A 56,836-nucleotide genomic window follows, 5' to 3' on the forward strand; every position below is an offset into this window, starting at 1 on the left:
GCAGATCCAGCACCACCCGCCGACATTCCTCCGACAGCTTCACCGCCACAACACCCTCCAACAATCAGGCGTTGCAACAATCACCTGAACCCGCCTGCCCATCCGGGAAGAAATCCTCCCCAACCCGGGCCACCTTCAGAGCTTGAGGGGCTTTTGGAACCAGTGGTGGGCGTAGGGCTCCTCGTTGAAGGGTGCGACCTCCTGGTAGCCCGAGGTGCGGTAGAGCGCGATCGCCTCGGTGAGGGTGCGGTTGGTTTCCAGCCGTACGGCGGGGGCGCCGTGCGCGGCGGCGGCGTGTTCGAGCTCGGTCAGCAGCCGGCGACCAAGGCCCAGCCCGCGGGCCTCCGGTGAAACCCACATCCGTTTGATCTCGGCCGGCTCCGGGCCGTGCAGCTTGAGCGCACCGCAGCCGGCCGGCTCCGAGCGCAACGTTGCCACCAGCAACAACCCGGCCGGCGGCGTCAGCTCGTCGTTGCCCGCCGAGATGCTCCGGCCGCGGTCGAACCCGTCGTCGAACCGCCGTCCGAGTTCGGCGAAGTACTCGGTCAGGCAGTACTGCGCGACCGGCAGCCGCGGGTCGACCACCTCGACCCGCACCATCGAGGCCGTCAGCAGGCGCGTGACCTCGTCCATCGCGGCCACCAGCCGCTCCTGCTGCGCCCGGCTCAACGGCTCCAGGATCGACGCGGCCAGCTCGTCCGACCGCTCGTCGAGCACCTTCCACTCAGCCGCACCCTCCGCGGTCAGCCGGGCCATCCGCACCCGGGCGTCGGTCGCGCCGGGCTCGACCCGCACCAGCCCGGCGCGCTCGAGCGACCGCAGCAACCGGCTCAGGTATCCGGAGTCGAGGTCGAGACGAGCCCGCAGCGACCGGACATCACAGCCGCCCGCTCCGATCTCCCACAAGACCCGGTCCGCGCCGAGCGGCCGTCCGCGCGCCAGGTAGTCCTCCTGCAACGCGCCGACGCGCTGCGTCACCAGGCGATTGAACCGCCGTACCTAGACGACAGCCATTCTCTGACCTTAGTCAGAGATCTTCGGTCGCGCCAGCGCCTGGATCGCTCGCAGCCGGCCGTCGGCCAGGGCCTCGGTGAGGTGCTTGACGCGTTCGCGGAAGCTGGGGACGAACGCCTGCAGGCCGAGCGGGCTGGGCGGCAGCGACCGCATGATCGTTCCGACCTGCTCGGTCAGGTCCTCCCAGTGCTCGACGGTGAAGCCGGCCGCTTCGATCGTCGCGCGCAGGTCGTTCGGCGTACTGAGATGGCTGTGTACGGCGGAATCGGCCCACGGCAACGGGTACTCGAGGTCCCGCCCGTCGCCAACGACCAGATCCCACAGCGCGATCCGGCCTCCAGGTTTCAGGACCCGCGCCGCCTCCCGGTACAGCGCGTCCTTGTCCGCCACGTTCATCTGGACATGCTGGCTGAACACGACGTCGTACGACGTGTCGTCGAACGGCAGCGCGGTCACGTCGGCCCGGCGGACGGCGATCCGGTCGCCCAGGCCGACGAGGCCGTTGAGCCATTTCGCGGTCTCGCAGTACTCGTCCGACAGGTCGACGGCGGTCACGGCACAGCCGAAACGGTCGGCGACGTAGCGCGACGTACCACCGATGCCGGCGCCCGCGTCGAGCACCGCGCTGTCCGGCTTCAGCTCTGCCAGCTCCACGAGCTGGGCGGTCGCGAGGCGTCCGCCGGTGTGGTAGTCCTCCAGCATCGCCAGCTCGGCCGGCTCGATACGCTCGAGATCCTTGCCCGCAGCAACGAGTGCCTTCTCGATGTCCTGCTGGACGGTTCCAGTCCGGTAAGGGACGTTACCCATACCGTGCCTCGACGCGATCTCGGCGATCGCGGACGCCAGCAGGTCCGGGTGTTCGGCGGTGGTCAGGTGGCCGCCGGGAAACGTGACGATCCGCGCCTCAGGAACCCGTTCGCGGGTCGCGTCGAGCTGCCGGTGCTCGTACGGATCCTCGGCACTGCCGCCGACGTACAACGGGATCGATCCGTCGAGCGAACGGGCGATCGCCGCGAGGTCCCAGCGGTCCGCGTTCCGGCGGTGCTCCGGCACGAAACCCGCGCCGTCATGGAGGAATCGCGCACCGTCCCGCCGCGTCAGCGCGGACCACAGCTCGGTGAGCTCGGCCTCGGTGGGCCGGTAGTCCCGGGCGTACATCCGCGCCTGCTGCCACCCCTTGACGAACGGCACCACCGATCGCTGGATCCCACGCGCACCGAGGACCCCGAGCGGCGACCGCAGCATCGGCGGGCCCTGCCACGGATGCGTGTGCGCGTCGGCGAACAGCCCGCCGTTCACGATGAAGACCGCCTCGATCGTCGGCTCCAGGTCACGCCGCAGGAGTTCCAGCAGCGTCAGCGAGCTGTAGTCGAACGTGACGACGACGGTACGGCGTACCCCGTGGTGCCGCCACAACGCCTCGACGAGATCGGCGCGCCCGACCGTCGAATGCGGGTAGTGCCGAGGCTTGTCCGAATCGCCCTGCCCGATCGGCTCGACGTACAACCGGGGTCCGAGGCTGCACGGCAGCAGGTGATCCACCTGCGCCCAGCCGTACGACCCGTCCGGGAAGCCCGGCAGCATCGTCAGCCAGACCGCGTCGGCGTCGGCCACCGGCGTCGCCCGCTCGAAGACCTTCAGTACGGCGGCAGCGTCCGTCCGCGCGTGCTCCGGGTCGTACCCGATCCGCTGACCGCCGGCGAACCACTCGTCGGCCGTGACCCACACCGTTCCCATCGAACCCTCCCGATTTAGTGGACAGTGTCCACATTACGTCGGAAAAGTGGACACTGTCCACCTTGTTATCCTGAGCCGGTGAGCGAACCGGCGGAGGCACCGCGGCGACGGCGGGCGCGGGGCGACGTACGGGCCGGGCTGGTCGCCGCCGGGATCGAACTGGCGCGGGCGGGCGGGCCGGAAGCAGTCGTACTGCGGGAGGCGACCCGGAGCGTCGGCGTCGTGCCGAACGCGGCGTACCGGCACTTCGCCGACCGCGACGAACTGCTCGCCGAGGTGTGTACGGCGGCGATGAACGAGCTGGCCGAGCGGATGGTCGCGGGCATCGCGCGGGTCCGCGGGAAGCGCGGGAACCCGGACGCGGCGCAGCGGCGGCTGGCCGCGATCGGGGCGGCGTACCTGGAATTCGCGCACCAGGAGCCGGGGCTGTTCGCGACCGCGTTCGCGGTCCCGCGGCAGCACGCCTACGCGGGGGCGGACCGCACTCCGCTGGGGCTGCTCCGGGACGCGCTCGACGAACTGGTGGAGGCCGGAGTCCTCGACCCGCACCGCCGCGCGGGCATCGAGTACCCGATCTGGTCGATCGTGCACGGCACGGCGGTGCTGACGACACAGGGTCCGCTGCGCGGCGACCCCGACATACGGAAGATCGAGGCGCTGACCGCGGACTTCATCGGCAGCGCCTTGAGCTGAGGGTCAGTCGATCGGGCGGAGCTCGTCGGCGTACGAGACCGAGACCCGGCGGAGTACGCCGTCCTTCACCGAGTACTGGCCCATCCGCCACAGCGGCGGGCTGTACGCGTGCACCGTGACGCTGCCCTTGTCGAGGCCGGTCAGCCGGTGGATGTGGTCGGGGCCGAAGCCGTACACGTCACCCGCCTCCACCTCGGTCTCGACGGACTCGGTACCGATCGCCAGGTTGTGCTCGACGAGCTTGCCCCGGGCAACGGCCACCGCACCGGAGGAGACGTCGTGGTCGTGCCAGCCGGTGTCGTTGACGGGCGTCCAGCAGATCAGCCAGACGTCGACGTTCGCGTCCCGGTGCAGCGAGGCGAAGACCCGCTCCTCGTCGCTGTACGCGACCTGGTCCTCCCACAGGTGCGGCTGCGCGGCGATCGACGCGGCCAGCTCGGACAGCTCCGCGGGCGTCAGGTCGCGGCCCGGAAGGTCGTCCAGCGACAGACAGTTGTTGAGCTCCACGAGCCGGCTGGCCTGGCGCGCCGGGACGTTGGGTACGTCGATTGGCTGAGCAGTCACTGCACTCCCCTCTCAGGAGATGCACCGAACAGGAGCCGGTGCGGGTTGTCGTGGCGGATCACCGCGGTCGCGGCGGCGCCCTGGCGGAGGTCGGTGATGCCGGCGTACGGCCGGTCCGTGCCGTGCACGACCTGGTCGATACCGAGCACCCGCGCGACCGCGTCGATTCCCTGCGGGCCGTAGCTCGAGGTGTCGACGTACAGGTTGGGGTCGATCGTGCCGAGCCGCCCACCGCGGGCGGTCAGCCGTTCGTGATGCACCGGCGCGAGGCCGGCGGCAGCGGCGAAGCAGAGCCGGAGCTTCGGGTGCGTACGACGCCCGCCGTACGCGTGCCACGCCCACCACGCCGCCTGCAGCTGGGTCGTGTAGTCGACGACCGGCGCCCACCAGCAGGCGGTCTCAGCCGCGGCCGCCGTACCAGGATGGACGAGGATCGGCTTGTTCAGCTGCTCGAGCGTTTGCAGCACGTCCGCCTGCGCCTCCCACCCGGACGGCGTCGTCAGCACGTGCGCCGGGAGCTGCAACCCCAGGAAGCCCTTGTTCAGAAGATCTTCCAGCCCAGCAGGTTCGCGTAGATCCACGGAGGCCCAAGCGCGGAACGGCTCCGGGAATTCGGCCGCTCCGTCGTGCCACGCGGCGAGCAGCTCGGCGTCACCGAGCTCCTCCACTCCGAGCGGGCTCGACAGCGACACGGCGGCCAGCGTCGTACCGGCGTCCTGCTCGAGCGCGACCCGCTTGCCGATCTCGTGCGCCGCCGGATCCACGTCGTACGGCGCCTCGGTCGCGGTGTGCAGCGTCCAGCCGTCCAGGTACGGCGGCTCGCGGCGCGCCCGCAGCCGGTCCACGAAAGCCTCCGGCCAGAGGTGCTGGTGAACGTCGATCATCACGCTCTCCTCTCGCCGGTTTGATCAGATTGAAGCGCTTCAGGATGAATAGAGTGAAGCGCTTCAATGTGGTGTCTGTCAAGTTTCTGTCCACGCCGCCGGTTAGGGTCATGGACATGTCCGGAACGAGCCGGAGGCCGACCCTCAAGGACATCGCCGCCGAGACCGGTCTCTCGATGGCCGCCGTGTCGTACGCGCTGCGCGGTCTGCACGGCACGCCCGAGACCCGGCAGCGGGTCCAGGACGCCGCCGAGCGGCTCGGCTACCAGGCCGATCCGGTCGCCCGTGCGCTCGCGTCCGGCCGCAGCGGCTCGATCGGCGTGCTCTGCGCGTCGCTCGAGGACCTCTGGCAGCAACGCGTCGCCGCCGCCCTCGGCCGCGAGCTGCTCGCCCCCGACCGGAACGCCTGGATCATCGACTCGGCCGGCGACGCCGACCGGCAGCTCGAGCTCGCCCAGCACCTGGTCGACCACCGCGCTGACGCGATCGTCGTGGTGCCGATCGACCCGGCGGCGAAGGCCTGGGCGGAGATCGCCCAGCAGGTGCCGGTGATCGCGATCGGCGACGCGCTGCCCGGCGCGAAGGCGAAGTCCGAGGTGATCCTCGACAACGAGACCGGCGTCAGTACGGCGCTGCGCCGGCTCGCGGACGCCGGCCACCGCGACATCGCCGTACTGAGCCCGACCCGCCGCCTCGAGGTGGAGCGCCCCGCCGAGGAGATCGCGCAGCGGGTGGCGAAGGACCTCGGGCTGCGGATCCGGCTGCTGCAGTGCCCGCACGACCTGGCCGGCGCGACCGAGGTCGCCCGCACGCTGCTCACCGGCCCCGACCGCCCGACCGGCATCCTCGCGCTCGCGGACTCGATGGCCTTCGGGGTGTATGCCGCGAGCCGCGAGCTCGGGCTGTGCATCCCGGACGACCTGTCGCTGCTCGGGTACGACGACCAGCCGATGTCGCAGTTGCTGACGCCGCCGCTGTCGACGTTCCACTGGCCGCTCGACGACCTGGTCGGCCACGTCGTCTCGCGCGTCACGTCCGCCGTCGACACGAACCGCCGCGTCCGCCGGACCACGCTGACGCCGACCCTGATCGAGCGCGGCTCGGTCGCCGGGCCGCCCCGGTAGCCGTTGCTCGACAGGATCCATGCGGTTGAAACTAGACTAATTCACTACACTTAAAGTCCATTGTCCAGGATCCGGACACCGCTCACGGTGTGATCCCGTTCAGCCCGACCGCACTGCTGAGTACCCGATCTCTCAACCCCGCGGGAAGTTTCGGGAGGATCGCGCCGAGCGTGCGGGCCTCGGCGACGGCGTACCGGCGCTTGGGTCGGCGGGCCTCCACCGCGCGGACGATCACCTCGGCCACCTTGTCCACCGGGCCGGGCTTGAACCTGCTCATGGCCTTCGCGTACGCCTCGAGGTGCGCGCGATAGAGCTCCACCTGCTGCCGATCGGCACGCTGCAACGCGGCGTCCGCGGCAGCGCCCGCGCGGTGGAAGATCTCGGTCTCGGTGGTCCCCGGCTCGATCACCACGACCGGGATCCGCCACGGCGCCAGCTCCAGCCGGAGCGCGTTCGACAGCGCCTCCAGCCCGGCCTTGCTCGCGGACAGCGCGCCCATCAGCGGCATCGCGACCCGCCCGGTCGCCGCACTCACGTTCACGATCCGCCCGCCGCCCGCTCGCAGCAGCGGCAGGAATTCCCGTACGACGGAGGCCGGCCCGATCGTGTTCACCTCCAGCTGCCGCCGCCACTCGTCCGCCGGCACCAGCTCCAGCGGACCCTGCACGATCACGCCCGCGTTGTTGACCACCGCCCACAGCCCGTCGACCTCGCCCGCGACCCGCTTCGCCGCCGCGGCCACGCTCTCCGGATCCGCCACATCCAGCGGCAGCACCCGGACCTCCGGCCCGAAGCCGGCCGGCCCGCGCGCCCCGGCGTACACAGTGAATCCCCGGCTCCGCAGCAGCCCGACCGTCGCCGTACCGATGCCGCCGGTCGAACCTGTGACGAGCACAGCCTTCATGTCGACTCCTTTGAGATGTTCTCTAGGACATGTCCCTAGGGACATATTCGAGCATGCACATGTCCGTGGGGACATGTCAAGATGGCGGTCAGAGAAGGAGGCAGCGATGTCACTGCGGCACGGACTGCTCGGGCTGCTGGCGGAGGGTCCGGCCAGTGGGTACGACCTGGCGCGCCGGTTCACCGAGGTGCTCGGGTCGGTCTGGCCGGCGCAGCACCCGAAGATCTACGCCGAGCTGAACAAGCTGGCCGGCGAGGGGCTGGTCGAGGTCGAGAGCGAGGGCCCGCGGCGCCGGAAGGCGTACCGGATCACCGACGCCGGCGTGGCCGAGGTGAAACGCTGGCTGACCGAGGTCGACGTCGACCACACGATGCGGCTGCAGCCGCTGCTGCGCTCGCTGTTCTTCTGGATGATGGACCGCGACGAGCTCCAGCAGCACCTGGAGGCCGAGGCCCGGTACTACCGCGACCTCGCCGGGCAGTACACCGAGTACGCCGCCCGCAAGGACCGCGGCGAGTTCGGCTACAGCGAGCAGACCCAGTCGATGCGGGTGACGATCGAGGCCGGCATCCGGCTGTACTCCGCCCTCGCCGACTGGGCCGAATGGGCCCAGACCGTGCCGCCGGCGAAACCGCCGAAGCACTCCTGAAACGCCGGAAGGCCGGCCGAGCGGGATGCTCGGCCGGCCTTCGCGGGAGGGGGTGTTACTTGGTACCGAAGACCTGGATCTCGGTCATGTCGGTGAACTTGCAGCCGCCGAACGCACCGTTCGGGCAGTTGTTCTGGAAGTCCGGGACCTGCGGGCTGAGCATCCAGAAGCGGACGTACTGGACGCCGGTCGCGTTGCCGGTCGGGGCGACCAGGTTGTACTTGCCCCGGTTGGTGGCGTCGAAGGTACCCGCCGCCGCCGTCGCCCAGGTGGTGCCGTCGACCGAGGTCTCGATCTTGTACTGGCCGGTCGACGAGCTGCCCGGGTCGCCGCAGGTGTTCGACGGGTCGACGTTGAAGTTGCTGATGTTGACCTTCGCCGGCAGCTTGATGTCGATGTGCTTGGCGATCATCGTGTTCGTCGCCGTGCCGTTGTCGTCACCGGTGGTGCTGCCCCAGCCGGTGCCCTGGGCATTGTCGATCGCTCCGGTCGGGCCACAGCCGGAGGAGCTGAAGTCCGGACCGTTGAAGCCGGCGATCGTGCCGCCGCCGGACGAGGCCGCCCAGTTGCGGCGCGGCGTGAAGGCGGCGTTGGTGCCCTTGGCGACCTTCACCGACTGGACGATCAGCTCGTAGCCTGGGGCCGAGACGACGACCTTCGGGTACGTGCCCGGTGCCACACCGCTGATGCTGTAGTTGCCCTGGGCATCGGTCGCTGCGGCGTAGTCGCCGGCGTAGCCGGACGAGTGACCGCCGATGTAGACCAGCGCGCCGGCCACCGGAGCGCCGGTGTCCTTGTCCTTCACGGTACCGCTGAGCGTCGTGGTGGCACCTGTCGGCGGCTTGTGGAAGTCCTCCGCCGGGTAGGCGTCGCCGCCGTCGACGACACCGGCGTACCAGCCCATGCCGCGGTTGGCGAACACGGTCCAGATGGTGTCGGCGTTCTTGCCGCCGCTCTGCACCAGGTCGGCCTGGACGATCGCGTTGCGCATATCGAGCATCGTCGGGTCGGCCGGCGACAGCTCCATCGCGCGGGTGATGATGCTCATCGCGTACGCGCGGCCGAAGCGCTCACGCAGGTCCCAGAGGGTCTGTGCCCAGACCTCGCCGGACGCGTGCACCTCGGGCGAACCGCCGATGGTCGGGAAGTCGGCGTACGTGTAACCGCCCTTCGAGCCGTCGGGCTGGATGCAGTTCGGGCTGACCGCGTGCACCCGGCAGTCGATGGCCTGGGTCCGGAACAGGTCGCCGTGCGCGACGTACCTGCCCTCGAGGACCTCACCCGGCTTGGTGGTGTCCTTCTCCAGGCCGTGCGAGACCAGGTAGTCCATCGCGTAGAAGTCGCTCCACGCCTCGCCCATCGAGCCGGCCTGGATGCTGTTCAGCGTCGAGTTGCCGGTGGCGTCGACGACCAGGCGGTTGGACAGACCGTGGGTGTACTCGTGGTACAGGATGCTGGCGTCGTTCGCACCGCTGGACGGGACCCACGGGTCCTGGGCGTCGGTGGCGCCCGGCGAGTGCCACAGGTACATCTGCATGGTCGGCGAGGTGCCGTCCGGCGGGGTCGACATGTTCGCGTTGTCGATGTGGTTCGCGTCCGGGCCGCCGTCGGCACCGGTGGCCGCGCCGTCCAGCGCGTTCAGGTGCACCGGGTCGCCGCCCGCGGCGTCGAACGAGCCGGCCGCCGGGGTGAAGCTGATCGGCGGCTTGGCCAGCCAGTCGTGGAAGTTGCTGGCCAGGTAGAACGCGTTGGTGACGTCCTGGTTCATGTTCACCTTCCAGGAGTCCGGCTTCGCCGGGTCCCAGGTGCAGATGAACGAGGCCGAGCAGAACGACGACGCGTTCTGGAAGGTGGTCAGCTTGTACTCGGCGCCGGTCTTGGTGCCGGGCACCTTGACCGTCTCGCCGGCGTTCGGCTGGTTGTCGTCGTTGACGTCCGCCCAGGCCGCGACCGACGTACCGTCGAGGAGGGTCTTCGCGTTCTTCGGCAGCCACTTGTTGTAGATCAGGTTCTCGACCCGCTGGGTGCCACCGACCGGCGCGCCCGGGTAGTAGTCCTGGACCAGGGCGTCGCCGTTGCCCTCGCTGACCAGGTCCTTGCGGTACAGCGTGGCACCGGTCTGCGCGTCGACGACGTGGCTGTAGATGTTCTTGCCACCGGAGTTGGTGTAGGTCATCCAGCCCTTGCGGAGCCCGTCGGCGGTGTGGAACCAGACCGGCTTGGCGGTGTCGCCGTTGCTCCAGGTGGTGCCGCCGCCCGCGGTCTTGGCGGTCGCGCTCTTCGCGGTCCCGCCGACATCCTGGATGGCGGCGCTGCGGGCGCCAGCGGCGGTGACCGTCGGCGCGGCCGCGGCGGACCGGGACTGCGCGGCCGCGGTCAGGCCGGAGACCGGCGAGCCCATCACCGAGATCAGCTGGCCGTTCTTGGTGACGTTGGCCTTCAGGCCGTTGCCGAAGACCTCGACGCCGTCGACGACCTGGGTCCAGAAGATGTGGTGGGTGCCGAGGTCGTCGACGTAGTCCTTGCGCAGCTGCAGCGTGCCGAGGTCGGCGTCGGACAGCTTGAAGACCTCGGGGTGCGCCTTCACGTAGCCGAGCGCGATGTCGGTGGCCTTCTTGCCGCTCTTGCCGGTCAGGAAGCCGTTCAGCTTGGTGACCTGGGCCGGGGTGCCGGTGTTCGGGTCGACCGAGACGACGCCCTGGGCACCGAGCGACTCACTGAACTTCTTCGCCGCCGCGGTCTCCTTGCCCTCGACCTTGGCGGCCCGGGCGTAGGTGGTCTTGGCGTTCGGCGTCCGGGCGTCGAAGTTGCCCTTCCGCTCCTTGCCGGCGGCCTGCTTCTCGGCTTGTGCCGGCTTCTTGCCTTCGGCACCGGAATTCTGCGCGGCGTCCGCGCCACCGGCGGTCATGGCCAGCGCGATGGCGGCCGCGGAGACGGCTGAGACTGCCAGGAGCCCCCGCCCTCTGCGTGATGTGGTCACAGCAAATCTCCATGGAGTTCGAATCAGCGGGTCGCCCTCCACGACCCGTCCCGGGGGCTGACCTTAAGCCTGTGGGGGCGTCCGGGGAAGAGAAATCACCGGATTGCCGCGGAGTTGAGGGTTGTCCTTCGTGCAGGGAACAGTACTGGGAGCGACCGGCCGATTGCACGTAGCAATCGCCCGGTCGCTCCCTGTGTTGACTCAGAAGGCGCCGGCGCCGTTCGGCGTACCGAGGCCGGTCGGGCCGTCCCAGCCGGTGCGCGCGTTGCACCACTGGGTCGTCGGGCAACTGCCGTTGCTGCCGCTGGTCACGTCGAACAGCGAGCTCGCGTGGCCGTACGGCAACGCGTTCGCGTAGCCGGTGGTGTTGCCGGACAGCGCGTAGACCGCGGCGATGATCGGCGCCGCCTCACTCGTCCCGCCGAACTGCGCCCAGGTCGACGCGGTCCTGCTGGTCGGGTAGTAGATCGCCATCCCGCCCTTGCCCGGGTCGGCCGCCGCGGACACGTCCGCCATCGCCCGCTTCGAGCAACCGGTGTCGAACGACGACGCCGCGCTCAGTGCCGTGTTGTACGTCGAGCAGCCCGAGCCGGCACCGCTCCACACGGACTCGCTCCAGCCCCGGGAGTTGCTCGCGGCAACCAACGACGTACCGCCGACGGCCGTGGTGTACGCCGAGGACGCCGGGTAGCTGCCGCCCTGGTAACCGTTGTCACCGGTCGACGCGGTGACCGCGATGCCCGGGTGGTTGTAGTACGCGCCGTACGTCGCGTCGTCCGCGTCGCCGCCGCCGTAACTGTTGGAGATGGCAACGACTCCGGGCTGCTTGGCCGCCGTCTGCACCGCCGCACCGAGGTCCGCGAAGCTCGCGGACTTGGCCTGCACGACCACGATCTTGGCGTCCGGCGCCGCGGCCGACACCGCGTCCACGTCGAGTGCCTGCTCACCGGCCCAGCCGACGTTGAACTTCGGCAGCGACGTACCGCCGGTCTGGTTGATCACCTTCAGGCAGCCGTTGGCCGTCGTACAGGCCGACAGCCCGAACTGGGAGCGGTAGACGCCGAGGTCGCGCTCCAGGTTCGGGTAGCCGTACGCGTCGACGATGGCGACCGTACGGCCGTTCGCCTTCAGGCCCGTGAGCTTGTAGGCGTCCTGCAGGCCGGACGGGGTCAGGCCCGTCGACGGTGGGGTGCTGGAACGGGGTGCGGCGCCCTTGGCGTCCACCAGTTTGACCGCGTCACAGACCGCCGTGTGAGCCGCTGTCGTCGCCGAGCAGACCTTCGCTGCGTGCTTGCCGGCCGTGTAGGGAGTGGGGGCGCCGACCGCACCTGACGCGCTCGTCATGGCTGCGGTCAGACCGACGACGGCGAGCGCGCTCGCACTCAGGGCGGAGACGAGAATCCGTTGCCTCAACTGGACTCCTCGAGGTTTGGGCAGGCCTCCGCGGACGGTCCCGATCGGCCAGAGGGCGGAGGCCGGCGTGATTTGGGGGTCTTCGCATCGTCCGTCCGGGGTCGCACCGGAAGCCAGCGGTTGGACCACTGACATCCGTCATGGGCACAGCCGTGACAGATGTCCCGGCCAGACCGGAATTACCGCGTGATCACGCGGTTACCAGCAGTTCTTGGAGCGGTGAAGGATTCCCCCTGAGTTTCCTGGCGCCCGAGTCTTGACACCGTTTCGGCCGTCGGGACTATGCTGCCGAGAAATCGATTTCCCGCCTAGAGGAGTGCACTGATGGCTTTGCTGAGTCGGCGACGGTTCCTTCAGGCCACCGGCGGTACGGCGGTGACCGCCGCGCTGGCCGGCTGCGGCGGTGGCGGGAGCGGCGGCGGGTCGTCGTCCAAGGAGCTGTCGTTCGTCTACATGGGTACGGCGGAGCAGCAGGCGACCTGGAACAAGCTGTTCGCGAAGTTCTCCGAGCAGCACCCGGAGATCAAGCTCAAGGCCGAGGGCATCCCGCTGTCGAACTGGGGCGACTTCTTCAACAAGCTCTCCACCCGGATCGCCGGCGGCCAGGTCCCGGACGTCATCCAGATCGCCACCGAGGGCCAGCGCCTGTTCGCGTCCAAGGGCCTGCTCGCCCCGCTTGACGACTACATCAAGAAGGACCAGTCGACGATCGACGAGTACTACGCGGACATGGACCCGAACCTGATCGAGTGGGACAAGAAGTACGCCTCGACCGACGGCAAGACGTACTACCTGCCGGGCGAGTTCAACACGATGTGCATGTGGTACTCGAAGGACCTCTTCGCGAAGGCCGGCGTACCGGAGCCGACGGCGAAGTGGACGTGGGACGACTTCCGGCACGCGTGCGAGCAGATCAAGGCGAAGACCGGCGCGTTCGGGTACGCCGCCGACTCGGCGTACTTCGCCGCGATCATGCCGTGGCTGCTCACCAACGGCACCAGCAGCTTCACCGACGACTGGTCGAAGCCGACGTACAACGACCCGAAGGCGATCGAGGCGGCCGAGTTCAACCGGAAACTGGTCGCGGACAAGCTGTCGCCGCCGCCCGGTGGCACGTTCGACGCGTTCACGGCCGCGGCGCAGGGCAAGCTGGCGATGTTCGGCGGCGGGCGCTGGCCGATCATCAGCATCCGGAACCTGAAGGCCACCCAGAAGATGGGCATCGTGCCGTGGCCGACCAAGGTCCAGCAGGGCTCGCCGGTCGGCTGGAACGGGTACCCGATCCTGAAGGCGTCGAAGAAGAAGGACGACGCCTGGACGTTCATCAAGTTCCTGATCTCCAAGGAAGGCTCGTCGACGTTCGCGCAGCTCGGCGGCACGATCGTCCCGGCCCGCAAGTCGATCGCGAACAGCCAGTCGTTCCTCGAGGACGCGCCGTCCGGGACGCAGTACCTGTACGAGGCGCTCAGCTACGCGACGCCGATCCCGTCGCCGGACAAGGGCGCCGCGATCCAGAAGGCGATCGAGGACGGCTGGAAGCAGGTCCTGACCGGCAACGCCGCGCCGGCCGACGCGCTCGGGAAGGCGCAGACCGCGCTGGAGGGCCTGGTGTGAGACGGGACTGGTTGCCGGGCTATCTGTTCATCAGCCCGGCTGTTCTGCTCTTCCTGGTCTTCATCGCGGTCCCCCTGCTCGCGGCGTTCGGGCTGAGCCTGTTCCACTGGGACCTGCTGAGTACGCCGAAGTTCGCCGGGCTGGACAACTTCAAGCAGTTGGTGAGTGACGGTACGACGATCCGCGCGGTGCTCAACACGTTCGTGTTCGCGCTGGCGTCGGTGGTCACGCACATCGGCCTGGGGATGCTGCTCGCACTCGGCGTCCACCGGACGATGACCCGCGGCACGAAGTACTTCGTCCGGACGGCGTACTTCTTCCCGTTCCTGGTGTCGTGGGCGGCGGTCGCGCTGATCTGGAAGTACGTGCTGGATCCGACGTTCGGCATCGCGGCGTACTACCTGCACACGACGACGAACTGGCTGGCGTCGCCGACCTGGGCGTTGCCGACGCTGATCGTGGTCGACTGGTGGCACACGATCGGGTACACGTTCATCATCCTGCTCGCCGGGCTGCAGACCGTTCCGGCGCAGCTGCACGAGGCCGCGCGGGTGGACGGCGCGAACGCGTGGTGGCGGTTCTGGAGCGTGACGCTGCCGGTGATGTCGCCGACGATCTTCTTCGCCACCGTGATCACGTTCATCGGCGCGTTCCAGATCTTCGACCCGATGGTGATCATGACCCAGGGCGGCCCGGACGGCGCGACCCGGAGCATCGTGCAGTACACGTATGAGAAGGGCTTCCAGTCGTTCGAGGTCGGGTACGCCGCGGCGCTGTCGCTCGTGCTGTTCGTGGTGATCATGGTGGTCACCGGCCTGCAGTTCCGGCTCAGCCGACGGTGGGTGCACCAGTGAGGGGCAAGCTGCTCGACCTCGTGCTGGTGCTCGGCGGGCTGGTGATGATCGCGCCGCTGGTGTGGCTGATCGTGAACGCGCTGTCGGAGCCGATCAACGCGTTCCAGCTGCCGCCGCAGTGGATCCCGAATCCGCCGACGGTGCAGAACTTCCAGCAGGTGCCGGGGCTGATCCCGTTCGCCCGGATGGCGTGGAACAGCCTGCAGATCGCGGTGCTGACGACGGCCGGGGCGTTGCTCACGAGCGCGATGGCGGCGTACGCGTTCAACCGGCTGCGGTTCCCGGGGCGGGACCAGATCTTCTCGGTGCTGCTCGCGGCGCTGGTGGTGCCGGTGCAGCTGACCGTCGTACCGATCTTCATCATGATGCGCTGGCTGCACCTGGTGGACACCACAGTGGCGATCTGGCTGCCGGCGCTGGTGAACGTGTTCGGGATCTTCTTCCTGCGGCAGTACATCTCGTCGATCCCGCGGGAGCTGGACGAGGCGGCGATCATGGACGGGGCCGGGCACTTCTGGATCCTGTTCCGGGTGATCCTGCCGCTGGCCCGGCCCGGCTTGACCGCGCTCGGGATCTTCGTGTTCGAGGCGTCGTGGAACAACTTCTTCTGGCCGTACATCTTCCTGTCGTCGCCGGAGAAGATGACGCTGCCGGTCGGGCTGGTGTCGTTGCAGGGCGCGGTCGGCGGCGGTCCGGCCGTCGTACTGTTCGCGGCGATCACGTTGGTGGTGCTGCCGATCCTGGTCCTGTTCCTGATCTTCCAGCGCTCGTTCATCGCGTCGATCGCGACCACGGGACTGCGCGCATGACGTACCTCCCAGCCGCCTTCAAAGCCCTCTGGCACGAACTCCCCCTCCTGGCCGCCTCCGGTGCCCTGACCTGCACCAGTGCGGCTCTCGTCGTTCTTCTCAGTCCTGGGCTCTCACCGCTTACTGTCCTGCTGGGTGTATTCGTCGTCTGTCCCGTCTGGGCTGGTGTTGTCGCGACCACGGATGCAGTCGTACGAGACGATCGCGGTGGTGTCCCAGAACTGTTCAGGAACATCAGGAGGCACGCACTTGCCGGGGTGGGGGTTGGGGTGGTGCCGGGGGTTGTGGTGGCTGTGGGGTTGTTGAATTGGGAGCTGTACAGCGGGCCGGGCTTCCTGCTGCCGTTGGCGCTCAGTGGGTGTGCGAGCGTGCTGTTAGTACTCGCCTCCTGCTACGCCTTCAGCCTGCGGATGACTGCTGGGCTTCGGGGCAAGCGGTTGTGGCTGACCGCGCTCCACCTGGTAGCCCGTGCGCCGCTGGTGCCTCTCGGCGTACTGGCGCTTGCTTTTGTCGCACTGCTGCTCGGTACCTCGGTTACCGCTTCACTGCTACTGCTCGCCCCAGGACCTGTTGCGTTGTTCGCCTCTGCTGGTACATGGACGGAGAAGCATGCACTACACCGGTGACACCCTTCGACACTTCGCACTGCCGCTGGGAGGTCTCGGCACCGGCACTGTCGCGCTGGCCGGCAACGGTGCGCTGCGCCAGTGGCAGCTGCACAACCTCGGCAACCACGAGGGTCACGTACCGAACAGCTTCTTCGCCCTGCGCCTGTCCCGCGTGGAACCGCCGCTGGACGAGGTACGCCTGTTCCAAGGACCGCCTGCCGCGCCGTCCAACACCCCGTTGGTTACGGACGACGTAGTACCTGTCGGCGAGCAGCACCTGTACGACGTCATCAAGCCGATCGGTCCGACCAAGGTGACTGCTACGTACCCCCAGGCACATGTGGAGTACGAGACCGAGCTACCTGTCGAGGTGGCGCTGGACGTGTTCAACCCGTTGGTGCCGGGTGACGCCGACGCAAGTTCGCAGCCGGTAGTGGGGTTCACGTTCACGCTGCACAACCCTGGTCCCATCCCGGTCCACGGCAAGCTCGCCGGCGCCCTTCAGAACGCGGTCGGCTGGGACGGCGTCACCCCCGTCGACGGCACCTCCTGCAGCCTGTACGGCGGCAACACCAACCGCGTCCGCCAGGCCAACGGCTGGACCTCCCTGGTGCTCGAGAACGGCGACCTGCCCCTCGACCATCCCGGTGCTGGGCAAACGGTGCTTGCTGCTCACGGCGAAGCATTCGTCCATCCGCAATGGACCCGACCCGAAGAATTCGTTGCCTTCCTCAACGGTCCGGTCACTCCCGCGAGTGGCGCCAGCGCACCTGGGACCACCTGGAACGGCGGCCTGGCGGTCCCGTTCCACCTGGAGCCTGGTGAGAGCAAGCAGTTCCGGTTCCTGATCGCGTGGCATTTCCCGAACCGATATGTCGACTTCAACCAGTTCGGCCCGCACCCGGAGTACGGCCACAGCCGCTTCTGGCTCGGCAACGCGTACACCCGCCGTACGCCGGACGCTGTCGCCGCGGCTGAGCGCTTCATCGCCCACTGGGACGAGCAGCAGAACCTCACCACCACCTGGACCGAGGCCTTCGACAACAGCACTCTCCCCGGCGAGGCAGGCGCACGACTCGCGGCCCTCGCAGCCGACGTACGCAGCCCAACCGTCTTCCAGACCGCGCAAGGCGACGTCCTCGGCTTCGAAGGTGTCCTGGGCGCCTCCACCGTCATGTGGGGCGGCCGGTACGGCGGATCGTGTCCGCTGAACTGCACCCACGTCTGGAACTACGAGCAGACCCTCTCCCGCCTGTTCCCGGCGCTCGAGCAGAACATGCGCGACACGGAGTACGACGTCATGCAGGCGCCCGAGGGCTACATCCCGCACCGCGTCCGCGCCCCGCTGTACATGAAGCAGCTCTGGGACGTGGTCATCGGCGGACCGGAGGAACCCGCGCTCGACGGCATGCTCGGCAACGTCCTCAAGACGTACCGAGAGGTGCGCCAGGGCGCCGGCCTCGACTGGCTCCGCCACCGCTGGCCGAACGTCGTACGTCTGCTCGACCACATCCACGGCAAGTGGCTGCACGACGGCGTACTGCGGGGAATCCAGCCGAGCACCCACGACATCGACCTGTGTGGCGTCAACTCGTTCATGGGCACGCTCTGGCTGGCCGCGCTGCGTGCCGCCGAGGAGATGGCGCTCCTGCTGGGCGAGGACTCGAAGCAGTACCGCACACTCTTCGAGACCGGCAGCACGGCGTACGACGAGCTCTTGTTCACCGGCGAGTACTACCGGCAGATCCTGGACCCGGACGAGACCCGTGACTTCCAGTGGGGCGACGGCTGCCTGGCCGACCAGCTGATCGGCCAATGGTGGGCACATCAGCTCGACCTCGGCTACCTGCTCCCGGAGGACCACGTGCGTACGGCGCTGCGCAACGTCGTCCGGCACAACCTTCGCACCGGCTTCCACGACTTCGAGCACCCGTACCGCGTCTTCGCCGACGAGGACGACACCGGCCTGCTGATGTGCACCTGGCCGCACGGCGGGCGCCCCGACGTACCCACCCGGTACTGCGACGAGGTGTGGACCGGCTCGGAGTACCAGGTCGCCGCGCACTGCCTGTACGAAGGCCTCACCGACGAGGGCATGGCGATCCTGCAAGGGATGTGGGCGCGGTACGACGGCACCCGCCGCAACCCGTTCAACCCGATCGAGTGCGGCGACCACTATATCCGCAACGCCGCCGGCTGGTCCGTGCTGGAGGCCCTGACCGGCTACCGCTACAACGCGATCACCAAGACCATCACGTTCGCCCCGCTGGACCTGGCCCGCGCCGACGACGGCTGGCGATTCCCCTTCACCACCAACACGGGCTGGGGCACCGCCACGTACTCCTCGGGCAGTCTCACACTCACCTGCCACTCAGGCCACCTCGACCTGCAAGCAGTCGCAGTCGACGGCACCACCTACCCGATCCGCCCGGACAACCCAATGGTGATCTCGACGACCTGAGAGTGCCGGCCGTCCGGCAACGCCACCGGACGGGCGGCACTCGTTCAGAGGAGTCCGAGTTCCGCGGACTCTCGGTCGGTGAAGAGGCGGGAGCGGATCAGGAAGCGGACGCCCTCGGGGGCCTCCACGGAGAATCCGCTGCCGCGGCCTTTCACCACGTCGACGGTGAGCTGGGTGTGCTTCCAGTACTCGTACTGGTTCGCGGACATCCAGAACCCGATCGGCTTGTCCACGCCCTCGACGACCAGGTCACCGAGATGCACGTCCGCGGCCCCCGTTCTGAACTCACCGTCCGGGTAACACATCGGCGAACTGCCGTCGCAGCACCCGCCGGACTGGTGGAACATCAGCGGACCGTGCATCCCGGTGAGGCGGCGCAACCACTGCGCCGCCTCGTCGGTGAGCAACACCTTGTCGACCATGGACTCAGAAGAACCCGAGCTTCGACGGGCTGTAGCTGACCAGCAGGTTCTTGGTCTGCTGGTAGTGGTCGAGCATCATCTTGTGGTTCTCCCGGCCGATGCCGGAGTTCTTGTACCCGCCGAACGCCGCGTGCGCCGGGTACGCGTGGTAGTTGTTCGTCCACACCCGCCCGGCCTGGATCTCGCGGCCGGCCCGGTACGCCGTGTTGATGTCGCGCGACCACACGCCCGCGCCGAGGCCGTACAGCGTGTCGTTGGCGATCTTCATCGCGTCGGCGTAGTCGTCGAACCGGGTGACCGAGACGACCGGGCCGAAGATCTCCTCCTGGAAGATCCGCATCTTGTTGTCGCCCTCGAAGATCGTCGGCTGGATGTAGTATCCGCCGGCCAGGTCGCCGCCGAGCTCGGCGGGCGCGCCGCCGGTGACCACCCGGGCGCCTTCCTCCTTGCCGATCCCGATGTAGGCGAGGATCTTCTCGTACTGGTCGTTGCTCGCCTGGGCGCCCATCATCGTGTCGGTGTCCAGCGGGTTGCCGAGCTTGACCGCCCGCGTCCGCGCGGTCGCGTCGGCCAGGAACGAGTCGTAGATCGACGACTGGATCAGCGCCCGCGACGGGCAGGTGCAGACCTCGCCCTGGTTCAGCGCGAACATCGTGAAGCCCTCGAGCGCCTTGTCGTAGAAGTCGTCCCGCGAGGACGCGACGTCGGCGAAGAACACGTTCGGGCTCTTGCCGCCGAGCTCGAGCGTGACCGGGATGATGTTCTCGGACGCGTACTGCATGATCAGCCGGCCGGTCGTGGTCTCACCAGTGAACGCGACCTTGGCCACTCTGTTGCTGGAGGCAAGCGGTTTGCCGGCCTCGACGCCGAACCCGTTGACGACGTTCACCACGCCCGGCGGCAGCAGGTCCGCGATCAGCTCCATCAGTACGTGGATGGAGGCCGGCGTCTGCTCGGCGGGCTTGAGTACGACGGCGTTCCCGGCCGCGAGCGCGGGCGCCAGCTTCCAGACCGCCATCAGGATCGGGAAGTTCCACGGGATGATCTGGGCGACCACGCCGAGCGGCTCGTGGAAGTGGTACGCGATCGTGTCGTCGTCGATCACCGACACCGAACCCTCCTGGGCCCGGAGCGCGCCGGCGAAGTACCGGAAGTGGTCGACCGCCAGCGGCAGGTCGGCGGCCAGGGTCTCCCGGACGGCCTTGCCGTTGTCCCAGGTCTCGGCGACCGCGAGCAGTTCGAGGTTGGCCTCGATCCGGTCGGCGATCTTGTTCAGGATGTTCGCCCGCTCGGCCGGCGAGGTCCGGCCCCAGCCCGGCGCGGCGCCGTGCGCGGCGTCCAGCGCGGCCTCGACGTCCGCCGCCGTACCGCGGGCGATCTCGGTGAAGTTCTGACCGGTGACAGGGGTCGGGTTCTCGAAGTACCCGCCTTTGACCGGCGGGACCCATTCGCCGCCGATGTAGTGGTCGTAGCGCGATTTGTACGCGACCGGGCTGCCATCCTGCCCGGGAGCTGCGAAGATCGTCATAGGTCCTCCAACGGATGTGGCGTAGGACCGAACCTAGGGAGCGTGACGTTGCACGGACGTTGCAACGTGGAGTGAGGTCGGATGGACGCACCGGAGCAGGCCCGCCGGCTGAGCGGGCTGTACGACGACGTGCTCGGCGGGAGCCGCCCCGCGACCGACCCGCGCCCGCTGGTCGCGGCCTCCTGGGAACGCTCGCTGGCCGCCGCGGTCGACCCGGACCTCGACCTGCCGCCGATGATCCTCGAACAACGGATGGTCGAGGAGCTGCGCGCGAACCACCCACTGCGCGCCGTCCTCCCGGTGCTCCGGCAGACCCTGACCACGATCGCCGACGAGGCGTCGCACATCATGATCGTCACCGACGCGCAGGGCATGATCCTGTGGCGCGAGGGCGCCGCCGACGTGAAGCGCACCGCGGACCGGATCGCGCTGTCCGAGGGCGCGGTGTGGTCCGAGGACAAGATCGGCACCAACGGCATGGGTACGGCGCTCGCGGTCGGCGAGCCGGTCCAGATCCACTCCGCGGAACACCTGGTCCGCCGGATCCACGAGTGGACCTGCGCCGCCGCGCCCGTCCACGACCCCGACACCGGCAAACTGCTCGGCGCCGTCGACGTCTCCGGGCCGTTGCGTACCGTCCATCCCGCCATGGTCGCGCTGGTCACCGCCGCGGCCCAGCTCGCCGAGGGACAGCTGAAGGTCCGGATGGCCGCCGCCGACGAGATGCTGCGCGCCCGGAACATGCGGCACCTGATGGCGCTCGGCGACGCGCCCGGTGCGTTGCTCACCCCGACCGGGCGGGTGCTCGCCGTACAGCCGCTCGAATGGCTGCCGGACCGGCTCGTCGTACCGGACGGCGCCGACCGGATCGACCTCGGCGACGGCCGCGAAGGGCTCGTCGAACGTCTCGCCGAGGGCTACCTGCTCCGGATGCCCGGTACGCCGGTCCGCCGTTCCCGCCCGTCCCTCCGGTTGAAGCTGCTCGGCTCCGGCCAGCCGATCGCGGTCGTCGCCGGTCGCGAGATCGCGCTGACGTTGCGGCGGGCCGAAGTACTCGCACTGTTGTTACTGCAGCCGACCGGCCTCACCGCGGAGCAGTTGATGCTGCAGCTGTACGGCGACGAGGGCAACCCCACGACGGTCCGCGCCGAGATGCACCGGCTGCGGAACCTGCTCGGCGGCGGCGTCCTCGACACCAAGCCGTACCGGATCATCGCGGACGTCACCGGCGATGTGACCGAAGTACAGCAGGCCCTCCGGACCGGCGACCTGCCGAAGGCCCTCGACCTGTACGCCGGCCCGCTGCTCGCCCGCTCCGACGCCCCGGCCCTGCGCGCCGAACGGGACGAGCTCGACGCGACCATCCGCCGCGCCGCCCTCGACGCGCACAACGCCGACACACTGTGGCGGTTCGCCCAGACCACGACCGGCGCCGAGGACCTGGAGATCTTCGAGTCCCTCGAGGCCGCCCTGCCGACGGACGACCCCCGGCACGCCGCGGTCGCCGCCCGCCTGCACCGCCTGCTCGACTGACCTACTCGCGGCCGACAAGGATCCACATGTAGTCGCGGTTCTTGGTCGGGAACGTCGCGGTCTTGTTGCTCAGCTCCTTGGTCTTCTTGCAGTCGCTGGTGGTGTACTTCCAGCGCACCACCTGAACCCGCCACGACTGCTTCAGCTGCTGCAACCGCCGGACCTTCCCACTCGGCACCTCGGCGGTGTACGACCAGCTGTCCGTGACCGACTGCGACTTGCCGACGGTCTTCGCGTACTTGCTCTGGATCTCCGCGATCACCAGCGGAATGCTCACCCCGAGATCCCCCGACCAGGACGAGTTCGACTCCGAGGTTGCGGTCTTCTGGTACGTGATCCGCCCCGGCCCCTCCATCCAGTCACTGTGCAGGTTCGTCCCGACGTACACCTCATGACCGCTCCGGGTGTACCAGTACACGGTGTTCGTGTCGCACTTCTTGGCCACACCCGGTGTCGCCACCGCGACCCCTGGAACCACCAGCCCACTCGCGATCAGCACCCCAGCAGCGATTCCCCGACGAAGAAGCATGACTCTCCCATCGAAACCCGTTGACAGATACTGCGGTCGCAGTGGTTGGAAAACTACGGATTGGTCTACCCCGACGGCAAGGATCCTTCCGTAACGCTGTGTGTCGATCGGTTCTCGACGAGATCTCACCGTGGGGTACGTGAGCCGGAACACGCGGGCGTGATGAGGGCCGCAAGGACATGACTCATGAGTAACCAACCAATAACATCGCTGGTATGCAGATCCTCGCCATCGTCGTCTCGCTCGCGGTGACACTGGTCGCCGTCGCGTTGTTCGGCAAGACGATCGGGCACATCGTGTCCGTGATCAAGCTCGGGCAGCCGGCCGGCCGGACGAACGACCCGGGCAAGCGGACCGTCACCCTGGTCAAGGAGTCCCTCGGCCACACCCGGATGCTGCAGTGGAGCCACATCGGGGTGATGCACTGGTTCGTCGCGTTCGGGTTCATCGGGTTGTTCCTGACCCTGGTGACCGCGTTCGGCCAGCTGTTCGACCCGCACTGGGCGCTGCCGGTCATCGGGCACTGGTTCGTGTTCGAGTGGGTCAGCGAGGCGCTGACCTGGACGGGCCTGATCTCGATCGTCGGGCTGATCGTCTACCGGTTGATGCACCTGCCCCGAGGCGACAAGCCCCGGTCGTCCAGGTTCTACGGTTCGACGTCCTGGCAGGCGTACTACGTCGAGTACACGATCCTCGGCGTACTGATCTGCATCCTGTTGCTCCGCGGGCTCGAGTACCAACTGAGTGGCGCTTCGACTTTCCACTTCCCGATGACGTTCTTCCTGGGCGGGTTGTTCGGCGGGCTGTCCGAGCACGGTCTGGAGAACGCGGTCTACGTGGTCGCGATGCTCAAGATCCTGATCTCGTTCGCGTGGATGATCACGATCTCGCTGAACGCCACCATGGGTGTCGCGTGGCACCGGTTCACCGCCTGGCCGAACATCTGGTTCAAGCGCGAGGCCGACGGCGGTACGGCGCTCGGCGCGCTGCAGCCGATCATGGTGAACGGCGCCCCGATCGACTTCGAGAACATCGAGGAGCTCGACGAGGACGCGGCGCTCGGTGTCGGCAAGGTCGAGGACTTCACCTGGAAGGGCCTGCTCGACTTCACCACCTGCACCGAGTGCGGGCGGTGCCAGTCGCAGTGTCCGGCGTGGAACACGGACAAGCCGCTGTCGCCGAAGCTGATCATGATGGGTCTGCGCGAACACGCGTACGCCAAGGCGCCGTACCTGCTGGCCTCCTCCGACGACGAGCGCAAGTCGCTGTCGCAGCTGGTGCTCGACGAGCAGGAGAAGCCGCTGGTCGGTCCCGCGGACGTCGCGGTCATCGACGAGGAAGCCCTGTGGGCGTGTACGTCGTGCGGCGCGTGCGTACAGCAGTGCCCGGTCGACATCGAGCACGTCGACGCGATCATGGACATGCGCCGGTACCAGGTACTGATCGAGTCGTCGTTCCCGTCCGAGCTCAACGGGCTGTTCAAGGGCCTGGAGAACAAGGGCAACCCGTGGAACATGAACCCGTCCGGCCGGATGGACTGGGCCAAGGACCTGCCGTTCGAGGTGAAGCAGGTCGGTACGGACGTCGAGTCGCTGGACGAGGTCGACTACCTGTTCTGGGTCGGCTGCGCGGGCGCCTTCGAGGACCGCGCGAAGAAGACCACGCAGGCGGTGGCCGAACTGCTGAACATCGCCGGCGTCTCGTTCGCCGTCCTGGGTGACGGCGAGACCTGTACGGGCGACCCGGCACGACGGTCCGGCAACGAGTTCGTGTTCCAGCAGCTCGCGATGCAGAACGCCGAGGTCTTCAAGGAGACAGGAGTCCGCAAGGTCGTCTCGACCTGCGCGCACTGCTTCAACACGCTGAAGAACGAGTACTCCCAGCTCGGCGTCGAGCTCGACGTCATCCACCACACCCAGCTGCTGAACCGGCTCGTCCGCGACGGCAAGCTGACCCCGGTCGCGCCGGCCGACAGCTCGCTCAACGGCCAGAAGATCACGTACCACGACCCGTGCTACCTCGGTCGCCACAACCAGGTGTACGACGCCCCGCGCGAACTGCTCGCCATCATCCCGGGCGCCGAGTACGCCGAGATGCCCCGCAACCAGACGAAGTCGTTCTGCTGCGGCGCGGGCGGCGCGCGGATGTGGATGGAGGAGAAGCTCGGCACCCGGATCAACCTGAACCGGACCACCGAGGCGGTCGAGACCGGTGCGGACAAGATCGCCACCGGCTGCCCGTTCTGCCGGGTGATGCTGTCCGACGGGCTCACCGCGAAGCAGGCCGACGGGTCGGCCCGCGAAGAGGTCGAGGTCCAGGACGTCGCCCAGCTGCTGCTCGCCTCGGTCAAGCGTGGCGAGTAGCTGCAACTAGCTGCAATCTGCCTTCCTTCTCAGGTGGTCCAGACCGTAAACTCCTGCGGCTGCATCACCTGGGGAGGAAGAACCGCCATGAAACTCCGCGCCGCGATCGCCACCGTCGCCGCCGCATCACTCGTTCTCGCGCTGGCCGCCTGCGACCACAAACCCACCGGCTATCGGCCGTCGGCGCCGTCGGCGAGCACGACCGTGAAGTAACGGCCGGTATCGGTCATCTTCCCACTCACTCATGTGAACTTCTCGTAATCTCCCGTTACGGATGTGATCACCTCGGGATGATCGGGTGGGTGGATGCCGATGCGCAGCACACGACGTACCTTCCTTACCGTCAGCGGGGCAGCGGCGGCGCTCGCGCTGAGCGGGAGTCTCCCGGAGATCCGGTCCGCGGCGGCCGGCTGGACGGGGCAGCCGGACCGGCGCGACCCGTTCACGCTCGGTGTCGCGTCCGGCGACCCGCTGCCGGACGCGGTGGTGATCTGGACCCGGCTCGCCCCTGATCCACTCGCGCCGTTCGGCGGGATGGACCGCCGGCCGGTCGAGGTGCAGTGGCAGGTCGCCGAGGACGAGCAGTTCCGCCGGGTCGTCCGGCACGGCACGGTCAAAGCCGGGCCGGAGGCCAGTCACTCGGTCCACGTCGACGTACGGGGCCTGCGGCCGTGGCGGCACTACTGGTACCGCTTCCGCGTGAACGGGCAGCTCAGCCCGGTCGGCCGGACCAAGACTGCGCCGGCGTACGACGCCGTACTGCCCTCGTTGTCGCTGGCGTTCGCGTCCTGCCAGGCGTGGTGGGAGGGCTGGTACACGGCGTACGCCGACCTGGCGCAGCGGGACCACGACGTCGTGTTCTTCCTCGGCGACTACATCTACGAGTTCGGCATCGACCGCGGCATCCGGCCGCACGCGAACGAGCCGTACATCACCCAGCAGACCGTGACGCTGGACGAGTACCGGCAGCGGTACGCGGCGTACAAGCTGGATCCTGATCTGCAGCACGCGCACGCGGTCGCGCCGTGGGTCGTCACGCTCGACGACCACGAGGTGGTCGACAACTGGGCCGACGAGGCGCACCCGAGCGCGCCGCCCGCGCAGTTCCTGGTACGCCGGGCCAACGCGTTCCGCGCGTACTGGGAACACATGCCGCTCCGGCTCGCGCAACTCCCGAAAGGCCCGGACATGCAGCTGTACCGACGGATCCGGTACGGGCGGCTGGCCGAGTTCAGCGTGCTCGACACCCGCCAGTACCGGTCCGACCAGGCGTACGGCGACGGCACCAAGGCGCCCGGCCCGGAGACCGCCGACCCGGCGCGGACGATCACCGGCGACGCGCAGGAGAAGTGGCTGCTGGACGGCTGGTCCGCGTCTTCGGCGCGCTGGAATGTGATGGCACACCAGACCGCGATCGCCCGCCTGGACACGAAAGACGGTCCGGAGGTCCTGGTCCCGATGGACACCTGGGACGGGTACGAGGCCTCGCGCAACCGGGTCCTCGGGGGCGCCGCGCAACGCAAGGTCCGCAACCTCGTGTCGATCGCCGGCGACCTGCACCGCAGCGTCGCGTCGGACCTGAAGCTCGACTTCACCGACCCGTCGTCGGCGACCGTCGGCGCCGAGTTCGTCGGTACGTCGATCACGTCCGGGATCGACGGCGAGGACCTGGACGCCGGCGGCGCGACGCTGCTCCGGGAGAACCCGCACATGAAGTTCGGCAACTTCCAGCGCGGCTACGTCAGCTGCAGCATCACGCCCCAGCGGTGGATCTCCGACTACCGCGTCGTCGACAAGGTCTCGGTCCAGAACGGCACCGTCAGCACCCGCGCCAAGCTCCTCGTCGAGGACGGCCGGCCCGGTATCGCGGAGGTACAGCAATGAGGATCCCCCGGCAGACCGTCGTCGCGGCCGGCACGCTTGTGGCCGCCGCCCTGCTCGGCTCCAGTTCGATGCCAGCGGCAACATCCAGCGTGGCCGTGAGCGTCGTACCCGGGCAGCTCAGCGTCGTCGGGCTGCCGTGCCTGCCCGGCACGCTCAACCTCACGATGACCAACACCAGCGCCGCGGACCGGTACGCCGACCTGACGCTCGAACCGACCGGACCACTGCAGCTGTCGCGGACGCTCTTCTCGTCGTGGCTGCCCGCGGTCGACCCGGATCAGCCGGTGACCGCGCCGGTCGAGGTCCGGGTCCCGCGGGACGCGCAGCCCGGGTCGTACAAGATCGGCGTACAGGTCGACCGTACCCGCGTGAACGTCCCGGTCACCGTCGAGCCGCTGCCCCCGAAGGGCGCCGGCGACAACCTCGCCCTCGGCGAACAGGCCACCGCCTCCTCCACCCACGGCAACTTCACCCTCTGCGGCGCCGTCGACGGCGACAAGGACTCCGAACACTGGGACACCCTCACCGGCTGGAACGACGGCACCCGCGCCGCGTTCCCCGACACGTACGACGTCGCGCTGTCGACCCCGGCGACCGTCAACCGGGTCGAGCTCTACACCCTGGACTCGGCGAAGTACCCGGCCCGCGTGAACGGCCTCCGCGACTGGGACGTGCAGGTCAAAGCCGACGGCACCTGGCAAACCGTCGCCCAGGTCCGCGGCAACACCGTCGGACACGTCACCTCAGAATTCACCCCGACCCGAGCCGACGCCGTACGCATCCGCTGCCTCGACGGCAACGACCACACCTACTCCCGCATCGTCGAACTCGAGGTCTACGGTTGACCGAGGCAACAGCCGGTCGAGGTCAGCCGTTGAGCGCCGCGAGCACGGACACCAGGACGACCACCGCGAGAATTGCCCCGACGATCGCGAGGAGCGTGCCGAGCCCCTTCCGCTTGACCTTGCTGTGGCCGATGCTCCCGGACGTGAACTGGTGGTACGGCGACGCGTAGAACACCGGCACCGCCTGGTTCGGCGGCACCGTACAGTCGAGCGCCGCCCTCCCGTAGGTGAGCATCCACTGCGAGTGAACGTCGACGTGCAGCGGCCCAGCAGGGACCGGGATGTCGTTCCGCCCGTACTTCACCTGCACCGGATACCCGTTCAGATGCACCGTCGGCGGAATCAAACTCGACGTCATCACACTGCCCTGGATGGTCAACTGCAGCATCCCCATCGGACCCTGCGGCTGATACTGCGACTGGAACTGCGGCTGCGGCTGGAACTGCGGCGGCTGCGACGGATAGCTCATGCCGCCAAACGATAGGCCGTCCCAGCGAACCTGAGCACCTCCATCGAGCGCTTGATTACGCCCGCCACCGAAACCAACGAACCCCGCAGGCCGGAAACCATCTCCTGACCCACGGGGCTCTTTCGTGAGCGGGTGACGGGAATCGAACCCGCACTGTCAGCTTGGGAAGCTGATGTTCTGCCATTGAACTACACCCGCCGGGCCGGTCTCCCGGCAGCGGTGAAGAGCATAGCCGATGTCGGGGCTCGCAACCACGCCGGGTCCGCGCGCCGGAACCAGCTGCCTACTTCGAGGCAGCGGGTGCCCGGCGGAGGTTTGCTGCGGCGTCAGCGGGATACACCTCGAGAAGGTGCCGGACGCATCGAAAAGAGCCGTCCGGGCGGTTTGCAGCGGGGGTTCTTGGGCAGTTTTTCACAAAGGGCACGTTCAGGACTGGGCAGGTTCGTGATCTTCTGGCAGATTAGAACGCGTTGCCGGGGGCAACATTTGACGCAACGTGAGGACGCGAGTCCTGGACCGGGCGAGCTGGTTGCGGGGCAACTGGATGAAGGGGTGAACGGTGGCAACAGACACAAGTGACGCGGTGGACAACCTGGAGAAGGAGCTCGTCACGTTGGCACGCCGGCTGCGCGGTCTGCAGCGGACGCTGTCCGACGAGGCGCACCCGGACCTGGAGCCGGCACAGTACGCGTTGCTGAACCACGTGGAAGAACTGGCGCCGGTGCGGATGGCCGACCTGGTGGCAGCACTCGAGGTGGACAAGGGACCGGTCAGCCGGGCCTGCGCGCGACTGGAGGAAGAGGGCCTGCTGAAGCGGGCGGCCGACAAGTCGGACGCGCGCGCGACCCTGCTGACGCTGACCGCGGCCGGCAAGCGGAAGCTGACGGCGGCCCGGAAGAAGCGACACAAGGTGATCGAGGACCTGCTCAAGGACTGGTCGCCGTCGCAGGTGAAGACCTTCGCCACCCAGGTGTCGAAGTTCAACAAACTGGCCAACTGACGATCGTTGCCTCAGGCCCAGGTCTGTGGTGCGGCCCGCCGGAGAGCTGAGGGCTCCGGACGCTCCACCACCGGAAGGGCCGACGCGAGCTGTGCGGATGGGCAGCACGCTGCTAACGTGCGAGCGTGCTGCTCTCCGACCGTGACATCCTGTCCGAGCTCGACGCGAAACGGGTCCAGCTGGACCCGTTCGACGCCGCGATGGTGCAACCGTCGAGTGTCGACGTACGGCTGGACCGGTTCTTCCGGGTCTTCGAGAACCACCGGTACCCGCATATCGACCCGTCCGAGGAACAGCCGGACCTGACCCGGCTGGTCGAACCCGACGGCGAGGAACCGTTCATCCTGCATCCCGGTGAGTTCGTCCTGGGATCGACGTACGAACTGGTCAGCCTCCCCGACGACGTCGCCGCCCGCCTCGAGGGCAAGTCCTCCCTCGGCCGCCTCGGCCTGCTCACGCACTCCACCGCCGGCTTCATCGACCCCGGCTTCTCCGGCCACGTCACGCTCGAACTCTCGAACGTCGCCACCCTCCCGATCAAACTCTGGCCCGGCATGAAGATCGGCCAACTCTGCTTCTTCCGCCTCTCCTCCCCCGCGGAACACCCGTACGGCTCCTCCAAGTACGGCTCCCGCTACCAGGGCCAACGCGGCCCCACCCCGTCCCGCTCCTACAAAAACTTCCACCGCACCGACATCTGACCAACAAAAGGGCCCCGGGAAATCTCCCGGGGCCCTTTTTCGTCGGATCAGGCGGTCGCCTTCATGAAGACGCAGACCGAATCGAGGTCATTGCTGGTGTCGTAGTCGTTATGGGGGTCCCCTTGGCTGTAGACGGCACCGTACGGGGATACCGACGTCGGCGCCTTGAGCTTGCCGTCGAACAGCGCGAGATTGCTGTTCGGGTTGGTGCCCGGCGTCGACCCGTCGGACGGCGTGTCGCCGGCCGTCGGGCTGCTGCCGTCCGAGGGCGTGCTGCCGGCGGACGGGCTGTCGCTCGAGCTCGAACTCCCGGACGGCGTCGGGCTCGGCAGGTCCGCACCGGTCTTCGCGTCCAGCAGGATGTTCTGCGCCTCGGTCTGGGCGTAGAGAACGCCGTGGTAAGCCGCGGTCAGGTCCGGAACGTTCCGGTTCCCGGAGTCGTTCGAGAAGCCCCAGGCCTTCTTACCGGTCGAGTCGTCGAAGCCGAGCATCGTGTCGGTCCCGTTGGTGGTGTACGTCGTCTTGCCCGTGCAGGCGATCGTGCTCGCCTCGTCCCAGAGGCAGGACCACGCCGCGATGTCGGTACTGCTGTTCGACGGCGGCAGCGGAGTCACCGCGACCGCTCCGGTCGACAGGTCGACCGAATAGATCCCGAGGTCCCACTTGTCCTTGGCAGTGACGTACGTCTTGCCGTAGAAGTAGCCGTGCTTGCCAGTCCCGGCGATCTTGTCGTACGACGTCTGCGGGTGTCCGAGCTTCTTCGTGATCTTCCCGCTCGGGCCGTCGGCGAGCGCCAGCATGGAATCGTTCGCGCGGTAGGACGATGGCCAGGTCGCGCCCGCGATCGTGCCGTTGTGCACGGCAGCCGGGTCCAGCCCCGGCACGATCGCGGTCTTCTTCGTCGCGGGGTCGGCGTACAGGGTGGAGGTCGTCGTCCCGTTCGAGTCGGGCGGGCCGTTGATCCCGAGGGCGACCTGGCCGGTTTCGATGTCGTACACCGCGCCCCCGGCGCCGCCCTTGTCGTCGAGGGTCTTCGTCTTCGTCTCGGCGATCGCCTCGCCGGTCGCCACGTCGACCCAGCGGATCACCACGAGGCCCTGGGGCTTCTGGGTGCCGTTGCCCTTGTCGGTCTCGGAGTAGATGACGACGGCGGCGTCCTTGCCGTCGAGCTTCACCGCCCGCGGCGGGAGCACGGCATTGACCGTCGTGGTCGTCGCCGGGGTCGCCTGGAGCGACCAGCTCTTGTTCGGATCGGTGACGTCGTGGCCGTTGAGGACCTTCTTGTTACTGGCCACCGCCACATGGCCGACGAGTGCCACGTCCGCGTGCTCGACAACCGTGAGTTCGTTGGGGTCCTTGAGGACCGGGTACGCCGCGCTGACGGCGAAGGCCTTCGGTGGGTCGAAGGTGGGGATGCTCGGGGCGGTCGGTGAGGCGGAGGAGCTGGACTTGTCGCCGCTGTTGTTGTTTGAGCCCGAGTCGGACTTCTTGTCGCCGCCGCAGCCTGCGAGCAGGATCAGGGCTGCGGTGACAGCTGTGGTTGCCACCATCGGACGCAACATCGTTGGTTTCTCTCCCAGGTCGACCGAGAATGATCGACTGAACGCTAGCAGTGTTCTTGGGTCGGCCCGGAAGTTATCCACAGGGGTTGCACGAACCTGCAGTTTCCTTGTTACGTGCGCCCTCGGGACCCGGCGCCGATCAACCCCAATCGCTCCAGCAGCGTGTACACCCCAGCACTTGCCCCACCCGCAGCCCCACCGGGCGCGGGCCGCGGGGCGAGTAGTAGGCCGGCGGACGATGTCGGCTGGGGCGGTGGTGCGGGCGGTTGGGTGGTGGGGGGATCGGTCATCGGACGATGGAGAGGCCGGTGCCGCGGGGCCGGGGGTCGGCCGGGCGGGAGGTGGGGTCGGTCAGGCGGCGGGAGGCGGGCTCCAGCTTGTCGGCCAGGCGGCGCAAGGCGGTCGCCAGGCCTTCGCGTGGGCTCGTGCGCGGCTTCCGGTCGTGGCGCTGCGCCCTTGCCTCGGCCAGGCGCAGCTGCTCGGCGACGCGGTAGCGGGCAACCTCGGCGTGTTCGGTGATCATGGTGGTGCTCCCCTCGCGTAGTCCCCGTGCTGTTTTCGGCAGTGCTGAACCGCAGGTCCTGCCCCCAGTGGCAGGACCTCTGGCTACATCAAGACAACGAACCCGGCCGGCCCAGTCCGACACGTGCCGGGCGCTGGATCAGACCTTGACGACGGTGATGTCGCCGGAGACCGTGCGGGCGCGCAGCATCAGGGCGCGCTCGCCCTCGGCCGGCTTCTCGCCGGGCTCGAGGTCGCAGCGGATCCGGCCGGTGACGGTCTTCAGGTCCAGGTACGTCGGGAGTCCGTCCGGGACCCCGATCTGTACGTCGCCCCGGGCCGTCTCGGCCTGGACGCTCGGTCCGTCGGCGATCTCGACCTTGACGTCGCCGGAACCGGAGGTGGCGACCGAGTGGTCGCGGATCCGCTCGATGGTGATGTCCCCCGAGCCGACCTTGACGGAGGTGGGGCCGGCGGCGTCGCCGATCGTGACGTCACCGGAGCCGGTGCTCAGCCCGAGCGCGTCGCCGGCCTCCTCGATGTCGATCGAGCCGGAGCCGGTACTGGCCCGGACCGCGCCGACGGCGTCCTGCACCTTGACGTCGCCGCTGCCGGTGTTGACGCCGAGCTCGCTCTCGACCCGGGTGAGCCGGACGTCGCCGGACCCGGTCGCGAGCCGCGCGGAGCCGAGCGGTACGTCGGCCACGATGTCGCCGGAGCCCGTCTTCACCCGGGCGTCGAGCACCGCGGAGGTGGCGACCCGGACCGTGATCTCCGGTCCGCGCCGGACGTTCCGCGGGCCCTCGATGACCAGCTCGCCGTCTCGGACCTCGCAGATCACGCCGTCGTCGTCACCCTCGACCTCCATCGAGACCAGGGTGCCCTCGCCGTCGGGGTTGGGCCCGAGCTCGACCAGTCCGGAGCCGATCTCGATCCGGATCCGGTCGATCCGGTCGTTCTCGTCGTCATTCAGCTGGGTCGCGCTGTGCTCGCTCATTCCGCCCATCCCGTCACTCGCTGGCCCGGACCGTTTCCGCGCCGCCGTTCCTTGTCCTCACGTCGCCGGTCCTTGTCGTCGCGGCGGCGCTCCCGGTCGTCCCGGCGGCGGTCCCGCCCGCGGTCCGCGCCGAACACGCCCTCGTCGCCGAACGGCCCGTTCGGACCGAAGACGCCGTTCGGGCCGAAGACCCCGTCGGGGCCGAGCGGTCCGTTCGGACCCAGCGGGCCCTCGGGACCGAACACCGGTCCGCGCGGCGGGCGCGGTGGCCGGGGCGGGCGCGGTCCGCCGCGGCGGGCGACACTCAGCTCGGTCATCACGGTGCGCATCAGCCAGGCGTTCGAGGAGATGCCCTCGGCGTCGGCGGCTTCGTCCACCTTGTTCTTGATCGACATCGGCAGCCGCAGCGTGATCCGCGCGGTCGGCTCGTCGGCGTCCGGCACGAACTGCTCGGCAGTCGCGTCCTGGACGTCGTCCTCGAGGTCGTCGTCGGTCTCGTCCGGACCGGTCAGCTGGCTGGGCGCCGGCGTGACCACGAACTCCGGGCGGCCGCCGGCCATCCGGAGCTCGACCGACCCGGGGGACAGCTCGCGGCTGATCTCCCCGGCGGCGTCGGACAGGGCTGAGATGAGGGCCAGGCGGCCCGCGTCATCCAGCGTGGCCCCGAGGCGCTGTGCCACGGAGCGGGTTTGCTCGTCGGCCAGGGCGGTGGCGTTCTCGACGCTCCGCCGGACCGACTCGAGGTAGTGGTCAAGTTCCATGACAGCAATCATGACGTCATGGTGACGTCACTGTCAACCCCCGTGATGTCATGGCGCCGTCGAACTGGCGTCAGGGCAGAATGACCCCATGGCTAGAGGCGTACTGATCACGGGTGCTTCCAGAGGTGTCGGCGCGGCCGCGGCGCGGGCGTTCGCGGCCGCCGGCGACCGCGTCGTACTGCACTGCCGCGGTGCCGTCGACCGGGCGAACGAGATCCGCGCGGAGCTCCCCGGCGACGGTCACGCCGTGGTCGCCGCGGACCTCGGCGATCCGGCCGCAATCCCTGCCCTGGTTGCGGAATCGGCCGCCGCGCTCGGGCGGATCGACGTCCTGGTGAACAACGCGGCGATGTTCGTCGACGAGCCGGTCGCGGGCTCCCGGCGGGTCGGTCACCCGCTGGCCGAGACGTCGTACGACGAGTGGGTCGCGACCTGGCGCCGTACCCTCGCCGTCAACCTCGAAGGCGCCGCGCATGTCACCTGGTGCGTGGCGCGGCAGATGCTCGACGTCGACCCGGACGACGGCGTACGGCGGGGCGCGATCGTCAACGTCGGCTCCCGAGGTGCGTACCGCGGGGAGCCCGATGTCCCGGCGTACGGCGCCTCCAAGGCGGGACTGCATGCGCTCGGGCAGTCCTTGGCGGCATCGTTGGCGCCGCATGACATCACCGTGACGTCAATCGCGCCAGGCTTCATCGCCACCGACATGACCGAGTCGTTCCTGGCCGATCCCGGTGGCGACGCGATCCGGGCGCAGAGCCCGTTCAACCGGGTCGCCACCGCCGAGGAGGTCGGGAACGCGATCTACTGGCTTGCCTCAGCCGACGCGAACTGGGCCAGCGGCGCGGTCCTCGACTTCAACGGGGCGTCGTACCTGCGTTAGGACCACCGCCGCGACCGTCCAGACCGCCGCCAGTACGCCCATCGAGAACACGTCGCCGCCTTCCTCGTCGAAGAGCAGGATCAGCCCGAGGTTCACCGCCGCGTGCGCCGCCGTCGCGACCACGAGGTTAGTACGGCGGGCATCCTGCAGCACGACGCCCATCACCACGGACAACGCGACCGCCATCACCACGAACAGCCCCATGTAGACGAGACCGTTGGCGAACCCACCGATGTGCCAGAACCCCCACAGCACGCCGACGATCAGCGAGGACCGCAGTACCGAGAACCGGGTCTGGAGGTACGGCTGCAGGTACGCGCGCCAGCCGAGCTCCTCGCCCGCCGCGCCGACGATCATCGTCAGCACCAACGCCCAGAACGGGAACGGCAGGCTCCCGCCGCGCCACGACCGCCCCGCGACCACGTGCACCAGCACCGAGACCAGCATCGCCGCGACGACAACGCCGACAACCAACGCGCTCCGCCCGGCGGCGACCCGCACGGGCGTGAACCGTACGTCGACCCTCGTCGTACGCCGGAACGCCAGGAACATCACGCCCACGCCGAGCGCCGGCGCGAACTGCACCAGCTGGATCAGATCGGGACTCGGACCGGTCGCCGACTGCAGCGCGTTCAGGATCCCGCTGAACACCATCGTGGTCAGGTAGAAGACCAACACCCGCAAGAACACTGCTACTCCTGGATGAGATAGGGCGCGATCATCAGGTCGAGCTGCTGGCCGAGGAACTCGGTCAGCGAGCCCCAGCCGTTCACCGCCCAGACCTGGAGCGCGCCGTTGAAACAGACAAGGGTGTGCCGCGCCAGCGCCGGTACGTCGGTGCCGGCGCGGAGCTCTCCGGCCTCGACCGCGGCCCGGTAGAACCGGTCGCAGCTGTCGACGATCGCGGCCGAGTGCGCCAGCGCGTGCCGCCGGAACTCCGGGTCCGCGACGTCGAGCTGGACGAATCCGAGGCCGTTGCCGAGCTGCTCGCGGTGCTCGATGTGAGCGACCGCGGACAGCGCGAAGTCCCGGAGGGTGGCGAGCGGCGAGGTGTTCCGGCCGGCCACCGCCTCGGCGAGGCGCTGCACCATCAGCGGGGACCGGGCGGCGGACGCGAGCAACAGTCCGCGCTTGGAGCCGAACCGTTGCATGAGGGTCGGCGGGGCCAGCCCGACGCGTGCTCCGACCGCCGCGAGCGTGAGCTTCACCGGCCCCAGCTCGGCCAGCACCTCCCGGGTCGCATCCAGGATCACGTCGTCGCTCACCAGCCGTGGCCGGGCCATCGCGGCGCCTCCGAGTTTGTGAATGACCATTCGCTAATACTCGGGATCGTAACAGATCCTTGTTCGATCAGTTAGTCAGTGACAACGGGTGAGGTTTCGGATACTGCTTTCGGCCTGCCGAGGGCGGTCCGGACCGCGATCCCGCCGTCCGGCTGCACCCGTCCGTGGCCGGGCTCGTCGTACCAACGGGAGCCTCCTCATGCGTTTCGCCCGCATCACCCTGGGCCTGCTGCTGGCACTGTCAGGCCTGGTGGCCACCGTCGCCGGGGCCGTCGCGGCCTTCTGGCTGGTCGGCCCGGACAACACGATCACGACCCCGCAGCGCGAGCTCGCCGGCAAAGGCCTCGCCCTGGTCAGTTCGCCGGAGCTGCTCGACCGGCACGGCCCGACGCTGCACGTCAGCGTGTCGGGCGACAAGCCGCTGTTCGTTGGCGTCGCCCAGGATCTCGACGTCCGCGACTACCTCGCCGGGGTTGCGCACACGCAGGTGACCCGGTTCGGTCTGCCGGCCACGTTCGGCACCGAGGAGGTGCGTGGCCGCACCAACAAGCTGACGCCGCCGGGCGAGCTGGACTGGTGGGTCGCGCAGTCCGCAGCCGGTGCGCAGTCCCTCAGCTGGCCGGTCCAGGACGGGCGGTACGACGTCGTCGTGATGAACGCGGACGGTACGCCGGCGGTCGGCGCGCAGGTCACGTTCGGCCTCCAGGTGCACCGGCTGTTCGGCCTCTGCCTGCTGGTGCTCGGGGCCGGTGTGCTGGCGCTGGCGTTCGGCGTGGCGCTGCTGCGTCGCCGCCGCCCGGCGCGGGACGAGGTCAGCGACACCCGGGAGATCCCGGTCATCAACACTCGTATCCCGGCGCTGGCCTCCGCCGAGCTGGCGGAGTACGACGAGGAACTCGGCCCGGCGTACCGCGTCTCCCCCTTCCACCCCGACCGAGTGAGCCCCTTCGCTCCCCTCCCGGAACAGGAGGAGGAGCCGGCCGAGGTAGAGCCCGCAGCCGAGCCAACCGCCCTACCCACTCCGGCGGCAACCACCACGGCCGCATCCGCTACCACCGCGACCGCTGCCGGATCCACCCCCACCGGCGCTGCCGCATCCACCACCACCGCGAGCGCTGCCGGATCCACGCCCACCGGCGCTGCCGCATCCACCGCCTCCGCCGAGGCCGGGGCGCCCATCCCCGCCACCGGGAGCGCCAACTCCACCCCCGCCAGGGCTGCGGCGTCCACCTCCACCTCCGGGAGCGCCAGCGCCGCCACCGCAGGGGCTGCCGCGTCCACCTCCGCCACCGGGGCTGCCGCGTCCGCCGCTTCCGCGGCTGGTCCGGCGCGGCTGCAGCCTGTTGTCGCGCGGAGTGCGCCGGCGGTTCCGGCGGCGCCGATGTTCATGTCCGCCGCCGCGGTCCAGCGGGCGAAGGCCCCCGTGCTGATCGGCGCCGGAGCGCGACACGAGGAGCCGCCGTACGGCGGGAACGGCGACGCCGCAGCCCGGTACGACGAGCCGGCACGGCCGGAACGGGCCGGCGCCGGGGCGCGGCACGAGCGGTCGGTGTCTGGCGGGCAGGGTGGCGCGGCGAATTCGTCCCGGGGTGGGGAGTCGCCGTACGGCGAGCAGGTTGGCGGGCGGTCGGCCGCGCGGATGGCGAAGGCGGCGCGGGTGGATGAGGAGATCGTTCCGTTGGCGGAGTCGCCCGAGTATGTGAAGAGTGACGAGGCGGTGCGGCGGACCGCGGCGCTGCTCGCCAGTGGTGCGTTGTTGCTGACGACAACGAGTTGTGGACTCTTGCCGCCGAAGAACAGCCTGACCGTGCCGGACGCTCGCCCGGCGGTCACGCTCGCCGACGCGCAGGCCGTGGTCCAGCGGTACAACCAGCTCAACAACCAGGCGAACCGGACCCGCGACAGCAAGATCTCCGCGACGATCGAGGGCAACCCGACGCTCGCGCAGACCCAGGCGGGCTTCGCGATCGGCCGGAAGCTCGACGCGGCCGGCAAGGAGGTGCCGAAGCCGTTCAGCTACACGAACCCGCAGATCGGCGCCCCGCAGTTCGCGTCGTACCCGATGCGGTTCGTGGTCAGCTCCGGCGTCTCGGACGCCCCGGGCAGCCGCCAGCTCGGCGTCTGGCAGCGGCAGAACGCGGGCGCCCCGTGGCTGCTGACGCGCTCGGTCTACCCGGCCAAGACGACCCCGGTCCCGTCCCTCGACGGTCTGCGTACGCCGGACACCGCCGACCTCAACCTCCTCCGCGCGCAGCCGGACGCCGTCGCGAAGGACCTCGCGGCGTACCTGACCGGCGGCGTGAAGGCCCCGCAGGCGAAGTCCTTCGCGGCCTCGCCGAGCCTGAAGAGCCTGCTCGACCTGCGCGCGAAGACGGCGGCCTCCGACACCGCCGAGCCGTACATCGCGAGCGTCAACGACGCGTTCCTGCCGTCCGGTACGCCGCTGTCGTTCATCACCTCGAACGGCGACGCGCTGGTGTTCCTGTCGCTCACCGAGCAGTACCTGCAGCGCGTCGAGCCGGGCTCGAACGCGTACTGGACCAGCGGCGAGGCGACCGCGTTCAGCAGGATGGTCAAGTACACGCAGAGCCTGCACCAGGACTACCTGCACCAGGTCGCGCTGGTGATCCCGACGAAGGAGTCCGGCAAGCAGGTCCAGGTGCTGTCGGTCGATCCTCAGCTGGTCGGCGCCGGCGGCGTCTGACGACCGCGCGGGAGCAGCCACCGCCACCGTGGCTGCTCCGTCACAACGCAGGCGGCCGCGAGGACGCTGACCACTACCGCGACGGCGGTCGGCCAGGCGAACCATGCGGCCACCACCGCCGCGGTCAACTGCAGCAGGACCAGCAGGATGGTGACGACGCCGGGCACCGGCACAACGACGCGCTCCTTGTCACCGGGGGTCTGGAGGACCGTCGGCAGCCCGATCAGCACGACGACCGAGCCGATCGCGAGCGGGATCGAATGTGGCGCCAGCGCCCACGGAGCGCCGATCCAGGCAGCCAGCTCGGTGGCGAACCGGAGAGCGGCGGCGGCGCGGCTGTCCGGCGAGGTCTGCGAGCTCACAGCGGAACGATGCCACATCGTTGAGCCGTCAGTATTGCTGAAGGATAGTTCCGGCTGATTGACTTCCACGGTTAGGTTTTCCCATCCGCCCGGGAGTACCAGTGGAGCTCACTCGCCGCCGCCTGCTGTCCTTCGTCCCCGCCACCGCGCTGCTGACCGCCGTACGGCCTGCCTCGACCGCGCAGGCCGCGCAGGCCGCGCAGGCCGCCGAGCCGAACGTGCTGCTCGCGAACATGATCGCGATCTACGCCGGTACGGCGGAGTCGAACGCGCGCCCCGAAGTCGCCGCGAAGGTCGCCGCGATCGACAGCACCGCCCGTACCTGGCTGTCGGCCCTCGGCCGCGCCGGCACCGGCGAACTGTTCGCGGGCCTCCCGCTCGGGACCAGCGACCCGAACCTGAGCTCGTCGTACCAGCACCTGTACGAGATCGCGCTCGCCTACCGCCGCCCGGGCGGCGCCGCCGACCTGCAGACCGCGGCCGTCCGCGACAAGATCGTGAACGGCCTGGTCTGGCTGCACGACAACTACTACGGCGACCAGTCCAAGGGGTACTACGGCAACTGGTTCACCTGGGAGATCGGCATCTCGACGTTCGTGTCGAAGACGCTCGCGCTGGTCGACGCGCCGGCCGACCTGATCACGACGTACGTCGCCTCCATGGACGCGTACCTGCGGAACGGGAAGGACGGCGACGTCGACCTCGACTCGCGCTTCCACACCGGCGCGAACCTCGTCGACATCACCGCGAACCGGGTACTCCAGGGCGCGCTGCTGACCGACGACGCCCGGATCCGGAAGGCGCTGCAGGACCAGTTCACGGTGTTCGCGACCGTCGACCCGTACAACCTTCAGCACGGCGTGACGGACGGGTATTACGCGGACGGCTCGTTCATCCAGCACGCGTCGGTCGCGTACACGGGTTCGTACGGGAAGGGCCTGCTCAGCCGCGTCGTACAGACGATCAAGGTGCTGGCGGGAACGGAGTACGCGCAGAGCGACGACCTGGTCGGCGTGGTGCAGGGCTGGGTCGAGCACGGGTTCGCGCCGCTGATCTTCGAGGGCTGGATGATGGAGATCGTCAAGGGCCGCGCGGTGTCCCGGACGGCCACCGGGTACGACGACGTCGCGGTCGTCGTGGAGGCGATCGTCGATCTCGCGGACTACGCCACCGCGGCGGATGCCCAGCGATTGAAGGCGTTCGCGAAGTTCACCGCGCGGCCGACGATCAACGTGAACAGCTTCGTGTCGCCGGTCAGCGTCGGGCGGTTCGCGGACCTCAAGGCGGACGCGTCGATCGTGCCCGCCGACCTCAACCCGGCGGAGCTCAGTACGGCGTTCAACGCGATGGACCGGACCGTGCACCGCCGGCCGGGGTACGCGTTCGCGCTGGCGCGGAACTCGTCGCGGATCAGCAAGTACGAGTACATGAGCGGGGAGAACCTGCTGCCCTGGTTCCAGGGCGACGGCGCGCACTACCTGTACCTGTCGGGGCAGGACCAGACGCAGGCGTTCGGCATCGACTACTTCACCACGGTGTCGCCGTACGCGCTGGGCGGCGTGACCGCGCCGGTCGAGACGCGCAAGTCGGTGCCGGAGCTGTACGGGACGGCGTACTACGACAACGCGGCGGCGGGCTTCACCGCGTCGTCGGAGTCGCAGAACACCTACGTGTACTTCCCGGTCGGGACGAACACGTACTCCGGCGGCGCGACGCTCGACGCGTACGGCGCGGCCGGGTGGGTGCAGTCGGACGACTTCGCGTACGCGTCGCGGGACACGCTGCCCTCGGACTTCGTGGACTACAAGAATGCGTCGGCGACCAAGTCGTGGTTCCTCCTCGACGACGAGATCGTCGTACTCGCCGCCGGCGTCGGCGACGACACCCGGTCGGTCACGACGACGCTCGACACCCGGATCGCGTCCGCCACCGCGCCGGTGAACGTCGCGCGGTCGTCGCGGTGGTTGCGGTACACCGACGGAACCGTTGCTGTCGGCTACTACCTGTTGCAGGCGGCGGACGTCTCGGCGCGGGTGGAGACGGTGACGCGGAGCCGTCGCGTCGTGCGTACGTCGAACCCGGACACCGCGATCACCAAGCAGGTCTTCAGTTTGAGTTACGCCCAACCGGCCGGCCGCAAGCGCAGCCTCGCCTACGCATTGGTGCCCAACGCAACAGAATCGGCGCTGAACTCGTACCAGCACGGACGTCTCACGCTGCTCGCCAACACGACCAGGCTCCAGGCCCTCCAGCACAACGGCCTCCGCCTGACCGCCGCCAACGCCTTCGGCCCCGGTCTGCACCACCTCCCGGGGATCACGGTCGACGGTCCGGCCTCTGTGCTCGTCCGTCGTCAAGCACAGACCGTGCAGTTGGCCGTCTCCGACCCGACGACACAGCGCGACAGCATCACCGTCACGCTGCAAGCGCAGTACCTAAAGCCCGCGGCCCCAGCCCAAGGAGTGCAGGTAACCCGCACCGCGACAGGCACCAGGTTGACCTTCAGTACCCGCCACACCTACGGGGCGAGCATCTGCGTCAAGCTTCTTCCAGCCTGGTGATCAAGGCCTGCATCGTCCGCAACGTCGTCCGGAGATCGTCGATGTCGACGGTCTCCGCGACCTCCGAGGTCCACGGGTGCTGCGCCACCGCGATCTGCCGGATCGCGTAGTACCCGGCCTCGGTACAGGCGAGCAGCTTCGCCCGCCGGTGCGCCGGGTTCGGCCGGTACTCCGCCAGTCCGCGCTCCACCAGCAGGTCCGCGATCCGCTGCACGCCCTGCCGGCTCACGCCCATGATCCGCCCGACATCGGCCACCGAATGCGGCTCCCGCAGTACACCGCCGAGCACCTGCCACCACGCCGCCGTGAGCCCGCCATGAGCGGCCAGGCCCTGCGCGGCCTCCATCAGTCGCGCGTTCAGCCGGAAGGTGGCGAGTACGACGTCCGTGAACGCCGCACCACCTTCCGACTGCGGGCCTGGCGTCGGCCACTCGTCGCGCGGCGGCGTCTCGTCCTTGCGGGTCATCCCACCAGCGTCGCGTAGGCGGCCGGGTCCGCACGGTGGAACACGCCCTCGTACGCCTCCCGCTTCCGCTCGTCCGCCAGCCCGAGCCGCTCCAGCACCGCCCGCGCGAACTGCACCGGCGAGTCCGGCCCGGCCGTGACCAGGTCCCCACCGATCACCGCACGCGCGTCGACGTACCCGTCCGCGCCCTGATACCCGGTCGCCTCCAGGTACTCCTTCGCCGCACTCGTGTGTTTCCGCCCATCCAGCAGCCCGGCCCGCGCCAGCCCCGCCGTCGCACCACAGATCGCCGCCACCGGTACACCGTCATCCAGGAACCGCGCCGCCAACTTCGCGAACGCCTCCCCACCCCCGTTGTCCCACTGCCCCGACCCGGCCAGCACCAACAGATCCCCCGCATCCGGCTCCACGTCCGCGATCGTCACCTCCGGCACGACCCGCATCCCACCCATCGTGACCACCGCCTCGAGCGACTCCCCCACCGTCACCACCCGCCACGGCTCCCCGGTAAACCGCCCGATCCGCAACTCGACCACAAGATGCCCGATCTCCCAGTCCGCCAACGTCTCGTACACCGCCACATATGCCGTCTTCATAGACAACATACTGTCATCACGACAGCATATTGTCAATGCTTCGATACCAGTCCCGGAAGCGCTCGAACTCGGCCGACAGCGGGCCGTCCGGGAGCCGATCCGGCGGATGCTGCCACGAGCCGGCCACCTGCCCACGGCTGACCACCGAGCCGTGCATCCGCCCAGCCGGGTTCGGGATCAACCGCCGCCGCGCCTCGGCCAGCGGACCTTCCTTGTGCGCGAAGAACACGTTGTCGTACTCCGCCAGCACGAAGTCCTCCGGTACGCCGAACTCCCGGTGCGCCACGTCGTACTCCGGCTTACGCGCCGTACCACCGGACACCTCCGCCACCGACGTCAGGCTGCTCGCCAGACCGGTCAACCCCGTCGCGTACGAGACGTCCGCGGCCGTCGACGGACCGAACGCCCGGAGGTGCGCACCGAGCAGGTCGGGCAGTCCTTCCTCCGCCTTCGCGAGCTCGTCCGGGATCACCGACTCGGCCAGGACGTATCGCGTGCGCCCCGGATTCCACACCGTCGAATCCGCGACCTGCACCACCGGCACCAGCATCCGCACCGCGAACCTGAGCTGCCTACTGTCCTGCTGCTCCGGAAACCGCGCACTCGCCACGCGACATACTGCCGCCGCGTCACCAGATGCACGGTCCCCCGCAGCAAATTCGCCTTCACCAACTTGTACGACCGCAACAACCCGTCCAAGTCGTCCTGCTGAAACCCCCGAACCCGGCCCCACAACCCCACCGAAGGTCCCCTGGGCGTCTGAGCATTCATCCCAGCCACCTGTTCCACCACCTCGAGGACCCCACCGATCCCCCGGTCGAACCCCTGCCGCACAAATGGGCTCACGAGGGCACGTCGACCGTCAGGCCGGCGGCACGGGCAGCGTCGGCGAGGCGTTTGTCGTAGGTGACGAACGAGGTGAGCGGATGGATGCGCAGCGCCGTCGCCAGGTGGATCGCGTCCAGGCTCCGCACCGTCGCGGGCCGGACGGTCTGGGCGATGATCCTGCTGCCGGCATCCAGTTCGCGGAGCTCGATCAGATCCAGGACACGCGGCAGCCGCAGCACCGCTTCGGGCGCATGCCGGGCGAGCGCGCGGAAGGATTCGATCTCGGCGAGCACCGAACTGACCCACGCGGTCTCGGCCCGCTCGTCCAGCCAGTCGCGCAGCGCGGCCGACTCGGCCTCGGCGTGCACCAGCTTCACGATCGCCGCCGAGTCGAGGTAGATCATCAGCGCTCGCCGTCCCGCTCCCGGGACAGCTCCGCGCCGACATCGACGCCGTCGGGCTCACCGATCGGCATCCGCAGTACCGCGCGTCGCATCTCGGCGGCGCGCTCCCGGCGGAGCGCCGCCTCGAGCACCGCCTGCCGGATCACCGCCGACCGCGAGCTTCCGTCGTGCGTCAGCACCGCCAGCGCATGCTCGGTCTCCGCGTCGCTTCGAATGGTGATGGTGTCGGCCATACCATCAGTGTAAGACGAAGTGTCTTACCTGACCAGGAAATCCGGGTGTCTGTCGACCGGGCGGCCGGGAAGGTGGAGGGATGGGTGTTCTTCGCGGAACTGGTGGTGGATCCGCGGTGGGTGGCGTTGGGGTATGACGATGGCGGGTTGGTGGGGTACGCGGCGGTGCAGGACCACGGGACGCATTTGCGCGGTGGAGTGGGCCTCGACGCGGGTGCGGTATCTGGAGTGGCAGGCGCATCACGAGCGGTCGGCGCCGTTCTACGAAGCGCTCGGGTATCGCGGGGAGCCTTGTCCACAGCCGGAGTATCCGACGTTCGCGATCGACTTCAGAGCCTCAGCAGCATGAGGCCGGCCAGGGCGGTTGCGGTGGCGGCTAGGGGGAGGGCGTGGTGTACGTCGAGGGTCGCGAGGAGGTTGGTGGAGGCGATCAGCGGCAGGGTCTGCACCAAGGACAGCAGGGATTGGAGGCGGGTGAGGTGGGATTTCGGCGTACTGCGGACGAAGACCGGTGCCAGGTGGGATGTGAAGAGGCCTACGCCGAGGCCCTGTAGGAGGGTTGCGGCGACGGCGAGTGGGACTGAGGGTGCCAGCGTGAGGGTCGAGATGCCTGCGGCGGCGAGTAGGCAGCCGATGCCACCGGCCAATCCAGCGCGTGCGAACGTGCCGAAGCGGGCTACCAGGACGGTGACCAGCAAGCTTCCACAAACGTTGCCTGCGACAACAAAGCCTGCTTGGCCGGCCGTCCAGCCGTGGGCGCGGGCGAGGAGCGGGACGCAGAGTGAGGTCACCGGGAGGACGAACGCCGCGACCAGCCCGACGACTCCGAGGATCATCCGCAGTACCGGATCCGCGATCGCCACCCGCAGTCCGTCCAGCGCGGCGCGTACAACGGACGGGCGGCCGGGCTGCGGAGGTACGTCGTACGGTGGTCTCAACGTCAAGAGAACAAGGAACTGTACGGCGAAGGTCGCGCCGTCGAGGGTCAGTGCGCCGACCAGTCCGACCGTGGCGACGAGCAGGCCGCTGAGTGGTCCGCCGGCGAGCGTGATGACCTGGGCGGCCGACGTACGCAGAGCCATTGCTCGCGGCAACTGATCGTCCGGGACGAACAGGCGCGGCAGTACGCCGGATGCCGGCAAGGCGAACGCGTCGACGGTGCCGACCGTGATCGACGTCGCCAGGAGTACGCCGGCCGACACACCGCGCATTCCCACGACGAGGGCGAGCAGGAAGCAGCACGTGCCGACGATCGCGGTGCAGATCAGCAGCAGGCGGCGCGGGCCGATGCGGTCGCCGAGGACGCCGCCGAGCAGGAGCAGTACGGCGCGCGGCAGGGTGAACCCGGTCAGGACGAGCGCGGCGACCCGCGGGCCGATGCCTGTCGCCGCCCAGCCGAGCGCGAAGAACAGGGCGGAGTCGCCGAGTACCGAGAGGGTGGAGCCTGCCAGCCAGCCGTAGTACGACCGATTCACCCGTCCAGCCGGACGGGCATCACCAAGGTGGTGAACGTGCCCTGGTCGGCCGACCGTACGACGACCGGGCGGGACGGGTCGCCGATCTCCAGCAGTACGTCGGGGCCGACGCTCGCCTCCAGTGCCGCGGTCAGCAGGCTCGCGGTGAACCCGACCCGGGCGGTGCCGGTGCCGATCACGTCGAGTTGCACCTCGTCGCCGATCCGCAGTACTTCGGGATCGATGTCGAAGGCAACAATCTCACGTCCGGCGAGCACGTCCAGCAATCGCAGGCGGTCCACCACCACGCGGCAGGTCGGCGGCGCCAGGCCTTCGAGGATCTGCTGGTACGCCGGATACTCCGCGTCGACGGTCTCCAACTCGCGCGACTCGTCCCCTCGTACCAGGACCAGCCCGCCGTCCACCTCCATCCGTACGACGTCCCCCGCCGCGACCCACCTGCTCACCGCGGCCAGGTCGGCGGCCCGCACCAGCACCCGCCCGCTCACCCCACCGAACTCCACCGGCCGCACACTCCGCACCGCCAGCCGATACCGATCAGTCGCCACAAACACCACCTCATCCGGCGAGAACTCCACCAACACACAACTCAACACCAACCCCAACTCACCCTCGTCGTCCGAAGCGGTGGCGGGGGTTACCTGGCGGATGGCGCTGGAGAGTTCGGGGCCGCCGAGGGTGGCGGTGGTGTGGTGGGAGAGGAGCTGGGTGAGGAGGCGGGTGGCTGCCTCCTGGGTGGCGGTGGACTTGGCTTGGAGGGTGCGGAGGTGGGCTCGAATGAGGTCGGCGACCTCGGCGGGTGGGGCGTCCAGGGCTTGGCGGACGTCCGGTAGCGGTAGGTCGATCTCGCGGAGGTCGCGGAGCAGGCGGGCGCGGTCGGCCTGCGACGGGTCGTAGTACCGGTAGCCGTTGGTCGCGTCGACCTCGGCGGGTGGGAGCAGGCCGCAGTCGTCGTAGAACCGCAGCGCACTTGGCGCCAGCCCCACCAGCCGCGCGAACTCACTGATCGTCATGCCCTGGACCCTCACCCCTGCACCAACTCGAAGGTCAACCCGCCTCTGCGGAAACAATCCGGCACCAGCTGCGGAAGAAGTTCCGCAGAGGTCAACTCCGGAGCCGGCTCCACAGGCTGAGGGTCTTCCCGAAGCGCTCGCCGCGGATCCAGTCCAGGATCCCCTTCGCGCACCGCTCCGGGTTCACGTCCGACAGCACCGACCGCGGCACGTACTTCCGCAGCTCGGCCGCGTCCGCGACCGCCTCCTCGATCTGCACCGCCGGCCACCCCCGCGCGGCCAGCCGCTTCCGGCGTACGGCGTCCGGGCAGTCCAGGTGCAGCCATCGTCCCTCCGGCAGCTCGGACGGCAGCCCCGGGGTGAGCAGCAGCACCGGGATCCCGGAGCGCCGGATCAGCTCGGTGATCCGCAGCCACAGCGCGTTGTACGCCGGCCAGATCGGCGCCGCCGTCGGGCTCGCGATCGAGATGCCGAGCAGCCGGCCGTTGTCGTCCAGCAACTCGTCCATGTCCATCACGACCAGATTGCCCGGGTTGAGCCGGACCAGCTCGGGCACAACCGTCGACTTCCCCGCACCGGGCGCACCGGTCACCACGAACAACCTCGTCACAGTCCTAGTGTGCGGTCATTCGACCAGAAGCCGCAGGGGAGGTCGTGCCTCGCCCGAAATCGTCGGCAGTCCGCTCGGTCCCGGAGTCACCGATCCGAGCACGCTCGCGTGCCGCGCGCCGGTACAACTGGGCACCGTCCCGCCCAGCCCGTGCACGGTCAGGAACCCGAGTACGGCGAACGCGTACGCCTCCTTCGCCGCCGACGGCATGCCCAGCTCGTCCGTGGTCCGGACCGGAATCTCCAGCTCGTCCGCGAGCAGATGCATCAGCACCGGGTTCCGGATCCCACCGCCCGACGCCACCACCTCGGTCCCGCCGTACCGCCGTACCGCGTCGGCGACCGTCCGCGCGGTCAGCGTCGTCACCGTGGCGACGAGATCCTCGGCCGGGATGACCGGCAGCCCTTCAAGTGCGTGGGCGACGTACGCGAGGTTGAAGAGCTCCTTGCCGGTCGACTTCGGCGCCGGGCGTCCGTAGTACGGCTCGGCCAGCAGCCGGTCGAGCAGCTCGAGATGTACCTGCCCGCGCGCCGCCATCACCCCGTCGGCGTCGAACGGCTGCCCGGTCAGCTCGGTCACCACCGCATCGATCAGCGCGTTCGCCGGGCCGGTGTCGAACGCGACCGGGTCGCCGTGGACGACCGTGATGTTCGCGATCCCGCCGAGGTTCAGCGCCACCGGTACGCCGGGCCGCCCGCGCAGCCACAGTACGTCGATGATGCTGACGAGCGGCGCCCCCTGACCGCCCGCGGCGACGTCCCGCGCCCGCAGGTCCGACACCACCGGTACGCCGGTCGCCTCCGCGATCCAGGCGGGCTGCCCGAGCTGCAGCGTGCCCCGGACCGCGCCGTCGTCGACCCAGTGGAACATCGTCTGCCCGTGCGACACGATCAGGTCCGCGTACCCGCCGCAGAGCTGCTCGACCGCCTGCCGCGCGACCGCCGCGAACGCCTGCCCGATCCCGGTGTCGAGCTGGCAGACCTGCTCCATCGTGGTCGGCGCCGGCGGCAACGCGGCCGCGACCGCCGCGCGGAGCTCGTCCGGGTACGGCTGGCTGAGCATCCCCAGCGGTGTCAGTACGAGCTGGTCCCCGTCCAGCCGCAGATCCGCGGCAGCGGCGTCGATCGCGTCGTACGACGTCCCGGACATCAGTCCGATCACTCGCATGTCACTCCCGTCGGTGGCCGGTCGCAACCTCCAGTCTCGGTCATCAGCGCCGGGTCTTGACAGCCGGTGATCACGGATTGATGATCAGTGACGCTATACCGGTTTATCTCCACCGACCGCGCGGCCAGTCGGGCGGGTGGTGAGAGCTACTTAACCGTTATAGCAATACCGCCCACCGTGACGAGGAGTCGATCAGCTCATGAAGCGAAGGACCCTGTTGTCAGCCCTGGCCGCCGGTACCGCCGCGGCCGCGACCGGTGCCGCACTGCCGGCCGATGCCGCCGGCAAACGCCGCCCGCGCGCGAAGACCGGACCGGTGACCGTCGCCTACATCGAGGTCAACGACCACAGCATGCTGAACGCCGGCAAGTACACGCTCGCGAACGGCGGCGCCCAGGTGGTCGACGTCGCGGTGATCTTCGCCGCGAACATCAACTACGACGGCACCAAGGCGTACCTGTCGTTCAACCAGCAGGTCCAGAGCGTGCTCGACAACGTCGCCACCCAGGTCCGCCCACTGCAGGCGAAGGGCATCAAGGTGCTGCTGTCGATCCTCGGCAACCACCAGGGCGCCGGCTTCGCGAACTTCCCGGACCAGGCGTCCGCGGACGCGTTCGCGCAGCAACTCGCGGACGCCGTCAACCAGTACGGACTGGACGGCATCGACTTCGACGACGAGTACGCGGAGTACGGCAACAACGGCACCGGCCAGCCGAACGACTTCTCGTTCGTGTACCTGGTCCAGGCGCTCCGCGCGAAGCTGCCGAACAAGCTGATCACGCTGTACGACATCGGCCCGGCCGCGGACCGCCTGACCTACAACGGCCAGAGCATCGTCGAGACGTTCGACTACGGCTGGAACCCGTACTACGGCAGCTGGTCGGTCCCCAGCGCACCGAGCGAGAAGTCCCGGGTCTCCCCCGCCGCCGTCTCGTACACCGCGACCAGCTCGTCCACCGCGGCAAGCCTCGCCCAGCGCACGGTCAGCGGAGGGTACGGCGTGTTCCTCACGTACAACCTGACCGAGTCGGACACGTCGTCGTACATGTCCGCGTTCACCCAGAAGCTCTACGGCAGCAACACCGTCTACAACGCGTAAGTCCAGCCGGGCTGCCAGTCGAACGGCGCCTCGATCAGCTCTTCCATCGGTCGCCCGCTCCCCAGCAGATGCTCCAGCGCCCATCTGTTGGCGGAGTGGGCAACCACGAGGACGGTTGCCGCGTCGTACCACTGCTTCACGTCCGCAAGGAACGAACGGGTCAGGCCGACGACGTCGGCGTACGACTGACCGCCCGGAAACGGGTTCCGGACGCGCTCGACCCTGGGGGCGAGCGCGTCCACCGGCGCTCCGTTGAGCTCGCCGTAGTTGCACTCGCGCAGCCGCCAGTCCTGCAAATGCGGCGCGCTCAGCCCCGCCAGCTCGACGGTCTCCACGGCTCGGCGCAGATCCGAACTGAACACCACGTCGACGTCCCGCCGCCGCTCGCCCAGCTCTCCCGCGAGCCGCCGTCCCTCGGCGGACAGCTCCCCCGGCAGCCATCCGGTCGCGAACCCTCGCTCGTTGTCGACGGTGATCGAGTGCGTCTCGTATATCAGCCTGGTCACAGGTCACAGCAAACCCCCTTTGCCCTCATTACCGACGGGTATATACTTAAGTTACTCGTGAGTAAGGGAGCCTCTGTGAGTCACTACAAGTCGAATCTGCGGGACATCGAGTTCAACCTGCTCGAGGTGCTGGGCCGAGGTGACGTGCTCGGACAGGGCCCGTACGCCGAGATGGACGTCGACACCGCCCGTGAGGTGCTCGCGGAGGTGGACCGGCTGGCCAAGCACGAGCTGGCCGAGTCGTTCGCGGAGGCTGACCGGAATCCGCCGGTCTTCGACCCGGAGGCGCACGAGGTCCGGATGCCCGAGGCGTTCAAGAAGAGCTACCACGCCTACATGGACGCCGAGTGGTTCAAGCTCGAGCTGCCGGCTGAGCTCGGCGGTCAGCCGACCCCGCCGTCGCTGCGCTGGGCCGCCGCCGAGCTGGTGCTGGGCGCCAACCCGCCGGTGCACATGTACGCCGCCGGCCCGAACTTCGCGCACGTGCTCTGGCGCAACGGCACCGAGCGGGACCAGAAGATCGCGCACCACATCATCGAGCGCGGCTGGGGCGCCACCATGGTGCTGACCGAGCCGGACGCCGGCTCCGACGTCGGCGCGGGGCGGACCAAGGCCACGCTGCAGGACGACGGCTCCTGGCACATCGAGGGCGTCAAGCGGTTCATCACCTCGGGCGAGCACGACATGACCGAGAACATCATCCACCTGGTGCTGGCCCGCCCGCAGGGGATCGAGGGCGTCGGCGGTCCGGGGACGAAGGGCCTGAGCCTGTTCGTGGTGCCGAAGTACGACTTCGACCTCGAGACCGGTGAGCTGACCGGCGAGCGCAACGGCGCCTTCGTCACGAACGTCGAGAAGAAGATGGGCATCAAGGTCTCCACGACCTGCGAGATCACCTTCGGCGACGGCAACATCGGCGGCCCGGCGAAGGGCTGGCTGCTCGGCGAGGTGCACGACGGCATCGCGCAGATGTTCCAGGTGATCGAGTACGCCCGGATGATGGTCGGCACCAAGGCGATCGCCACCCTCTCCACCGGCTACCTGAACGCGCTCGAGTACGCGAAGGAGCGGGTGCAGGGCGCGGACCTCACCCAGCCGGCCAAGGACGCGCCGCGCGTCACGATCACCCACCACCCCGACGTACGGCGTTCGCTGCTGACGCAGAAGTCGTACGCCGAGGCGCTGCGGGCGCTCGTCCTGTTCACGGCGACGTACCAGGACCGGGCCGAGCAGGCGCGGTACGCCGGGGAGCACGACGACCTCGCGGAGCGGGTCAACGACCTGCTGCTGCCGCTGGTGAAGGGATACGGCTCGGAGAAGTCGTGGACGCTGCTCGGCACCGAGGCGCTGCAGACGTTCGGCGGCTCCGGCTTCCTGCAGGACTACCCGATCGAGCAGTACGTCCGGGACGCGAAGATCGACACGCTCTACGAGGGCACGACCGCGATCCAGGGTCAGGACCTGTTCTTCCGGAAGATCATCAAGGACCAGGGCAAGGCGCTCGGCCATCTCGCCGAGCAGGTGCAGGCGTTCGTCGCCTCCGAGGCGGGGAACGGCCGCCTCAAGGAGGAGCGTGGACTGCTGGCCAAGGGCCTCGAGGACACGCAGAAAATCCTGGGCATCATGGGGCAGGCCCTCATGGCCAGCAATCCCCAGGCGGAGAACGGCGACCCCCGGAACATCTACAAGGTCGGACTGAACACCTCGCGGCTGCTGTTCGTCCTCGGCGACGTGGTCTGCTCGTGGCTGATGCTGCGTCAGGCCGAGGTCGCGCTGGAGCGGCTCGGTGGCGAGCTTTCGGCCGCTGACCAGGACTTTTACACCGGCAAGGTGGCCGCGGCGCAGTGGTTCGTGCGGTCCACGATGCCGTCCGTGCGGGCTGAGCGGATCAAGGCCGAGCTCACCGATCTGGACGTGATGGACCTCCCCGAGTCCGCGTTCTGAGGCTCCTCCGGCTCGGCCACTTGCGCGGGTCGAGCCGGAGGATTCGGGGCATGATTTCGCCGATCTGCCCCAGGTTGCCCCACGATCTGCCCTGTTGCGGAGGGTGATCATGCGGCAACGTTGCTGCCCTGAAACACCGTGACCCTGGCTTGGTTTCCCCTGTCCGAGCCAGGGTCGCGTCAACTTCGGCGACTGGAACCGTCCGATGCGTCGTTGCGTCCGTATGCATGTGCCCAGCTCTGGTCGTCGTACGCTGTCCGCGATGCGCGCCCGTTTTCTCACCGCCCTGCTCGCGGCCCTCGTCCTCGTCCCCGCCGTCCCGGCGCGGGCGAACACGCCCGAGTTGCAGGACCGGATCGCCGCCGCCTGGCGGACCGACCACCTGTCGGTGGACCCGCGGCTGGCCGGCGGCATCCCGGCCACCGAGCTGGCCCGGATCCGCGCCGCGATGCGTACCGCCGGCCTGCCGGTGTACGTCGCGATCGTGCCGTCGACGCCGCCGCTCCGGCAGGTGTCGTACAACATGCCGACGTTGCTACACGCCCGGATCGGTACGCCGGGCCTGTACCTGCTCGCGGTGGTGAACGACACGTACTGGTCGGTCAACGCGGAGCTGTACCGGGCGGGCGGGCTGCGCGGCCGCGAGCTGGTCAGCGTCCAGAACGACGACAAGCAGCGCCTCGACGTGGTCACGGACCGCCCGGCGCCGCCGATCGTACGGACCATCCAGGAGGCCTCGACGGCGCTCGACGGCCGTCCGCTGCCGGCGGTCCCGGCGGGCGACCTCGAGCCGCCGCACGACTCCAGCGACCACGGCCTGTCGACGGTCGACAAGGAGGACCGGTCGACGTACGTCGGGCTGGGGATCGGCGGGCTCCTCGGGTTCGCGCTGACGCTGGTGCTCGGGCTGCGGCGCCGCCGCCGGACGAAGGTCCAGCGGATCGAGCCGCAGGCCACGGACGACCCGCCGATCGACGCGTGGGACGTGGAGCTCAAGGCCGACGAGAAGATCGAGGCCGCCGAGCGTTCGGTCGCGCGGCTCGACAAGCGCGGCAACCGGACGACGGAGCAGCTGGACCGGCGTGACGACGCGTACCGCCGGCTGGACGCCGCGCGGACGCTGCGCGCCGATCACCCCGACGACCTGCTCGCCGCGGCCGGTGCGCTCGTCCTCGCCCGGCAGTCCGAGCGGGTCGCGTCCGGCGCGGCCCTGCAGCCGCCGTGCTTCTTCGACCCCACGCACAACCCCGGTACGGCGACGGTCGACTGGTCGGACGACGTCGAAGTGCCGGCGTGCCAGCAGTGCGCGAGCGTCGTACGGCGCGGGAAGACGCCGCGCGGGCTCCGGGTCTGGAGCAAGTCGGGGCTGCTCGGCCACGACCGCAAGCAGGTGCCGTACTGGACGCTCGAGCCGGACAACCCGATGGTCGCCAGCGGTTTCGGCGCGCTCTCGGACGATCTGCCCGAGCGGATCGAGGCCTGGAAGGACGAGGTCCGATGAGGCGGCTCTTCCTGTTGCTGACGGCAACGATGGTGTTGCTGACCGGGACCGCCTGGGCGGCCACGCCGGCCGATCCGCGGATCACCGGCGCGGTCGCGGCCTGGGCGACCAAGCCGCTGTACGTCGACCCCGACTACACGTCGATGGCCGACCAGGACGAGATGGTCAAGGTGGCCACCGGGACGAGCGTGCCGGTGTACGTGGCCGTCGTACCGACCGGGGAGTGGTTCCCGGAACGCGGCGACACCGAACTGCTGGCCGGCCGGCTCGCGGCGGCGAACCACAAGCCCGGGGTGTACGTCGTGATGGACGGCGACCGGTCGTACGGCGTCGCCAACGAGATCGCGGCGTACGCACCGGACTGGACCTACGGGACCGGGAACCAGTCGATGAGCAGCCAGCTCAAGGACTACCTGGACGGGATCAAGCAATACAAGTCGAGTACGCCGGAGCCCGCCCGGACCACGCCGACGCCGACACCGACGCCCGAGCCGTCATCGTCCTCGTCCGAGGACAAGTTCACCGTCGGCAAGGCCCTCGCGAACGGCGGCGGCGGCACCGTGCTCGGGATGATGGGCGGCGGTCTTCTCGGCGGCATCGTCCTGATCGCGGCGGCGATCGGCACCCCACGACGACGGAAGGAACGCTCGTGAAGGCCCGGATTCTTTTCGCGTGTCTGGTTGCCGCACTGACCACGATGGTCGCGGCGCCGGCGCAGGCCGCACCGGCCGGTACGCCGGCGGAGCGGGCGCACGAGATCGCGACCGCGTTGCTGAAGGACCCGCTGTACGTCGACCCGGCGTACAAGACCGCGCTGCCGGAGAACCTGCGCGCCGAGGTGAAGAAGAAGGCGGCCGCGCTCGGGTACCCGACGTACACGATCATCCTGCCGCTGACCCCGAGCGACGAGTTCGAGGGCAAGGAGGACAACGTCCTCACGCTGGTCATGGACGCGCTCCGCAAGCCCGGTCTGTACGTCGTGGTCGACGGCGGCAACCGCTTCCCGTGGTACGAGACCAAGGACCTGCCGCAGGTCAGTGACGAGAAGCTGAACGCGTCCCGGCAGCGCGCGCTCGACGACACCGGGTACGACGCGGGGCCGACCGAGGTGGTCGCCCGGATGTACGAGCTGCTCGCCCAGCCGGGGATCCCGAAGACCTCCACCCGGCCGAACTCGGGGTCGCCGACGCGCCGGGACTCGTCCGAGTCCGGTGGGCACGGGACCGTCATCACGCTCGGCATCGTCGGCGGGCTGCTCGTCCTGGTGGCGCTCGGGCTGGTGATCGGCCGGGCGCGCGGGTCGCGTTCGGGGGCGGCACCGCGCCGGGAGAAGACGTTCCGGATCCCGCCGCACGTCGCCGCGACCGTGGCGGCCGAACGGCGCCGGAAGCTCACCCGGGACACGACGGCCGAGCTCACCACGCTCGGCTCGCAGCTCGCGGCGCTGCCGACGACCGAAGGCGCCGGGCTGGCGCACCAGCAGGCCGCGCTCGACGACCACGCCGCCGCGTCGAAGATCCTCGACGGTACGTCGCCCGACCTCGTCGACCTGGTCGGCGCGATGGTGCTGCTGGACAAGGGCCGTCGCGAGTACGACGCCGCCGTCGCGACCGCGGCCGGCCGGCGCGTGGCCGACGTACCGGAGCTGTGTGCGTTCAACCCGCTGCACGGGCGGTCCACCGGGCGGCCGACGAAGGTCGACTCGAACGGGACCACGTTGACGCTGCCGCTGTGCAACGAGTGCCGGCAGGCGCTGCGGCGCGGCTCGGCGCCGCAGTCGCTGCCCGGCAAGGACGGCCCGTACTGGTACGAGGACTCGCTCTGGGCGCGTACCTTCTTCGGCACCACCGGCGACGACCTCGCCACCGCGGTGTCCCGCGGGGAGCTGCACCGGTAGATCCCTGAGAAGCGCTCAGGGTGGCCTCGGGGGATCTGCCGGATCCTCCGAGGGAGTCTCGACGCCTACTGTCGTTGCGACAACGCGGGTGGGCTCGAGAAGAGGCGGACGATGGCGGAGAACAAGCAGCTCGGCGTGATCCTGCTGGTAGCGGCGGCCGGGCTGGCGTTCTGGCAGTTCGGGGACCGGAACTCCGACGACACACACACGATCGACGACAAGATCAGCACGGTCCAGCTCGCGGCCGGCCACTCCGACATCACGATCAAGGTCTCCGACGACAGCCAGACGACGGTGCGGGAGAAGCGGAAGTTCTGGTTCCTCAAGCACGGCGACGCGTACTCGGTGCATGACGGCGTACTCACGCTGGACGGGAAATGCGGCTGGCAGTGCACCGCCGACTACGAGGTGACCGTCCCGCGCGGCACGAAGGTGACCGGCGAGAACGGCAGCGGCGACGTCCAGCTCGCCGGTGTCGGCGGCGTCGACGCGAAGTCCACCTCGGGCACACTCGAACTCCGCGACATCGACGGCGACGTCAACCTGGACGTGACCTCGGGCGACGTGTCGGTGCACGGCCTGAACGGCAAGCTCGACCTCAAGGCGAAGTCCGGCGACATCGAGGCCAAGGACCTGAAGGGCGGCCCGGTCGACGTCGAGACCACCTCCGGCGACATCGAGCTGAACCTCGCCGAGGCGAACGACGTCAACGCCAAGGACACCAGCGGCGACATCCAGATCACCGCCCCCGGCACCGACTACAAGGTCAGCACCGACACCAGGCACGGCGACGTCGAAAACAAGCTCGGCAACACCGACACCGGCTCCCACTCCGTCTCCGCCAGCACCACCTCAGGCGACATCGAACTCCGCACCAGCTGAGCTACTTTGCGCCGGAGAGCACCAGTTCCAGCCGGTTCGGGCCGTCGGAGGTGATGGTGACGGGGACGCCCCAGTCCTGGCGGTGCATGTGGCAGGCGGGGAACTCGACCTCGGCGGAGTCGTCGCAGGAGGCGGCCTGGACGGCTACGTGCAGTACGCCGGAACCGGCGTGCGGGTCGATCACCAACCGGCGGACCAGCTCCGTCGTGTCGCCGGCGCCCTCGCGGAGCAGGTTGTCGGGAGTGGCGGAAACCAGCAGGCGGGTCGACGGGCCGTAGCGGTCGTCGAGCTTCTGGCCGGGCGGCGGGGTGAAGACGACCTCGAGGGTGACCTCGCCGGACGCCAGGTCCATCGGCGGCCGCTGGGAGCGGGTGCTGAACTCGGCCGCGGTCGCCGACGCGCCGAGCGGGATCCGGGTCAGCCGGTGCGCGGCGGACTCGACCACCAGCAGTTCGTTGCCCACGACAACGGCACCGCTCGGCTCGGCCAGCCCGGTGGCCATCGTCTCGACCGTGTCGGTCGACGGGTCGAACCGCCGTACGGCGCCGTTGTAGGTGTCCGCGATCGCGACCGAGCCGTCCGGCAGCACCGTCACGCCGAGCGGGTGCTGCAGCAGCGCCTCGCTCGCCTTGCCGTCGCGCAACCCGAAGTCGAACAGCCCGGTGCCGACGGCGGTGTGGACGGATGTGTCGATCCAGCGCAGCGCGGAGATCTCGGAGTCCGCGAGCCACAGCCGCTCTCCGTCGGCCGCGAGCCCGCTGGTCTGCGCGAACCACGCCTCGCCGAGCGGCCCGTCCTTCAGCCCTTCGTTGGTGGTCCCCGCGGCGACCTCGGTCACCTTGCCGAACGGGTCGAACGTCCACAGCTGATGCACGCCGGCCATCGCGATCCACACCTTGCCGCCCCACCACGCGACGTCCCACGGCGAACTCAGGACGTCGGTCCCGTCGCCGTCCATCCACTGCTTCCCGGTGCCGACCAGCGTCGTCACCTCGCCGCTCTGCAGATGGATCCCCCGG

At 69.2% G+C, this 56,836-nt stretch carries 53 protein-coding genes, 1 tRNA gene and 1 pseudogene (1 of these 55 cut by a window edge); 24 read left to right on the forward strand and 31 right to left on the reverse strand.

Going from position 1 to position 56,836, the window contains the following annotated elements; translation table 11 throughout:
* Positions 1–135: 135 nt before the first annotated feature.
* Together ACFV9C_RS00005 and ACFV9C_RS00010 are read right to left on the reverse strand one after the other, a co-directional pair.
* Positions 136–978 carry a GNAT family N-acetyltransferase gene (locus ACFV9C_RS00005; protein WP_380189258.1) on the reverse strand — a complete coding sequence of 281 codons (843 nt, stop codon included), beginning with the start codon at positions 976–978 and terminating at the stop codon, positions 136–138.
* Positions 979–1,023: 45 nt separating this feature from the next.
* Positions 1,024–2,751 (reverse strand): methyltransferase domain-containing protein, encoded by a 1,728-nt coding sequence (locus ACFV9C_RS00010; RefSeq protein WP_380189260.1) that lies wholly within the window; start codon positions 2,749–2,751, stop codon positions 1,024–1,026.
* Between the two features lie 78 nt (positions 2,752–2,829).
* Between ACFV9C_RS00010 and ACFV9C_RS00015 the strand changes: the two genes are divergently transcribed.
* Entirely contained in the window at positions 2,830–3,444 is a 615-nt protein-coding gene (locus ACFV9C_RS00015) for a TetR/AcrR family transcriptional regulator (protein WP_380189262.1), read from the forward strand.
* A gap of 3 nt (positions 3,445–3,447) precedes the next feature.
* On the opposite strand, the gene ACFV9C_RS00020 is transcribed toward ACFV9C_RS00015, so the two are convergent.
* On the reverse strand, positions 3,448–4,008 hold the full coding sequence (locus ACFV9C_RS00020) for a cysteine dioxygenase (RefSeq protein WP_380189264.1): 561 nt from the start codon (positions 4,006–4,008) through the stop codon (positions 3,448–3,450).
* Complete coding sequence (locus ACFV9C_RS00025) at positions 4,005–4,892, reverse strand: amidohydrolase family protein (protein WP_380189266.1); 888 nt, start codon at positions 4,890–4,892, stop codon at positions 4,005–4,007. The genes ACFV9C_RS00020 and ACFV9C_RS00025 overlap by 4 nt, the downstream gene beginning before the upstream one ends.
* 116 nt (positions 4,893–5,008) lie before the next feature.
* On the opposite strand from ACFV9C_RS00025, the gene ACFV9C_RS00030 reads away from it, so the two are divergent.
* Positions 5,009–6,016: a LacI family DNA-binding transcriptional regulator gene (locus ACFV9C_RS00030; protein ID WP_380189268.1), complete on the forward strand. Its 1,008-nt coding sequence runs from the start codon at positions 5,009–5,011 to the stop codon at positions 6,014–6,016.
* Positions 6,017–6,098: 82 nt separating this feature from the next.
* On the opposite strand, the gene ACFV9C_RS00035 is transcribed toward ACFV9C_RS00030, so the two are convergent.
* Positions 6,099–6,920 (reverse strand): SDR family oxidoreductase, encoded by an 822-nt coding sequence (locus ACFV9C_RS00035; protein WP_380189270.1) that lies wholly within the window; start codon positions 6,918–6,920, stop codon positions 6,099–6,101.
* Between the two features lie 106 nt (positions 6,921–7,026).
* Here ACFV9C_RS00035 and ACFV9C_RS00040 point away from each other — a divergent pair, with 106 nt between their 5' ends.
* Positions 7,027–7,569: a helix-turn-helix transcriptional regulator gene (locus ACFV9C_RS00040; protein ID WP_380189272.1), complete on the forward strand. Its 543-nt coding sequence runs from the start codon at positions 7,027–7,029 to the stop codon at positions 7,567–7,569.
* Between the two features lie 55 nt (positions 7,570–7,624).
* On the opposite strand, the gene ACFV9C_RS00045 is transcribed toward ACFV9C_RS00040, so the two are convergent.
* Positions 7,625–10,549, reverse strand: coding sequence for a M36 family metallopeptidase (locus ACFV9C_RS00045; protein WP_380189274.1), 2,925 nt, complete (start codon positions 10,547–10,549; stop codon positions 7,625–7,627).
* 201 nt (positions 10,550–10,750) lie between these two features.
* Complete coding sequence (locus tag ACFV9C_RS00050) at positions 10,751–11,962, reverse strand: hypothetical protein (protein WP_380189276.1); 1,212 nt, start codon at positions 11,960–11,962, stop codon at positions 10,751–10,753.
* A 324-nt stretch (positions 11,963–12,286) separates the two neighbouring features.
* On the opposite strand from ACFV9C_RS00050, the gene ACFV9C_RS00055 reads away from it, so the two are divergent.
* From ACFV9C_RS00055 to ACFV9C_RS00075, 5 genes are all read left to right on the forward strand, one after another.
* Entirely contained in the window at positions 12,287–13,576 is a 1,290-nt protein-coding gene (locus ACFV9C_RS00055; protein WP_380189278.1) for an ABC transporter substrate-binding protein, read from the forward strand.
* Entirely contained in the window at positions 13,573–14,430 is an 858-nt protein-coding gene (locus ACFV9C_RS00060; RefSeq protein ID WP_380189280.1) for a carbohydrate ABC transporter permease, read from the forward strand. Before ACFV9C_RS00055 ends, ACFV9C_RS00060 begins: the two co-directional genes overlap by 4 nt.
* Complete coding sequence (locus ACFV9C_RS00065) at positions 14,427–15,239, forward strand: carbohydrate ABC transporter permease (RefSeq protein WP_380189282.1); 813 nt, start codon at positions 14,427–14,429, stop codon at positions 15,237–15,239. The genes ACFV9C_RS00060 and ACFV9C_RS00065 overlap by 4 nt, the downstream gene beginning before the upstream one ends.
* A 293-nt stretch (positions 15,240–15,532) precedes the next feature.
* The gene (locus ACFV9C_RS00070; RefSeq protein WP_380189284.1) at positions 15,533–15,865 is read left to right on the forward strand and encodes a hypothetical protein; all 333 of its coding nucleotides are present in this window, start codon (positions 15,533–15,535) and stop codon (positions 15,863–15,865) included.
* Entirely contained in the window at positions 15,849–18,308 is a 2,460-nt protein-coding gene (locus ACFV9C_RS00075) for a GH116 family glycosyl-hydrolase (protein WP_380189286.1), read from the forward strand. Before ACFV9C_RS00070 ends, ACFV9C_RS00075 begins: the two co-directional genes overlap by 17 nt.
* Positions 18,309–18,352: 44 nt before the next feature.
* On the opposite strand, the gene ACFV9C_RS00080 is transcribed toward ACFV9C_RS00075, so the two are convergent.
* Together ACFV9C_RS00080 and adh are read right to left on the reverse strand one after the other, a co-directional pair.
* Complete coding sequence (locus ACFV9C_RS00080) at positions 18,353–18,730, reverse strand: DUF779 domain-containing protein (protein WP_380189288.1); 378 nt, start codon at positions 18,728–18,730, stop codon at positions 18,353–18,355.
* Between the two features lie 4 nt (positions 18,731–18,734).
* Positions 18,735–20,258 carry an aldehyde dehydrogenase gene (gene adh, locus ACFV9C_RS00085; protein ID WP_380189290.1) on the reverse strand — a complete coding sequence of 508 codons (1,524 nt, stop codon included), beginning with the start codon at positions 20,256–20,258 and terminating at the stop codon, positions 18,735–18,737.
* 81 nt (positions 20,259–20,339) lie between these two features.
* Here adh and ACFV9C_RS00090 point away from each other — a divergent pair, with 81 nt between their 5' ends.
* Entirely contained in the window at positions 20,340–21,791 is a 1,452-nt protein-coding gene (locus ACFV9C_RS00090) for a GAF domain-containing protein (RefSeq protein WP_380189292.1), read from the forward strand.
* A 1-nt stretch (position 21,792) separates the two neighbouring features.
* Here ACFV9C_RS00090 and ACFV9C_RS00095 read toward each other — a convergent pair whose 3' ends face one another.
* A complete protein-coding gene (locus tag ACFV9C_RS00095; protein WP_380189294.1) occupies positions 21,793–22,320 on the reverse strand; it encodes a hypothetical protein in 528 nt (175 codons plus the stop codon).
* A gap of 215 nt (positions 22,321–22,535) precedes the next feature.
* Here ACFV9C_RS00095 and ACFV9C_RS00100 point away from each other — a divergent pair, with 215 nt between their 5' ends.
* From ACFV9C_RS00100 to ACFV9C_RS00115, 4 genes are all read left to right on the forward strand, one after another.
* A complete protein-coding gene (locus tag ACFV9C_RS00100; protein ID WP_380189296.1) occupies positions 22,536–24,683 on the forward strand; it encodes a (Fe-S)-binding protein in 2,148 nt (715 codons plus the stop codon).
* A gap of 87 nt (positions 24,684–24,770) precedes the next feature.
* Entirely contained in the window at positions 24,771–24,896 is a 126-nt protein-coding gene (locus ACFV9C_RS00105) for a hypothetical protein (protein WP_380189298.1), read from the forward strand.
* Between the two features lie 99 nt (positions 24,897–24,995).
* Complete coding sequence (locus ACFV9C_RS00110) at positions 24,996–26,567, forward strand: alkaline phosphatase D family protein (RefSeq protein WP_380189300.1); 1,572 nt, start codon at positions 24,996–24,998, stop codon at positions 26,565–26,567.
* Positions 26,564–27,412, forward strand: a complete 849-nt coding sequence (locus ACFV9C_RS00115; RefSeq protein ID WP_380189302.1) for a hypothetical protein — start codon at positions 26,564–26,566, stop codon at positions 27,410–27,412. Before ACFV9C_RS00110 ends, ACFV9C_RS00115 begins: the two co-directional genes overlap by 4 nt.
* A 22-nt stretch (positions 27,413–27,434) precedes the next feature.
* On the opposite strand, the gene ACFV9C_RS00120 is transcribed toward ACFV9C_RS00115, so the two are convergent.
* Together ACFV9C_RS00120 and ACFV9C_RS00125 are read right to left on the reverse strand one after the other, a co-directional pair.
* The gene (locus ACFV9C_RS00120; RefSeq protein WP_380189304.1) at positions 27,435–27,881 is read right to left on the reverse strand and encodes a hypothetical protein; all 447 of its coding nucleotides are present in this window, start codon (positions 27,879–27,881) and stop codon (positions 27,435–27,437) included.
* A gap of 127 nt (positions 27,882–28,008) precedes the next feature.
* Positions 28,009–28,079: transfer RNA gene (locus ACFV9C_RS00125), tRNA-Gly, on the reverse strand.
* A gap of 361 nt (positions 28,080–28,440) precedes the next feature.
* Between ACFV9C_RS00125 and ACFV9C_RS00130 the strand changes: the two genes are divergently transcribed.
* Together ACFV9C_RS00130 and dcd are read left to right on the forward strand one after the other, a co-directional pair.
* Entirely contained in the window at positions 28,441–28,881 is a 441-nt protein-coding gene (locus ACFV9C_RS00130; RefSeq protein WP_209696476.1) for a MarR family winged helix-turn-helix transcriptional regulator, read from the forward strand.
* A gap of 125 nt (positions 28,882–29,006) precedes the next feature.
* Complete coding sequence (dcd, locus tag ACFV9C_RS00135; RefSeq protein WP_380189307.1) at positions 29,007–29,582, forward strand: dCTP deaminase; 576 nt, start codon at positions 29,007–29,009, stop codon at positions 29,580–29,582.
* A 47-nt stretch (positions 29,583–29,629) separates the two neighbouring features.
* Here dcd and ACFV9C_RS00140 read toward each other — a convergent pair whose 3' ends face one another.
* The 4 genes from ACFV9C_RS00140 to ACFV9C_RS00155 all read right to left on the reverse strand — a co-directional run bounded on the left by ACFV9C_RS00140 (position 29,630) and on the right by ACFV9C_RS00155 (position 33,403).
* A complete protein-coding gene (locus tag ACFV9C_RS00140; protein ID WP_380189309.1) occupies positions 29,630–31,132 on the reverse strand; it encodes a hypothetical protein in 1,503 nt (500 codons plus the stop codon).
* Positions 31,133–31,430: 298 nt separating this feature from the next.
* Positions 31,431–31,667, reverse strand: coding sequence for a hypothetical protein (locus ACFV9C_RS00145; protein WP_380189311.1), 237 nt, complete (start codon positions 31,665–31,667; stop codon positions 31,431–31,433).
* Between the two features lie 138 nt (positions 31,668–31,805).
* On the reverse strand, positions 31,806–32,642 hold the full coding sequence (locus tag ACFV9C_RS00150) for a DUF4097 domain-containing protein (RefSeq protein WP_380189313.1): 837 nt from the start codon (positions 32,640–32,642) through the stop codon (positions 31,806–31,808).
* Entirely contained in the window at positions 32,639–33,403 is a 765-nt protein-coding gene (locus tag ACFV9C_RS00155; protein WP_380189315.1) for a hypothetical protein, read from the reverse strand. Before ACFV9C_RS00155 ends, ACFV9C_RS00150 begins: the two co-directional genes overlap by 4 nt.
* 88 nt (positions 33,404–33,491) lie before the next feature.
* Here ACFV9C_RS00155 and ACFV9C_RS00160 point away from each other — a divergent pair, with 88 nt between their 5' ends.
* Positions 33,492–34,286, forward strand: a complete 795-nt coding sequence (locus ACFV9C_RS00160; RefSeq protein ID WP_380189317.1) for an SDR family NAD(P)-dependent oxidoreductase — start codon at positions 33,492–33,494, stop codon at positions 34,284–34,286.
* Here the strand turns inward: ACFV9C_RS00160 and ACFV9C_RS00165 are convergent.
* Positions 34,221–34,976, reverse strand: a complete 756-nt coding sequence (locus ACFV9C_RS00165; protein ID WP_380189319.1) for a CPBP family intramembrane glutamic endopeptidase — start codon at positions 34,974–34,976, stop codon at positions 34,221–34,223. The genes ACFV9C_RS00160 and ACFV9C_RS00165 overlap by 66 nt on opposite strands.
* A 2-nt stretch (positions 34,977–34,978) precedes the next feature.
* On the reverse strand, positions 34,979–35,599 hold the full coding sequence (locus tag ACFV9C_RS00170; protein ID WP_380189321.1) for a TetR/AcrR family transcriptional regulator: 621 nt from the start codon (positions 35,597–35,599) through the stop codon (positions 34,979–34,981).
* A gap of 169 nt (positions 35,600–35,768) precedes the next feature.
* Between ACFV9C_RS00170 and ACFV9C_RS00175 the strand changes: the two genes are divergently transcribed.
* Positions 35,769–38,273: a hypothetical protein gene (locus ACFV9C_RS00175; protein WP_380189323.1), complete on the forward strand. Its 2,505-nt coding sequence runs from the start codon at positions 35,769–35,771 to the stop codon at positions 38,271–38,273.
* Here ACFV9C_RS00175 and ACFV9C_RS00180 read toward each other — a convergent pair.
* Positions 38,246–38,635 (reverse strand): hypothetical protein, encoded by a 390-nt coding sequence (locus tag ACFV9C_RS00180; protein ID WP_380189325.1) that lies wholly within the window; start codon positions 38,633–38,635, stop codon positions 38,246–38,248. The two genes, ACFV9C_RS00175 and ACFV9C_RS00180, sit on opposite strands and share 28 nt — an antisense overlap.
* Before the next feature lie 101 nt (positions 38,636–38,736).
* On the opposite strand from ACFV9C_RS00180, the gene ACFV9C_RS00185 reads away from it, so the two are divergent.
* Complete coding sequence (locus ACFV9C_RS00185; protein WP_380189327.1) at positions 38,737–41,196, forward strand: polysaccharide lyase family 8 super-sandwich domain-containing protein; 2,460 nt, start codon at positions 38,737–38,739, stop codon at positions 41,194–41,196.
* Here ACFV9C_RS00185 and ACFV9C_RS00190 read toward each other — a convergent pair.
* The 10 genes and pseudogenes from ACFV9C_RS00190 to ACFV9C_RS00235 form a co-directional block, all read right to left on the reverse strand.
* Positions 41,174–41,662 carry a MarR family winged helix-turn-helix transcriptional regulator gene (locus ACFV9C_RS00190; protein WP_380189329.1) on the reverse strand — a complete coding sequence of 163 codons (489 nt, stop codon included), beginning with the start codon at positions 41,660–41,662 and terminating at the stop codon, positions 41,174–41,176. The two genes, ACFV9C_RS00185 and ACFV9C_RS00190, sit on opposite strands and share 23 nt — an antisense overlap.
* Positions 41,659–42,258 carry a DJ-1/PfpI family protein gene (locus ACFV9C_RS00195; protein WP_380189331.1) on the reverse strand — a complete coding sequence of 200 codons (600 nt, stop codon included), beginning with the start codon at positions 42,256–42,258 and terminating at the stop codon, positions 41,659–41,661. Before ACFV9C_RS00195 ends, ACFV9C_RS00190 begins: the two co-directional genes overlap by 4 nt.
* 16 nt (positions 42,259–42,274) lie before the next feature.
* Positions 42,275–42,868, reverse strand: coding sequence for a DNA glycosylase AlkZ-like family protein (locus ACFV9C_RS00200; protein WP_380189333.1), 594 nt, complete (start codon positions 42,866–42,868; stop codon positions 42,275–42,277).
* 47 nt (positions 42,869–42,915) lie between these two features.
* A pseudogene (locus tag ACFV9C_RS00205) lies at positions 42,916–43,029 on the reverse strand (hypothetical protein); the annotation flags it as partial.
* A gap of 71 nt (positions 43,030–43,100) precedes the next feature.
* Positions 43,101–43,490, reverse strand: a complete 390-nt coding sequence (locus tag ACFV9C_RS00210; protein WP_380189335.1) for a type II toxin-antitoxin system VapC family toxin — start codon at positions 43,488–43,490, stop codon at positions 43,101–43,103.
* Positions 43,490–43,723 carry a hypothetical protein gene (locus ACFV9C_RS00215; protein ID WP_380189337.1) on the reverse strand — a complete coding sequence of 78 codons (234 nt, stop codon included), beginning with the start codon at positions 43,721–43,723 and terminating at the stop codon, positions 43,490–43,492. The genes ACFV9C_RS00210 and ACFV9C_RS00215 overlap by 1 nt, the downstream gene beginning before the upstream one ends.
* A gap of 329 nt (positions 43,724–44,052) precedes the next feature.
* Positions 44,053–45,198, reverse strand: coding sequence for an MFS transporter (locus tag ACFV9C_RS00220; protein WP_380189339.1), 1,146 nt, complete (start codon positions 45,196–45,198; stop codon positions 44,053–44,055).
* Positions 45,195–46,211, reverse strand: a complete 1,017-nt coding sequence (locus tag ACFV9C_RS00225) for a MerR family transcriptional regulator (RefSeq protein WP_380189341.1) — start codon at positions 46,209–46,211, stop codon at positions 45,195–45,197. The genes ACFV9C_RS00220 and ACFV9C_RS00225 overlap by 4 nt, the downstream gene beginning before the upstream one ends.
* Positions 46,212–46,302: 91 nt before the next feature.
* Positions 46,303–46,821 (reverse strand): AAA family ATPase, encoded by a 519-nt coding sequence (locus ACFV9C_RS00230; RefSeq protein ID WP_380189343.1) that lies wholly within the window; start codon positions 46,819–46,821, stop codon positions 46,303–46,305.
* Positions 46,822–46,836: 15 nt separating this feature from the next.
* Positions 46,837–47,988 carry an anhydro-N-acetylmuramic acid kinase gene (locus ACFV9C_RS00235; protein ID WP_380189345.1) on the reverse strand — a complete coding sequence of 384 codons (1,152 nt, stop codon included), beginning with the start codon at positions 47,986–47,988 and terminating at the stop codon, positions 46,837–46,839.
* A 199-nt stretch (positions 47,989–48,187) separates the two neighbouring features.
* On the opposite strand from ACFV9C_RS00235, the gene ACFV9C_RS00240 reads away from it, so the two are divergent.
* Complete coding sequence (locus ACFV9C_RS00240; protein WP_380189347.1) at positions 48,188–49,087, forward strand: endo-beta-N-acetylglucosaminidase H; 900 nt, start codon at positions 48,188–48,190, stop codon at positions 49,085–49,087.
* Here the strand turns inward: ACFV9C_RS00240 and ACFV9C_RS00245 are convergent.
* Positions 49,075–49,593 (reverse strand): histidine phosphatase family protein, encoded by a 519-nt coding sequence (locus ACFV9C_RS00245; protein ID WP_380189349.1) that lies wholly within the window; start codon positions 49,591–49,593, stop codon positions 49,075–49,077. The two genes, ACFV9C_RS00240 and ACFV9C_RS00245, sit on opposite strands and share 13 nt — an antisense overlap.
* Positions 49,594–49,668: 75 nt before the next feature.
* On the opposite strand from ACFV9C_RS00245, the gene ACFV9C_RS00250 reads away from it, so the two are divergent.
* The 5 genes from ACFV9C_RS00250 (at position 49,669) to ACFV9C_RS00270 (ending at position 55,817) form a co-directional block, all read left to right on the forward strand.
* Positions 49,669–51,537 (forward strand): acyl-CoA dehydrogenase, encoded by a 1,869-nt coding sequence (locus ACFV9C_RS00250; protein WP_380189351.1) that lies wholly within the window; start codon positions 49,669–49,671, stop codon positions 51,535–51,537.
* A gap of 262 nt (positions 51,538–51,799) precedes the next feature.
* A complete protein-coding gene (locus ACFV9C_RS00255; RefSeq protein ID WP_380189353.1) occupies positions 51,800–53,038 on the forward strand; it encodes a hypothetical protein in 1,239 nt (412 codons plus the stop codon).
* Positions 53,035–53,691 (forward strand): hypothetical protein, encoded by a 657-nt coding sequence (locus tag ACFV9C_RS00260; RefSeq protein ID WP_380189355.1) that lies wholly within the window; start codon positions 53,035–53,037, stop codon positions 53,689–53,691. Before ACFV9C_RS00255 ends, ACFV9C_RS00260 begins: the two co-directional genes overlap by 4 nt.
* Entirely contained in the window at positions 53,688–54,935 is a 1,248-nt protein-coding gene (locus ACFV9C_RS00265) for a hypothetical protein (RefSeq protein ID WP_380189357.1), read from the forward strand. Before ACFV9C_RS00260 ends, ACFV9C_RS00265 begins: the two co-directional genes overlap by 4 nt.
* 111 nt (positions 54,936–55,046) lie before the next feature.
* Positions 55,047–55,817, forward strand: a complete 771-nt coding sequence (locus tag ACFV9C_RS00270) for a DUF4097 domain-containing protein (RefSeq protein WP_380189359.1) — start codon at positions 55,047–55,049, stop codon at positions 55,815–55,817.
* Between the two features lies 1 nt (position 55,818).
* On the opposite strand, the gene ACFV9C_RS00275 is transcribed toward ACFV9C_RS00270, so the two are convergent.
* Positions 55,819–56,836: the 3' portion of an NHL domain-containing thioredoxin family protein gene (locus tag ACFV9C_RS00275; protein ID WP_380189361.1), read on the reverse strand. 761 nt of this gene lie beyond the right edge of the window; only the last 1,018 of its 1,779 coding nucleotides appear in the window; its start codon lies beyond the right edge, outside the window — the gene reads right to left on this strand; its stop codon occupies positions 55,819–55,821.

Source organism: Kribbella sp. NPDC059898 (assembly GCF_042730855.1).
Taxonomy (GTDB): Bacteria; Actinomycetota; Actinomycetes; order Propionibacteriales; family Kribbellaceae; genus Kribbella.

Bases quoted from the DNA above. Each gene is read 5' to 3' on its own strand.
- ACFV9C_RS00110 (WP_380189300.1), top strand. From the start codon at position 24,996: ATGCGCAGCACACGACGTACCTTCCTTACCGTCAGCGGGGCAGCGGCG.
- ACFV9C_RS00035 (WP_380189270.1), bottom strand. From the start codon at position 6,920: ATGAAGGCTGTGCTCGTCACAGGTTCGACCGGCGGCATCGGTACGGCG.
- ACFV9C_RS00215 (WP_380189337.1), bottom strand. From the start codon at position 43,723: ATGGCCGACACCATCACCATTCGAAGCGACGCGGAGACCGAGCATGCG.
- ACFV9C_RS00090 (WP_380189292.1), top strand. From the start codon at position 20,340: ATGGACGCACCGGAGCAGGCCCGCCGGCTGAGCGGGCTGTACGACGAC.
- ACFV9C_RS00080 (WP_380189288.1), bottom strand. From the start codon at position 18,730: ATGGTCGACAAGGTGTTGCTCACCGACGAGGCGGCGCAGTGGTTGCGC.
- ACFV9C_RS00170 (WP_380189321.1), bottom strand. From the start codon at position 35,599: ATGGTCATTCACAAACTCGGAGGCGCCGCGATGGCCCGGCCACGGCTG.
- ACFV9C_RS00095 (WP_380189294.1), bottom strand. From the start codon at position 22,320: ATGCTTCTTCGTCGGGGAATCGCTGCTGGGGTGCTGATCGCGAGTGGG.
- ACFV9C_RS00175 (WP_380189323.1), top strand. From the start codon at position 35,769: ATGCGTTTCGCCCGCATCACCCTGGGCCTGCTGCTGGCACTGTCAGGC.
- ACFV9C_RS00225 (WP_380189341.1), bottom strand. From the start codon at position 46,211: ATGACGATCAGTGAGTTCGCGCGGCTGGTGGGGCTGGCGCCAAGTGCG.
- ACFV9C_RS00040 (WP_380189272.1), top strand. From the start codon at position 7,027: ATGTCACTGCGGCACGGACTGCTCGGGCTGCTGGCGGAGGGTCCGGCC.
- ACFV9C_RS00145 (WP_380189311.1), bottom strand. From the start codon at position 31,667: ATGATCACCGAACACGCCGAGGTTGCCCGCTACCGCGTCGCCGAGCAG.
- ACFV9C_RS00270 (WP_380189359.1), top strand. From the start codon at position 55,047: ATGGCGGAGAACAAGCAGCTCGGCGTGATCCTGCTGGTAGCGGCGGCC.
- ACFV9C_RS00075 (WP_380189286.1), top strand. From the start codon at position 15,849: ATGCACTACACCGGTGACACCCTTCGACACTTCGCACTGCCGCTGGGA.
- ACFV9C_RS00195 (WP_380189331.1), bottom strand. From the start codon at position 42,258: ATGAAGACGGCATATGTGGCGGTGTACGAGACGTTGGCGGACTGGGAG.
- ACFV9C_RS00055 (WP_380189278.1), top strand. From the start codon at position 12,287: ATGGCTTTGCTGAGTCGGCGACGGTTCCTTCAGGCCACCGGCGGTACG.
- ACFV9C_RS00010 (WP_380189260.1), bottom strand. From the start codon at position 2,751: ATGGGAACGGTGTGGGTCACGGCCGACGAGTGGTTCGCCGGCGGTCAG.
- ACFV9C_RS00155 (WP_380189315.1), bottom strand. From the start codon at position 33,403: ATGGAACTTGACCACTACCTCGAGTCGGTCCGGCGGAGCGTCGAGAAC.
- ACFV9C_RS00140 (WP_380189309.1), bottom strand. From the start codon at position 31,132: ATGGTGGCAACCACAGCTGTCACCGCAGCCCTGATCCTGCTCGCAGGC.
- ACFV9C_RS00260 (WP_380189355.1), top strand. From the start codon at position 53,035: ATGAGGCGGCTCTTCCTGTTGCTGACGGCAACGATGGTGTTGCTGACC.
- ACFV9C_RS00115 (WP_380189302.1), top strand. From the start codon at position 26,564: ATGAGGATCCCCCGGCAGACCGTCGTCGCGGCCGGCACGCTTGTGGCC.
- ACFV9C_RS00105 (WP_380189298.1), top strand. From the start codon at position 24,771: ATGAAACTCCGCGCCGCGATCGCCACCGTCGCCGCCGCATCACTCGTT.
- adh (WP_380189290.1), bottom strand. From the start codon at position 20,258: ATGACGATCTTCGCAGCTCCCGGGCAGGATGGCAGCCCGGTCGCGTAC.
- ACFV9C_RS00235 (WP_380189345.1), bottom strand. From the start codon at position 47,988: ATGCGAGTGATCGGACTGATGTCCGGGACGTCGTACGACGCGATCGAC.
- ACFV9C_RS00190 (WP_380189329.1), bottom strand. From the start codon at position 41,662: ATGACCCGCAAGGACGAGACGCCGCCGCGCGACGAGTGGCCGACGCCA.
- ACFV9C_RS00240 (WP_380189347.1), top strand. From the start codon at position 48,188: ATGAAGCGAAGGACCCTGTTGTCAGCCCTGGCCGCCGGTACCGCCGCG.
- ACFV9C_RS00255 (WP_380189353.1), top strand. From the start codon at position 51,800: ATGCGCGCCCGTTTTCTCACCGCCCTGCTCGCGGCCCTCGTCCTCGTC.
- ACFV9C_RS00210 (WP_380189335.1), bottom strand. From the start codon at position 43,490: ATGATCTACCTCGACTCGGCGGCGATCGTGAAGCTGGTGCACGCCGAG.
- ACFV9C_RS00030 (WP_380189268.1), top strand. From the start codon at position 5,009: ATGTCCGGAACGAGCCGGAGGCCGACCCTCAAGGACATCGCCGCCGAG.
- ACFV9C_RS00100 (WP_380189296.1), top strand. From the start codon at position 22,536: ATGCAGATCCTCGCCATCGTCGTCTCGCTCGCGGTGACACTGGTCGCC.
- ACFV9C_RS00025 (WP_380189266.1), bottom strand. From the start codon at position 4,892: ATGATCGACGTTCACCAGCACCTCTGGCCGGAGGCTTTCGTGGACCGG.
- ACFV9C_RS00150 (WP_380189313.1), bottom strand. From the start codon at position 32,642: ATGAGCGAGCACAGCGCGACCCAGCTGAATGACGACGAGAACGACCGG.
- ACFV9C_RS00120 (WP_380189304.1), bottom strand. From the start codon at position 27,881: ATGAGCTATCCGTCGCAGCCGCCGCAGTTCCAGCCGCAGCCGCAGTTC.
- ACFV9C_RS00160 (WP_380189317.1), top strand. From the start codon at position 33,492: ATGGCTAGAGGCGTACTGATCACGGGTGCTTCCAGAGGTGTCGGCGCG.